Source organism: Thiocystis violacea (assembly GCF_016583575.1).
Lineage (GTDB): Bacteria > Pseudomonadota > Gammaproteobacteria > Chromatiales > Chromatiaceae > Thiocystis > Thiocystis violacea.
The window spans coordinates 112607-163234 of the sequence record NZ_NRRG01000004.1 but is presented as its reverse complement, the minus strand read 5'-3'; the positions used below and the strand labels follow the sequence as shown (position 1 = coordinate 163234).

Below are 50628 nucleotides of genomic sequence, written 5' to 3'. Positions count from 1 at the left end.
CCCAAAGCATGTACACGACCAAATCCTGTTGCGGATATAATCGCCGTCCGGCTTTCGCTGTGCGCGGAATCAGCCGACCTCGGCGCCTTCAGGATGACTGCCCCGATCCCAACTCATCCTCCCGGCCATCGGTGCACGGAATCCAATCATGCCATTGCTCGCCGCGATGCCGATGGGCGTTTTCATTCTGGATCAATCCCAGTCGGTTCGCTCCGCTAATCAGGCTTTCCTTGAGTTTCTGGGCTACCGGGACGATGAGGTGCTTGGGCGGAGACTGGCGGATCTGATCCTGCCGTCACAGGCGGGAGTCATGGCGGGGCTGCTCGCCGCGTCGACGGCGAATCGCTTTGATCTGGATGTTCATTTCCTCCCCGCGCGTGGCGGTTCGTGCTTGGTGAAGGTCTCCTTCAGCCGACTGCCCGAACTGGTGGGTGGTTCCGGCGGGGTGCTGGCGGTTCTGCGCGATCCGCCCGCGCGGGAGGGGATCGGCTGGCTGGAGACCTGGACCGACGAGACGCTGGCCGGGGCGTCGGATTGGGAGCTGGGCATCGCGACCGGACGCCTGCGCGCCTCGCGGAACTGGTTCGACATCTGGGGGCGGAGTCCGGAGAACGAGGCCGGGATGGATTGGATCCTGCCGCGGATCCATCCCCTGGACCGGGATAGCGTGGCGGCGGTGATTCAGCGGACCCGAACCTCCTGCGAGGCGTTCAAGATCCATTTCAGAATCCCTGGCGCGGGTGGCGGGTTGCGCTGGATCGAGATCACCGGGCGACTCGACCCGGAGGCTGGGGGTTCGACGGGGCGGATCCGCGGCACGATCCTGGACATCACCGAGCAGCGCGACACGCGGCAGGCCCTGGCGCGCTACGCGGACATCGTCTCGGCCTCGACCGATCGCATCGCCTATGTCGACCGAGGCTGCCGTATCCTCGCCGCGAACGCCGCCTTTCTCCAGGCGCTCGATCGGGGTGGCGATAACGTGATCGATCAGCCGTTCATGAATGTCTGTGGGGAGTGCGAGCTGACGACGCTCCTCTACCGCAACCTGGGGTGCTGTCTCGACCAGGCGCGGGTTCTGGTGGAGGATATCCGCGAGACCTCGGCCACCGGCGATCCGCTCGACCTGGAGGTTCGACTCTTCCCCAGCCGCGACGAGTCCGGCCGGGTCACGGGGATCGTCATCAACATCCGGGATGTGACGGCGTTGCGCGATGCCGAGCGGCGGCTCCTGCAATCGGCCGCCGTCTATGGCGCGACCTCCGAGGGTGTGCTGATCACGGACGCCTCGGGCGACATCGTGGCGGTCAACGCGGCCTTCACGCAGATCACCGGATACTCGGAGTCCGAGGTACTGGGCCAGAAGCCGAGCCTGCTCAATTCTCAGTGGCATAGCCGGAGTTTTTTCGTCGGTATGTGGCGGCGACTGCTGCGGCGCGGGGCCTGGCAGGGGGAGGTCTGGAATCGCCGCAAGGATGGCGAGGTCTATCGTCAGAAGCTGACGATTCGCCGCGTCCTGGATTCGCGCGGGCGGCTGCTCAATTTCGTGGGTGTCTTCGCCGAGCGCGGCACGGCGTCCAATGCCCCGCATCGGGCCGAGCACCTGATCCATTACGATGCCTTGACCAAGCTTCCGAACCGGCTCCTGTTCGAGTCTCGCCTGGACCATGCGATCGAACTTGGACGTCGTAAGGAATCGGCCCTCGCCCTCTTCCTGGTCGACCTGGACCATTTCGCGAACATCAATTCCAGTCTCGGCCATCAGATCGGCGATGACCTGCTGCGCGTGATCGCCCTCAAGCTGCGGGAGACGATCCGTCCCTCCGACACCCTGGCGAGACTGCGCGCCGACCAATTCGCGCTTCTGTTCGAGGAAACGGGCCAGATCGAGGAGGTCGTCGCGATCGCGCGCCGGATCCGGGAGATGCTGGGCGCGCCGATCTGGGTTCGCGGACACCAATTGCACGTCAACATCAGCATCGGGATCACGATCAGCTCCGGAGTCGACGAGGAGCGCAATTCGGTCATCGCCAACGCGGAATCGGCGCTGCGCCAGGTCAAGCGTCAGGGTCGCAACGGCTTTCATGTGTTGCGGGCCGAGCCGGACCAAGCCTATCAGGAGCATCGGCGCATGCTCGATCGGCTGCGCGATGGGTTGGGAACCCCGGAGTTCCAACTCCTCTACCGCGCCGGCGTGGACATGGACAGCGGCGATTGCGATTGCGTGGTGGCCTCGATCCACTGGGAGCCGCCCGAACTCGGCGTGGTGCCACCCGAGCGTTTCCTGCCCTTGGCCAACGAGAGCGGTCTGATCCTGGAGTTGGGGAACTGGGCGCTGGAGACCGCCTGCCGGCAGCTTCAGGATTGGATCGAGAGCGGGCTGGCGGTCCACTGTCTGGTCGTCGGCATCCACGAGGCCCAGCTCACGCGCGGGGATCTGGTGCGTAATCTAACCAACCTGCTGGAAGAACGCCCGCTGGTCGCGACGCGCCTGGAATTGGAGTTCAGCGAGTGCCTGCTTGCCAAGCACCGCGAGCAGGTGGCGGAGGTCTTTCAGGGTCTCAACGAACTCGGCATCGGCATCACGCTGAACGAGGTCGGTATTGGCTGGACCGCGCCGGCGGTCCTGCAACGGCTTCCCGTCAGAACGCTGAAGATCCATTCCAGCTTCATCGAGGCCCTGCCGAATTCTCATCACGAGTTGGCCGTGGTCGAGGCGCTGATCGCCATGGCGCAGTCGCTTGGATTGAACATCCGCGCCGATGGTGTTCGCACCAAGGAACAGAAGTATCAGCTTTTGAACATCGGCTGCCTCAAGGCGCAGGGTGATCTCTTCGGCGAGCCATTGAGTCCATCCCATCTGGAATCCTGGCTGAACCCCAAGCCCCAGGCCGCGCCCAGGGCACCGCTGCGAAATTGAATCGGTGGATGCCGGGAAGGGTGGCGAAAAAACGCCCCGGTTTCCCGATGGCGTTCCGTGACATCCAGGCTGGTGGTGTGATGGGTTTCTACGAGGATTTTGCACCACCTCCGAGCCCGTTCGGTCGCGCGGCGGACGCATCCTCGAGATCTTGTAACAGTTCCAGTGGCTCGACGACGATGCTGGTGCCGTCCGGCGCGGGAAAGACGGATACCAGCCGGGCGTCGCGCGCCATGCCCTTCAGCCAGCGTTCCATGAAGATCGACAGCTCCAATGGCTCGGGCCGACAGTCGGACCAGTCGTCGTTGGCCACGGCCGCGGCGAGTTCGGGGGTGGGCCAGAAGGGGAAACAGTCGCGACCATCCTCGTCACGGAAGGCCACGAAGCCGCCAGGACCCTGTAGGGTCCAGACTTGTCCGCGTGAATTGGCCTCGGTCAGGAAATAGGCATACCGATCGTCGGCTGGCCGCTCGAAAAGATTGGCCAGCTCGGTGGCGGAGAGTGGTACGTTCATCGCGGTCGGAATCCTGTCTGGTGGCGGAAACATGGGGCGGGAGACTGGGGGCGGGACTCTAGCAGCCACATGAGGGTCGCGAAACCCCCAATGAACCGGAGTCGATCCGTTCCAGGCCATCCCTCGGGTGACTTGTGGATCGGATTGAAAGCACCGCACAATATGCGGACTTCCTAATGGAACAAGCGAGGTGGTGTCGTGAAGTGGTATGGAATTCTGTTGGGGGCCATTCTTGGCATCCTGGTCGGAACGCTGATCGGTTACCTCATGGTTCCGGCGATGCTGAAGTGAGTCCTCCGTGGCTTCCCCGAGGTCGAGGCGCGTCGTCGATCCGCCACCTTGGATATGTGTTCATGCGACCCACGGCGCGCGTCGGTCGCGCTGTTTCGCCGCGGTGAATCCGCGAGTTATCTATGTTGGAGAACCGCCGATGAGGCCACTCAGATACCGTGTCCAGCCAGGCAGTTGGGACGCGGCCGGAGCTACCGTCATGAACGGCGGCGTCAATTTCTGCGTCTTCTCGCGCTATGCCGAGCGGATGCAGTTGTTGCTGTTCGAAAACAGCGAGAGCCAGGATCCCTATGAGGTCATCCAACTGGATCCGCGCTCCAACCGCACCTTCTTTTTCTGGCATGTCTTCGTCGAGAACCTCTCGGAAGGAACCTTCTACAACTGGCGGGCCGATGGCCGCTCGGATACGCGCCTGACCGGCAGCCGACTCGATCCCGAGAAGGCGCTCCTCGATCCCTGGGCCACCACCATCAGCGACCGTCTCTGGGATCGCCAGGCCGCCTGTCGCCCCGGCGATAACGTGGAGACCGCGATCCGCGGCCAGGTCGTGGGGGATACTTACGACTGGGAGGACGACAAGCCCCTGTTCGTTCCCCTCAACGATGCCGTCATCTATGAAATGCATGTGGGAGGCTTTACCCGGCACCCCTCCTCCGGCGTGACCCATCCGGGCACCTTCGAGGGCATCATCGAGAAGATCCCCTATCTCCAGGATCTCGGCATCACCCATGTCGAGCTGATGCCCGTCATGGCCTTCGACGTCCAGGACGTCCCGCCCCAGACGGCCAAGCTCGGGCTGGAAAACTATTGGGGCTACAGCACCCATAGCTTTTTCGCGCCGCACCCCGGATTCGCCGTGACCGCCATCCACGCGCGCGACGAATTCCGCGACATGATCAAGGCGTTTCACAAGGCCGGCATCGGCGTCATCCTGGACGTGGTCTTCAACCACACCGCCGAGGGTGGCTCGGACGGCCCCGTCATCAGCTTCAAGGCGTTCGGCAACGAGATCTTCTACCATCTCGATTTCGAGGACCGCCGTAAGTACCGCGACTACACCGGCTGCGGCAATACCATGAACTGCAATCACCCCATGGTGACGCGCTTCCTGGTCGACGCCCTCCTCTACTGGGTGCGGCACATGCATGTCGACGGTTTCCGTTTCGACCTGGCGAGCGCGCTGGCGCGCGGCGAGGATGGCCACCCCCAGTACCATGCCCCGGTGCTCTGGTCGATCGAACTCTCGCCCTCGCTCAGCCGCGCCCACATCATCGCGGAAGCCTGGGACGCGGCCGGGCTCTACCAGGTCGGCGACTTCCCCGGCTATCGCTGGTCGGAGTGGAACGGGCGCTACCGCGACGTCATTCGCGGATTCGTCCGAGGCGATCCGGGGCTGATCCCGGAGGTGGCGACACGGATCTCCGGATCCAGCGACATGTACGAGAGCCGCGGCCGCCTGCCGATGAACTCCATCAATTTCGTCACCTGTCACGACGGTTTCACCCTCCATGACCTGGTCAGCTACAACCAGAAGCACAACGAGGCCAATGGCGAGGGCAACCGCGACGGGCACGATGACAACCTGAGCTGGAACTGCGGCTGCGAGGGTCCGACGGACGATCCCGAGATCCAACGTCTGCGCCGTCGGCAGGCGCGCAACTTCATCAGTATCCTGATGCTGAGCCAGGGCGTTCCCATGCTGCTGTCGGGCGACGAGGTGCTGCGTTCGAAGCTCGGCAACAACAACACCTACTGCCAGAACAATGAGCTTTCCTGGTCGGACTGGGCGCTGGTGGAGAAGAATCGCGACATGCTGGATTTCGTGCGCGCCATGATCGCCTTGCGCCGCCGCCACCCGGCCATCACGCGCGATCGGTTCCTGACCGGTAAGCCGGAGCGCGGTCAGAAGCTGCCCGACATCACCTGGCACGGCATTGGACTCGAGCGGCCCGAGTGGGACGATCCGACCAACCGCGCGCTCGCCTTCACGCTCGCCGGTAAGGTCGAGGACGAACCGCCGATGCACGTCATGTTCAACATGGACGTGGAGAGCCAGGAGTTCGCGGTTCCTCCGCCCGCTCCGGGGTTGAGCTGGTGCCTGGCCGTCGATACCGCCCTGGACCAAGACGCGGTCGTCGCGCCCGCCGAACAGCGCCCCATGCCTCCGGGTCGCGTCAGGGTCGGCTCGCATAGCCTGGTGGTGCTGGAGGCCAGACCGGCCTAACGCCGGCCTGATCGAGAGGATTTAGCGTGTCGACACAGCCCCCATTGGTACTCGCCTCCACCTCGGTCTATCGTCGCGCCCTGTTGGAGCGGCTCGGCCTGGAGTTCACCACGGCGGCGCCGAGGGTCGACGAGACGCGGCGGCCCGGCGAGCCCCCGGCGGTTCTGGTGCGGCGTCTCGCGGAGGCCAAGGCCCGCGCGGTCGCCGAGACGCACCCGGACGCACTCATCATCGGATCCGATCAGGTCGCCTGTCTCGACGAGGCCGTGCTCGGAAAGCCGGGAAATCGCGCGACCGCGATCGCCCAATTGGAGCAGGCTTCCGGGCGTTGCGTGCTCTTCCAAACCGGCCTCTGTCTGCTGGACGCGCGCACCGGGCTGGCCCAAACCCTGGTCGAACCCTTCAAGGTGCATTTTCGTAACCTCGACCGGGCTCGGATCGAGGCTTATCTGGATCGCGAGTCGCCTTACGACTGCGCCGGCGGTTTCAAGTCCGAGGGTTTGGGCATCGTCCTCTTCGAGCGGCTGGAAGGCGATGATCCCAATGCCCTGGTCGGACTGCCCTTGATCCGCCTGATCTCGCTGCTGGAGACCCTCGGCCTCCATCCCCTTGGCGATTGATCCCCTTTGATTCGATTGGGGATCCTTCGCATTGCAAAAGCAATTCCCGTGGGCGACACTTCGCGCCAAGCGCGAAGGATCCGATCTAGGGTCCAGATATTCCAAGAGGAATGACCGAAGATGCAACTCGAAACCCTCACGGCCCGGCTCCCTTGGGCGTTACCGATTTCGCTGATGATGCTCCTGATGGCCGGCTGCGCGGGCACCGGTGTCGATCAACGCACGGGCGAGTCCGATCTCCCGTCGCAGCGTGACTACGGCGATTCACGGACCTTCCCGGTTCCGCCCGAGATCCAGGGTAATGTGGATTTCTGGCGTCATGTCTATGGCGTCTGGAGTCGGGGCGAGGTCGCCATCCATGATGAAGAACACATCGGCGTCATTTACGAAGTCGCCAAGATCCCAGGGCCGATCAAGGCGGGCTACACGGCCTCTCAAGAATCTTGGCTGAAGGGCCGCATGGATTACCACAAGCGGCGTCTCGACGACTTGGAACAGCGGGTGCGGGCCGACCAACGGCTGGCCGAGAGCGACAGGGAACTCCTCGACAAATTCAAGCAGGCGGGCGGTGTCGGCGCACTTTATGGCGCCTCCGAGCGGGTACGCGCGCAGCGCGGAGTACGCGAGCGTTTTCGGCGCGGCGTGGAGATCAGCGGGCGTTACGACCAAAGCTTTAGGGAAATCATGCGCCGACACGGAGTTCCAGAGGATCTCGCCTATCTGCCGCACGTCGAGTCCTCGTTTCAAACGAACGCCCGTTCCAGCGTTGGCGCGGGTGGAGTCTGGCAGTTCATGCCCTCGACTGGGCGTCAGTACATGACGATCAGCGGTCAGGTCGACGAGCGTTTCGATCCCATCCTCGCCGCCGACGGGGCCGCGCGCTATCTGTCCCAGGCTTACCAAAGGCTCGGCAGTTGGCCACTGGCCATCACCTCCTATAACCACGGCCAGGGTGGCATGGCCAAGGCCAGGTCGGAATACGGCAACGACATCGGACGTATCGTCAAGAATTATAAGGGGCCCGCTTTCGGGTTCGCGTCGCGAAATTTCTATTCCGAATTCGTGGCGGCCCGAGAGGTCGCGAGCCACGCCGATCGGTACTTCCCGGAGGGGGTTCGTTACGAGGAGCCCTGGCTCCACGATCGGCTTGTCCTGCGCGACAGCATGCCCGCGCACCATCTCGCGCGCCACTATGGCACCTCCAAGCACCAACTCGCCGACCTGAACCTGCACTGGCGCGATTCGGTCGTCAAGGGTGACGGCCATCTACCACCTGGTTCCACCGTGTGGCTGCCCCAAGGCACGACCCGTCGGATCGCCAGTCATCCTCCGCCAGTACAGGCGCCCGTTCTGGTCGCCAGGGTCGAGCCAAGGGCGGCCAAGCCCCTGTCCGCTCCCGCCCGGACGGCGGTCGCCAAGGTCGGCCCGACGACCAAGCCGGTAACCGCGACCAGCAAGCCGGTGACCAAGCCGGTGATCGCCAAGACCAAGCCCCGGCAGGAGCCAAGCCAGGTCAAGGCGCGTTACCATGTGGTCAAGCCGCAGGAAACCCTCTATCGGGTCGCGGTTCAGAATGGGATTTCAGTCGACGAGCTGCGCAAGCTCAACAAAATGCGTCCGAACGACAACAACATTCGCCCTGGACAGAAGTTGATCGTTGGCATTTAGGCGATCGTCACGGGCACGAGCCAAGCGGCGACCGGGGCTATCGGCCCTGCCGCCGGGACTCCCCACCCCGCACCCACGAACCTTGGGCCGGAGTGAACGGCCGCGACATACGCGCCACCAACACGGCCATTCGCCCCGACGGCTTCGGAGCCACCAACGGGGCGAATGAATTCCCCCTACACCCGGCATCCGACTCACAACGAGAATGGATGACACCGCCTAGGATGTTTCCCGCATGGCGCGGCGCACGAGCGGAATGGTCGGCTGGCGTTGCTCGCGCAAGCTGAGACTGTCGAGACGGGCGATCAGGTCGAGCAGGGACGCGGGATCGCGCGCGTGGTAGTTCATGATGTAGCGCACCAGATCGCTGCCAAGACGCATGCCGCGCCGATGGGCCGACTCGATCAGGAGTTGCTCGCTGTCCCTGTCGGACAAGGGCATCAGACAGTAGCGTGGACCCCAGAGAAGCCGCGAGGCCAGATCCGGGAGTTTGATCGGCAGGATATCCGGGGCGGCGTTGGCGGCCACGATGAGTCGCCGTCCCTGCTCGCGCAGCCGATTGAATAGATCGAACAGCGCGCTTTCCCAGACTAGGTCGCCCGCGACGCATTGCGCGTCATCGACCGCCACCAGATCCAGGCGCTCCAGGTCGTCGAACACCGAAGGCTCCAGGCCCGTCATCCCGAGCGGGACGAAATGCGCCTGACGCCCGCGCTGAGCGGTCGTCAGGCAGGCCGCCTGCGACAGATGGGTCTTGCCCGTTCCCCTGATTCCGAACAGGAATAGATAGGGCTCGCCTTCACCCCTGGCCATGGCGGAGACCGCCGCGACGGCTTCCGCGTTCGGCCCGGACAGATACTCCGCCAGCGTGGGATCGCGCCTGAACTCAAGCGCGAGATGGAGCTGAGGGTGGGAGACGTTCAAGGCAAGCGCCTGAACCTCAGTCACCGCCCGACGTCAGCTTGGCGGCCGTCATGGCCAGGCGCTTGCCCAGGGCGTGGCAAAGCCGTTTCTCTTCCTCCGAGAGCGGCAGATTGCTCTCCGTTCCCGCCAGGTGCGACGGTCCATAGGGCGTTCCGCCGCTGCGTGTATGGAGCAGGTCCGTCTCGCTATAGGGCAGACCCATGAGCAGCATTCCATGATGCAGCAGGGGGAGCATCATGCTGAGCAGGGTCGTTTCCTGCCCGCCATGCAGGCTCGAGGTGGATGTGAAGACGCCCGCCGGCTTGCCCGCCAAGGCGCCGGACAACCAGAGAGCACTGGTGCCATCGAGAAAATACTTCATGGCGGCGGCCATGTTGCCGAAGCGGGTTGGACTGCCCAGGGCGAGTCCGGCGCAATGGCGCAGATCCTCCAGCTCGGCATAGGGCGCGCCGCTCTCCGGGATGCCGTCCTCGGTCGCCTCGCATACCGTGGAAACCGCCGGAACCGTGCGCAGTCGCGCCACCAGTCCGACCGACTCCACGCCCCGCGCGACATGACGCGCCATCTCGGCGGTGGCTCCATGACGGCTGTAGTACAGGATCAGGATATGGCTCATGGTTCCTAGCTCCATCGATCGTTGGCGTCATTGCCCTGAACGCAGGTCCTGGGCGCTCCGCGTCGCGGGCTCCCGCTGGGGAATCCGGCCGGCGAGGGCCGGGGGCGCTTCCGGCCCCGTGGTCCCCTGGCCCGATCGCTAGTCTAGCAGCGCTCGACGACGCGGTGGCGGATGCCGTAACGTTGATCTGGAAGCCATATCTGGTGAGAATCGCTATCCGTCCCGCTGGATCTCCCAGGCACCGGCCGACGCAGTCAATAACAAGAGGAGGAGAAACTCATGCCCGAAGGCCGTTCCTTGCCAGGTCGAACCCGCCGAGAGGCGATCAGCCTCGTCGCGATACTCGCCATCATCCTGTTCTGGTCGGGCTCGCTCCTGGCCGATACCCTTGATTCAGCCCGGTTCTTCAACGCGACCTTCGGTGATTTCTCCGAGGAACTCAAGAACGCCAAGTCCGAGGGTAAGCAGGGCGTTCTGCTGATGTTTGAAATGGACGAATGCCCCTTCTGTCATCGCATGAAGGGAACCGTCCTGAATCGGCCGGAGGTTCAGGATTATTTCAAGGCGAATTTCCTGATTTTTCCGGTCGATGTCGAGGGCGATGTCGAGATCACCGACTTCGCGGGAAGCTCGACGACGCAGAAGGATTTCGCGCTCAAGTCGCATCGGGTTCGTGCCACGCCGGTTTTCGCCTTCTTCGACCTCGACGGTAATCTCGTCACCAAATACATCGGCGCCACCCGCGATGCCGATGAATTCATGCTGCTCGGTCGCTATGTGGTCGAGGGTCACTACAAGAACGCGCCCTTTCAGCAGTTCAAGCGCGAGCATCGGAAGGTGGCTGGTCAATGAGTCGAGACGTTGGGACGAGGGGCCGATTCCTCGATGACGCGGAATTTCAGCGGTGGTTTCAAGCCGCGTTCCATGGGAGCCGATAATGGACGAGCAACAGACGGAACCAAAGGTGTGTTACCGCTGTGTCGTGGGCGGTCGGGTGCAAGGTGTTTTTTTCCGCGCCTCGGCGCGTGAGCAGGCCATGCGACTCGGCGTGACGGGTTATGCGCGCAATCTCGCGGACGGTCGCGTCGAGGTACTGGTCTGTGGCGAGATCGCGGCGGTCGCTCAGTTGCGCGACTGGCTAAGGACAGGCCCATCCATGGCGAGCGTGACAGGAGTGGCGTGCGAACCCATGGACTACCATCCGCATACCGGATTCGTCATCGATCAATAGCCCTCGGCCTGGTAGAGCGGCAGTTCGGCGTAATGATCCAGGCGCACCACGCTGGTGGTGAAACGACCATCCGGGTAGAGCATGAGTTCACGAAACCCGGGAGCGGCGTCATCGATCGCGAAATCCTTGCTGCCGGGCATGAACTGGAAGCAGGTCGAGGGCGCGCCAAGGAGTTGACAGGATCCCCGGTGGAGTGAGACGGACTGATGGACATGGCCAAAGAGGATGGCCTTGACCTGTGGGTTTTGATCGCACAAGGCGAGCAGTTCCGCGCCGTTTTCAACCCTCATGGTATCCATCCAGGCGCTGTGGATCGGTGCCGGGTGATGATGGAGGAAGATCATCGAGGGTGCCTTATTGTCCGCGAGCAGATCCTGTAGCTGTCCGATCTGGGCCTCGCCGAGCCGCCCGCCGTCGCGCCCCGGTTCGCTCGAATCCAAAAAGATGAGATTCCAGTCATCGAGCCGGCGAAGCGCGACCGGACCCATGGCCGAGGAGCCCAGGTATTCCGCCATCAGATTCCGATGATCGTGGTTGCCGCCGACGCAGTAGTGCGGAATGTCCGTCTTCCTGAGCGTCTCGCGCAGATAACGATAGCCGGCGGGCGACTCGTCGTGAACGAGATCGCCCGTCAGGATCAAGGCGTCCGCCGACCGAGGCGAGGACATGGCTAACGCCAGGACGGCCTCGAAGCTGTCGCGGGTCGTGATCCCAAGTAGCTGCCCCGCGGAATCGGCGAACAGGTGCAAGTCCGTCAATTGCAGCAGACGCAGCGGCATCGGGGCCTCGTTAGCCATCCTGGCGGCCTGGCGCTGTGACGATTGACGAAACGAGGCGATGGGCATGGACTTGTTTGCCGACATGATTGGTCCCAATTGAGGCGGCTAGGGGCTGGCTTCCAGGACAGCTTCGTGCGTCCTTGAAGTGCCTTTCTAGCAGCCCCCGTACCTCTTCGCGATGAACCCGTTCACAGGCCTTGTAACATCCATGGAATGGAACCGCGGGAGTGAGAGGCCGGTCACAGGTTTTCGTCCCGACATCAGGGAAACCGCTCGCGCCCGATTGATTGCCGGGGTTGAAAACGCTCATCGCCCAGCGATCCCGCGGGCCTTGGGAAGGCATCGGGATCGCGCCAATCGACCGGTTTTCATCTGGCGCGGGGCGCTCCGGGAGTCTGGAAAAAAGGCCCATATAATCAATCTATCGCTGTCATTGGAACAAACAATTTCTGTTTCGAGCCATCGAGATCCTAAGGTAAGGGCTCATCGCCAAGCCACCCAACACGTCGTCCATCATGAGGATAGCAACATGGAGCTTAAGGGCAGCAAAACCGAGCAAAGTCTGAAAGAGGCTTTCGCGGGCGAATCCCAGGCTAATCGCCGTTATCTTTACTTCGCCGCCAAGGCAGACGTGGAAGGCTACAATGACGTCGCGGCGGTTTTTCGCTCGACCGCGGAAGGTGAGACCGGCCATGCGCATGGTCACTTGGAGTACCTTGAGGCCGTGGGCGATCCGGCGACGGGACTGCCGATCGGAGCCACGGGCGATAACCTGAAGGCCGCCATCGCCGGCGAGACCCACGAGTACACCGATATGTATCCGGGCATGGCCAAGTCCGCCCGCGACGAGGGTTTCGACGAGATCGCCGACTGGTTCGAGACGCTCGCCAAGGCCGAGCGTTCCCATGCCAATCGCTTCCAGAAGGCGCTGGATAATCTCGACGCCTGAACCCATCCACCGCTGGCGGGAGGTTTAAAAAGGGTGCCCTGGGCACCCCTTTTTCATTGGTTATTCGCGGATGACGGACGGGGAGGCATGAACTTTTCAGTTTCGAGGCTCGGATCGACGTGCCCTACCCCCGGCATCCGACTCACGACGAGAATTGATGACACACCCTAATCCTCCTTCCAGCCATGGCGCATGGCCTTGCGCCCCCAGATCCAGACGTATTGCAGGCCACTGACCACCACGGTGACGAAGCAGGCCCAGGTGAGGAAGGTGAGTAAGGCGTCGGGCAAGGGTTGGATTCCGGCATTCATGATGACCGTGACGACCAGGACGATCTGCAAGGCCGTATTGAGCTTGCTCACCGGGATCGGGGATGCCTCGACCTCCGCGACCCGGTAGTTGTAGAGCACCGCGCCGCTCACGATCACCAGATCCCTGAAGATCACCGCCAGGACCAGCCAGAGCGGGATCAGTCCGTGCGCGCCCAGCACCAGGAAACAGCAGACCAGGAGCGTCTTGTCGGCCAGCGGATCGAGGATGCCGCCAAGCTGGCTCTGCCAGCCATAGTGCTTGGCCAGGAAACCGTCGAGCCCATCCGAGGCGCCCGCGGCGGCGAACAGGAACAAGGCCCAGCCGAATTCCTGCACCAGGAGGAGATAGACCACCGGGATCACGGCGATCAGCCGAATCACGCTGATGATGTTGGGAAGATCACTGAGCTTCACGAGGCAGATCCTAAAACCGCGCCAATGGCCGGGTTTCGGATGCTAGCGTGGCTCGCGCCGCCTGTCCAAGTGTCGTTCGTTATACTATCGACCCAAGATTTCCCAGACTGGAGCCGCCGCGTGCCGCAGGATTCCCAACTTCCCCCATCGACCGCCCTCAGTTACCGTGCCGCCGGTGTCGATATCGACGCCGGCGCCCGCCTCGTCGAGCGCATCAAGCCCTTGGCCGCCGCCACCCGCCGTCCGGGGGTCATGGATAGCCTGGGCGGATTTGGCGCGCTCTTCGAGCTGCCCCTGGAGCGTTTCCGTCAACCCGTGCTCGTCTCCGGGACCGATGGCGTCGGAACCAAGCTGAAGCTGGCCATCGAGCTGGGGCGCCACGACACCATCGGTATCGATCTGGTCGCCATGTGCGCCAACGACATCCTGGTCAGCGGGGCCGAACCGCTCTTCTTCCTCGATTACTACGCCACCGGGCGCCTGGATGTCGAGGTCGCGGCCTCCGTGATCGCGGGCATCGCGCGCGGGTGCGAACTGGCCGAATGCGCCCTGACCGGCGGCGAGACGGCCGAGATGCCCGGTCTCTACGGCGAGGGAGATTACGACCTGGCCGGATTCTGCGTCGGCATCGCGGAAAAAAGCGAGCTCATCCTTCCCGATCGTGTCGCGCCGGGCGACCTGCTGCTTGGCCTCGCTTCCTCGGGTCCGCATTCCAACGGCTATTCGCTGATCCGCAAGGTACTGGAGGTGAGCGGCGCGGATCTGTCCCAAGCCCTGGACGGGGCCACGCTGGGGGACGCCCTGCTGGCGCCGACCCGGATCTATGTCCGTTCGATCCTACCCCTGACCCGGTCGCTGCGGGTCCACGCGCTCGCCCACATCACGGGAGGTGGTCTGACCGAGAATCTGCCGCGCGTCCTGCCCAGGGGCACGCGAGCCCTGGTGGACCTGGACTCCTGGAGTCGGCCGCCCGTGTTCGACTGGCTCCAGTCCCAAGGCGGCATCTCGCGCTCGGAAATGCTGCGGACCTTCAACTGCGGCGTCGGCATGGTGGTCTGCGTCGCCCCGCAGGACGCGGAGACGGCGTTGAACCGGCTGCGCGAGGGGGGAGAAGACGCCTGGGTGCTCGGCCGTATCGAGTCCAGCGAGGCCGAGCCCGAGGTGGTTTACAGCGGTGGCGGCGCGGCCCATGTCTGAAGGCACGCCGCTTCCGGTCGTCGCCCTCATCTCGGGCGGCGGCAGCAATCTTCAGGCCCTGATCGACGCCCAGCTCCAGGGGCGGCCGATCCAGCTCAGGGCGGTGATCAGCAACCAGGCCGGGGCCTTCGGCCTGGAGCGCGCGCGCCGGCATGGAATCCCGACCGAGGTGTTGAGCCACCGCGACTATCCGGATCGGGACGCCTTCGATAGCGATCTGAGCGCCCTGATCGATCGCCACGAGCCCGGACTGGTGGTGCTGGCCGGTTTCATGCGCATCTTGACCCCGGCCTTCGTCAACCGTTATCTCGGGCGGATGCTGAACATCCACCCTTCCCTGCTGCCGAAATTTCGGGGATTGCACACCCACCAGCGCGCCCTGGACGCGGGCGAGCGCGAGCACGGCGCCAGTGTGCACTTCGTGACGGCCGAACTCGATGGCGGTCCGGTGATCGCCCAGGCGCGCGTACCCGTGCTGGCCGGAGACGACGCCGAAACGCTCGCCGCGCGGGTCTTGAGGCAGGAGCACATCCTCTATCCGACCGCGGTGCATTGGTTCGCTCGGGGCCGGCTGAGGCTCGACACGGACGGACGGCCGCGCCTCGATGGCGAGATCCTGACCGAGCCAAGACGGATCGAAATGGATCAGGGCTCCTGACCCGGCTCCAGTTCCTCGATCCCGCCATGCGGCTCGTAGAGCCGATCCTGATGCGAAAAACAGGTCGAGGGTCGGGCCGGGGAGCAGGCCTCCGCGTCCCGGACCAGCCGGACGTGGGCCGATTCGCGCTCGGTGCCATAGCCCATGTCGCCGTTGCCGAAGTCGATGGTCCAGGCGCTCCCTGGATAATAGGAGGCGGGATTCGCGCTCCAGAAGCGGCTCGCGGGCGTGCGCGGAAAGATGACACCATCGATATCCAGTCCATGGCAGCGCCGTTGCAGCAATGACAGAAGCTCGTGGCGATCCGGCAGACGCCAATCGGCGAAACCGGCGAACCGAGAGCCCAGCGCGCGCCGCGAACCTTCCCGCCATCCGAGGTTCAGCGGCGCGCCGGACGCGCAGCCAATGCCGCCCGTGCCCTCGACGCACTGTTTCCACATCAAGCCCGTGACGACATCCTTGACGGTACCGTTCTGGATCAGGACGTAGCGCGCGTCCGGCAGGCTGGCCGGACCCTGGTCGCCGCAGTCCTGCCCCAGGGCCGCGCCGGCCGTGAGGAACGCGCCGAGCGCGAGCCAGCCAAACCGAGGTGTCTTCATCGTCTCGCCACCCTTCGTTGAAGCTGTTCGATGGCCGTCAAGGCCCCTGTCTTGAGTCCGATGAGCTTGTCCCGCATCGCCCGAGCCGCTCCCGGTTTCCCGGCGTCCCGGAGTCGGATCATCGCGCTCCCGAGGCGCCGAATCCGATCGTGGAGCCGCGCGACCTCCTTGAACTCCAAGAGATGTCCATGGCGAATGTCGCCCTCGCCCGCGAGCCAGGTGGAAAAACGTCCATCCGATGACTCACCACCTCCGTCGACCGGGAATTTCTCCCGCCGCTCCCCGTCGCACCCGTCCAGACGATCGACCAGCCGTTCGAGCCAATGCCGGCAATCATACTGGGCCAGCAGGAGCGGCATGTCGCTCGATCGCCAACAGCCTCCCGCCCAGAGCGTCCATTTCCAATCCGGCTCGAACCCCTCGATCCACCCCGGCACCTGCTCCGGCGGCATGGGACGACCGATCCCAAAGCCTTGCGCGCGATCGCATCCCAGGTCCATCAAGAGCAACCCCTGCTCGGGCGTCTCGACGCCCTCGGCGATGACCTGCCGGCGAAAGACGCTGGCCAGACCGATCACACCCTTGGTGATCGCCAGATCGTCCTGATCATCGAGCATGTCCCGCACGAATGAGCGATCGATCTTGAGGGTCTCGACGGGCAATTGCTTGAGATAGCTCAGCGAGGAATAGCCGGTTCCGAAGTCGTCGAGCGCGAAACCCACGCCGATCGATTGGCAGGCCCCGATGATCCCACGCATCATCGCGATATCCTCGAGCGCCGCGCTCTCCAGTATCTCCAGCTCGAGATGATGGGGCGCCAGATCGGCATGCTCCGAGAGGATCGCCCGAAGCCTCGGCAGGAAGGCGCCGTGTTGAAAATGGCGGGCGGCGATATTGACACTGACGGTCAAGTCCAGGCCATCCAGGACCCATTGTCGCGCCTGTCCCAGCGCCTCGCGCAGAACCCATTCGCCGATGTCGACGATGAGCGAGGACTGCTCGGCCAGCGGCAGGAACTCCATGGGGCCGACCAGGACGCCATTGGCTTGCCGCCAGCGCAGCAGGGCCTCCATGCCCATGACGCGGCCGGTACGCATGTTGACCTTCGGCTGGTAATAGAGACAAAACTCACGATCGCGCAGCGCCTTGCGGAGCCGTTCTAGTTGCAGATGCCTGGCCCGAAGCGCCCGGGCGGCCTCCATGTCGAAGAGCTGATAGCGGTTGCGACCCAGTTGCTTGGCCTCGTACATCGAGTAATCGGCATGCCGCAACAGGGTATCGGGATCGCTGTCGTCGATGGGATAGAGGGTGACGCCGATACTGGCCGAGATCGTGACCGCCACATCCTCGATCTGGTAGGGCGCTGAAATCTCTTCGAAAACCCGCCGGAGAATCTCCTCCAGCTCATCGGCGCTACCCAGATCGGTGACCAGCAGAACGAACTCATCGCCCCCCAGACGGGCCGCCGTATCCTCCGGGCGGAGCACGCCAAGCAGGCGACGGGCGATCTCGAGCAGCAACCGGTCCCCATGTTCCTGGCCGAACCGGTCGTTGATACCCTTGAAATCGTCCAGATCGATCGAGCAGATGGCCACCAGGCGCTCGCACCGCGCGGCCTTGTCCATCGCCCGATGCAGTCGCCGGGCCAGCAGCCTGCGGTTGGGGAGATGGGTCAGGGCATCGTAGCTGGCCAGACGGAGCAACTGCTGCTGGGTGCTTTTCAGGTCGCTGATATCGAGAAACATCCCGATGTAGTGCGACAATTGTCCGGACTCACCCAGGACGGCATTGATCTGCAGGAGTTCGGGATAGATTTCGCCGGACTTCCGGCGATTCCAGACCTCGCCCTGCCAATGGCCCTTGTCCTTGAGGTCACGCCACATCCGTCGGTAGAAATCGGCTTCCTGAATACCGGATTTGAGCAGCGCCGGGGTCCGGCCGAGCACCTCTTCGCGGCCGTAGCCCGTGGTGCGCGTGAAGGCGGCGTTGACATCCAGAATCCGCGCGTCAGGCGCCGTGATCAGGATGCCTTCCTGGGAGTTCTCGAAGACGCTGGCGATGAACCTAAGCTTTTGCTCGGCGCGGTGACGGTCCGTCATGTCGCGCAGGGTCTCCACGACGGCAATGGTCCGTCCCTCGGCGTCCTTGATGGGACCGGCGTCGACGGACAGATAGAGCTCGGCGCCGCACAGCGGCATGACACACCAGTTCTCCGCGTGCGCCTCCGCGTGCGCGCTGGTATCCGCGCCATCGGGACAGGCCGAATAGTATTGGCGGATGTCCGCTTGTCGCCCCTGCAGAACCAGATCGGCCAGGCAAGGGCGCGGCTTGCGATAAAAGGCGCGCCAGTGATCGCGCGTTCCAATGACATCCGCCGCGGGCATTCCGGTCAACTGCTCGCAAGCCCGGTTCCAGACGATGACCCTGGCCTCGCCATCGATCACGAAGGTCGGCACGACCAACTGCCGCACCAACTCAATGGCAAAATCCCGTCCCTGAGGCCATGTCTCCCATCCGTGATCTGGTCTTGTCGACCTGGTCATTCGATCACTTCCATCTAGCCTTTCGTTGCGGGAGTCATCGCTCGCCCCGGGCCGGCGACGCCGACCTGGGGAAAACTCCGCCCGTCTCGTTATATCGCGCTCATCAAGCCATCAAAACCAGCCAGGATTTCGTCGCGAGGAAGGCACCCGGTCAAGAGGCGCGGACGTGGAACCTAGTGGGCGGCGAGACACCCTGTCCCTTATCGCGGACCGCCTCGCCCATCCCATCAGGATCGCTAATCCCCGGCCCCGGCCTTGGTGCCCGAAGTCGACGAGGACGAAACATTGGTCAAGAGTTTCTGGAACATATCCCAGGACGCCATGGTCCCGGCCATGTAGGGCTGGAAGAGCTTGATTGGATCATAGCCCTCGACGCCCGCGGTCATCCGCTCGCGGATGTCGTCCATGAGCTGGCGTTGGAAGGCTTCCACATCCGGAAGGCCAAAGAGCTTGCGGACCTCGTCCGGGGTGATATCGAAATCGACGGTGACCTTCATGGGCGTCTCCAGTGAAAAGGATCGGGATCGCGGGGGCGGCCTGGCGCAAGCCAGGAGCCTCGCGATGGGTCAAGTCTCGCCCAGGGCTCCGGGCGTCCGGCTCAATGACGGCTCGCGCGCGGGGTATCGTCCAGTTGGACAGGTTCCTCCACGACGATGGCGCGCCGCACCCGCCGTCCGACGAGCACGCAGGCTCGCTCGAAGGCGCGCTCGGCCTCGCGGGCATTCCATTCCCACTCCGAGGGATGCGCCGTGGCCAAAAACTGCCAGTGTCCGGTCGTCAGGACCGAGCCGAGACGCACCTCCAGGGTCCAGTCATGCCAGAGCGTCTCCGGCTGGTCGTCCTCGACGAACTCCTGCTCGGCGAGGCGGACATAATGACCGGCCCGGTCGTCCATCGCGACTTGATTGGACAGGACCAGGGTATCATCCACGCAACTGCTCCAGCCCGTGTGAACGGCGCTCGCCGTGCCCATGAGCGCGTGGATGAGCAGGCCCGGCGTCAGCGTCAGCGTGAGCGGGGTGTCCCAATCCGGTTCGCCGGAATCTTTATCTGGTGTCATGGATGGATTTCGAGCCTATGTTCTTATTTAAAGCGTGAAGCGATCGCTTGAGCCCAAGTCTACGGCCGGTTGCCTCGGCGCGGCAATCCCGCGTCGGGCGCCCTCCATGCCACGCCTCAGCAGGTGAGTCCATGTCCGTCATCCTCGATCTAGCCATCTTCCCCACCGATCAAGGGGTCAGCGTCAGTCGGTTCGTCGCGCCCGTGATCGCCCTGATCCGCGACAGCGGGTTCGACTTCCAACTCTCGCCCATGGGGACGCAGGTGGAGACCGCGAGCCTACCGGAGGCGCTCGCGCTCATCGAACAGGCCCAGTCGGTCCTCGATGGTCTCGGTTGCGAGCGGGTCTACGCGATCGCCAAGTTCGATATCCGCCAGGGTCCGCTCGGGCGGCTGCGGGGCAAGGTCGATTCCGTTCGCCAACGGATCGGCGAGGTCGAGCGTGCCGGTTAGTTTCACTCCCGCGCGGATCCCGGTAAGGTATCGGCATCGGATTTCTAAGGATAAGCCACGATGAAGGTCGCGATTTTTTCAGATGTGCAGGGCAACCTGCCGGCCATGGAAGAGGCGGTGTCCCGGATCCTGGATTGGGATCCGGACCTGGTCGTGATGGATGGCGACCTGGTCAACCGCGGCCCCAGCAGCCTGGCCTGCCTGGAACTCTTCGACCAGTTGCGGCGCGAGCGCGGCTGGCTTCCGGTCAAGGGCAACCACGAGGCTTGGGTGCTGCGGTGCGGCCGCGAGGCGCCCAAGGACGCGCTGGAGGCGGAGATGCGCCGCTTCGCCGACTGGACCTATCAGCAGATCCAGCCCCGTGTCGAGGCCCTTGAGGGTTGGCCGGATCATCTCAGTTTCGATGGCGGCACGGAGACGAGCTGGGTGCATGTGACCCACGGTACCATGACCAGCAATCGGCAGGGCATCACCACCAGCGTCACCGACGAGGAGATCCGCGGCACGCTCCCGCCGGATCTCGCCCTCTTCGTCACCGCCCACACGCACCGACCGCTGCAACGGGTTCTCGACGGCATCCCGATCCTCAACGTGGGCTCCGTCGGCTCGCCCTTCGACGGCGACCCGCGCGGCAGCTATGCCTTGCTGGAGATGCGCCAGGACGGCTGGCACTGGGAGATCCTCCGTTTCGCCTATGACCGTGTCCAGGCCGAGCGGGACTTCCGGGATCTCGGGTTCATCGAGGAGGGTGGTCCGCTGGCTCGTATCATGTTCGAGGAATGGCGTCGCGCCCGCCTGCTGATGCCGCTCTGGCGCCGTGATTTCGAGCCGGCCGTGCTGGCGGGCGAGCGTCCCTTGCGACCGGCCGTCGACGCCTTCCTGGCGGGCCTCGATTGAAACGGCCCCGCGACATGAACAACCCGGACATGAACGATTCCGACAGACTCTCGCGTTTTCTCTTCGAGCACGCCGGCATCCGCGGCCATCTGGTCCATCTGGACGCGAGCTGGCGCGCCGTCCTGGACGCCCACCCCTATCCGCCACCCGTGCGCGACCGCCTCGGAGAGGCGCTGGCGGCCGTCGCCCTGCTCGCCGCGACCATCAAGTTCGAGGGTTCGCTGATCCTGCAAATACAGAGCGCCGGACCCATTCGGACCCTGGTGGCTCAGGCCACGCACGCCCGCACGGTGCGCGGACTGGCCCGTTGGAGCGGCGAGGTTCCGGTCTCGGGCACCCTGGGCGAGCAACTCGGAGAGGGGCGTTTGGTACTGACCATCGAGCACGGTCGCGGCGAGCCCTATCAGGGCGTCGTGCCGCTGACGGGTACCCGGCTGTCGGAGGCGGTCGAGCGCTATTTCTCCGACTCGGAACAACTCCAGACCCGACTCTGGCTCGCGGCGAACGAGCGGCGCGCGGCGGGACTTCTCTTGCAGCGCTTGCCCGACGAGGGAGCGAGCGAGGAAGACTGGAGGCGCGTAACCATCCTCGCCGAGACCCTGACCCCGAGCGAACTCACCGGGTTAGCGACCGAGCCACTGCTGCACCGGCTGTTCCACGAGGAGTCCCTGCGACTCTTCGATCCCGAGCCGCTCGCCTTTCGCTGCGCCTGCTCCAAGAAGCGCATCGAGAACACCGTCAGAATGCTGGGAGAGGCCGAGGTCGATGGCATCCTGGCCGAGCGGGGCGAGGTCGAGGTGATCTGCGAATTCTGCAACCGAGCCTACCGCTTCGACCCCGTCGACACACGCCAGATATTCGCCGAGCAGACCCGGCACCAGTCGCCCACGACGCATCAGTGAGTCCCAGGATGTGTCATCAATTCTCGTTATGAGCCAGATGCCGGGTTGTAGAGGCGAATTCATTCACCTCTACATGGATGGCCGGGATCCTTGGTTGAAACCGCTGGAGACGTTCACGAAAAGGGGGAATTGATACCCACGGAATGCTTGCGGTACCTTGATGGCGCGATGAAGGCCTTGAGACCGAATGCACACCCGCTCCATGGAGGGCTGTCCCGTGTCATTGCTCAACCGTATTGTCCTCCTCCTGCTGGCCATCTTCGCCGTTGCGACCATTTCGCAATATGGCATCCAACACCTGGTGGTCTACCCCCGTTTCCTGGAATTGGAACGCGCTCAAGCAACGCGGAATCTGGGGCGCGCGGTCGAGCCGCTGCGGCGCGAGCTTGAGCTCCTGGCCCTGACGCTCAACGACTGGGCCTTGTGGGACGATACCTACCGCTTCCTCAAGGATCGCAACCAGGGCTATCTGACCTCCAATCTGAACCTCGATACCTTGCAGGGGCTGGCCGTCAATGCCATGGCCTTCTACGACCAGGCGGGTGACCTGATCTGGGGCATGGCCTATGACCTCGGCGCCGAGCAACCCCTGGAATTGCCGACGCTGATGCCCGCACGGATCTCCGCCGGACATTTTCCGAGACAAGCCGACGCCGGCGATGAGACGCCCAAGGCGACGCTCGGTCTCTTTCAGACCCCTCGGGGACCCTTTCTGGTAGTCGCCATGCCCGCGCTGACCTCGGCGGGCGAAGGACCGCCGATCGGCCACGTCATGCTGGCGCGCCTGCTGGATGCCGAGGCCATCGCTCGGCTGGGCACCCAAGCACGGGTTAATCTGAGCGTCTCGACACCGCCGCCGGAAAGCCGGTCGGCGAGCGGCCCGGCGGAACCCAGCGGCTTTGTCCAGACCCCGATCACGCTGACCGAAACGCCCGCCACGCTGGTGGGAGAGACAACCTTGACAGGTCTCGATGGACATCCGGCGCTGACCCTAAGGGTCGCCACCCCTCGGGAGATCAGTGCTCAGGGCCGGAAAGCCCTGTGGGTCGCCAACCTCTCGGTGGCCGGCGCCCTGGGGCTGGCGTTCTTCCTGCTTCTGCTCGGATTACGTCGGATCATCCTGAATCCCTTATCCCGACTGACCGCGCAGGCCACCGCGCTCGGGGCCAACGAAGCACAGGAGGCGCGTTTGAAGCTCGCGCGTCAGGACGAAATCGGTGTGCTCGCCCAGGCGCTCGACCAGATGATGGACCGTCTGGCCCGGTCCCGGCACAGACTGCTCGAACGCCTCGGAGCCCACATCGAGAATTTGCCGCTGGCCGTCATCGAACTGGATCCCCGATTGCGCCTGATCCGCTGGTCCCAGGCGGCCGAACGCCTGTTCGGCTGGACGGCCGAGGAGGTCATTGAACGCCGTGTCACCGACATCGACTGGATCCACCCCGACGATCTGGTCTTGGTCGAGACACGACTTGCGGCCATGATCGACGGCACCAAGTCGCGCACGATCGGCACCCATCGCAATTTACGCAAGGATGGCACCATCCTCGACTGCGTCTGGCACAGCTCCGCCATTTACGAGCGGACGGGGAACCTGGCCTCCATGTTGTTTCTTGTTCAGGACATCACCGCGCGCCGACACGCCGAGGAAGCGCTCCGCGAGATCGACCGCCGCAAGGATGAATTTCTCGCGACCCTGAGTCATGAGCTGCGCAATCCCCTGGCACCGATTCGCAACGCGGTCGAGATTCTCCAACTCACCGGACTCGGCAATCCGGTCCAGCAGCAGGCCTGCGCCATGATCGAGCGGCAATCGCGGCATCTGGTGCATCTCGTCGACGATCTGCTCGATGTCAGCCGCATTACCCTTGGAAAACTGCGGTTGCGCCGCGAACGGATAGACTTGGCCGCTCTGCTTGAGCAGGTTCTGGAACTCGCCCGTCCGACGATCGCGCAGACGGGCCATGACCTCACCGTCACCCTACCGCCAGAGGCGATCGAGTTGGACGCCGACCCGGTGCGCTTGACGCAAATCCTCGTGAACCTGCTCGAAAACGCGCGCAAATACACCGAACCAGGCGGACACATCCACTTGTTCGCCATCCAAGTGGAGGATGCCGTCGTCATCGAGGTTCGCGACAACGGGATCGGCATCGCACCCGAGGATCTTCCGCGTCTGTTCGACCTCTTCGTGCAGATCGGCTCCAGCCGCAAAAACGCCCAGGGCGGTCTCGGCATCGGGCTGGCGCTGGCGCGTGGTCTGGTGGAGATGCACGGCGGATGTCTCACCGCCGACAGCGCGGGCCTGGGTCAGGGCAGCACGTTCAGGGTGTCCCTACCGATCCCGCATCCGTCTTCCGCCCCATCGCCCCGGCGGCCCGCGCTCGACCCGATCAGACCGCCGACACGCCGGCACGTCCTGGTAGTGGACGATCAACGGGATATCGCCGATTCGCTGGCCCAGGTGCTGGAACTGCACGGCTACCGGGGGGTCTACGACGGGCTGGAAGCGATCGAGACGGTCGCGCGCGAGTCCCCCGAGATCGTCTTGATGGATCTCGGGATGCCGCGACTCGATGGATATGGCGCCTGCCGGATCCTGCGCGAGCAGCCTGGCGGACTGAAGCGACGGATCATCGCGCTGAGCGGCTGGGGTCAACCCGAGGATCGCCAACGCACCCAGGCGGCTGGGTTCGATGGCCATCTGATCAAGCCGGTCGAGTCCGCCACCCTTCTGCGGCTGCTGGCGGAGGAAAACGGACCCTGAGGTGCTCCAGCCGCTTGGGCTAGAGCATATCCTCGATGAAAAGCGGTTTTTCGATCGCGTAGCCCTGGGCGTAATCCACGCCAATGTCGCGCAGCAGCTCCAGGATTTCCTGGTTCTCGACATACTCGGCGATGGTCTTCTTGCCCATGAAGTGGGCGATCTCGTTGAAGGATTTGACGATTTCACGATCCTGCGGACTCACCAGGATGTCCTTGACGAAGGATCCGTCGATCTTGACGAAATCCACCGGCAGTCGCTTGAGATAGCTGTAGGAGGACATGCCGGCACCGAAATCGTCCAGCGCGATCTGGCAGCCGAGCCCCTTGAGATCCTCCAGGATGATCGCGGCCTGATCCAGATTGACGATGGCCGCGGTCTCCGTGACCTCGAAGCTGACCATCTCGACCGGGACCGCGAATTTCTCCAGCCCAGCCCGGATGTATTTGATGAGATCCGGGTCGGTCAGGGACTGACCTGAAAGGTTGATCGCCACGCCGCCGATATCGCGCACCTTGGTCGGATTCCCGTGGATCCACTTGAAGGTCTCGTCGATCACCTGCCGATCCACCTCGCGCATCATGTTGAAGGCCTCGGCGGCGGCGATGAAGGATTGCAGCGGCAGCGGAACGCCTTGATCGTCGTAGACGCTGAGCAGGATCTCGCAATGGGGCGACAGGCCCGCCGTCGGATCCAGCGGAACGATCCGCTGATAACGCAGCTTGCGCCGCCCCGCCTTGATCGCTTCCTCCGCCTGAGCCCAACTGCGCATGTGGTCCAACTGGCGGGCGATGACCTCGTTGTCCTCCCGGAACAGGACGATGCGGTCGCCACCCTCGCGCTGGGCCGCGAGACAGGCCACGCTCGCGGCGGAAACGAGCTGCTCCGGACTCCCGTTCTCGCCATCCAGCATGGCCATGCCGAGACTGCCGGAGATGCGAAAGGATTTGCCCTGCAGATCGAACGGCATCACGGTCAAGCCGGCGCGGATGGACTCGCCGATCTCCGTGGCATGATCCAGATCCATCACGGGCATCAGCAGGCCAAAACGGCTGCCCCCCATGTAGGCCAGACAGATGGCGTCTTGCACCACCCCCTCCAGCAGCTTGGAGACGGCCATCAGCATGCGTTCGCCGACCGAGTAGCCAAAGGTGCCGGTCAGGGTGTCATAGCGATCCAGCTCGAGAAAACAGAGCGCATGGTGGACGCCGTCAGCCTCGCGCGGCATCAACAGATGCGTCAGGGCGCCAACCAGGTGGCGCTGGTTGGACAACCCGGTCAAGGCATCGTGTGTCTCGTGATACTTGAGACGTTCCTGCATCTCGGAGAGCGCGGCATCCGCGGCCCGCGTCACGATCCGCTTGCCGGTTGGCGCCTGGGCATGCGCGTGACCACGCGCGAAGGCTTCCGCCAGGCGGTTGCGACGCAACACCTTGACCTTCTTGCCCATGGTGTCGGTCACCGCGAGGCGTGACCCGTCATCATTGCGCCAGATCAGGCGCACCGCCTTGTTGGCCGCGTCCTTGGTGCGCATCCAGATCAGGGAACCGATCGCCAGGGAGGCCAGATCGTTCAGGGCCTGCTCCCAGTCGGAGGCGGACAGATCACGCGGAACCCGTTCGGGCTCGCTCTCCGCGTCCGGCCTCAGCGGCATGAAGGTCACATAGTCCTCATCCCGATCCAGCGAGGCACGGACCCGCCGCGCGGCGGTTTCGACGCGGCCCAGCAGTTCGTCGCTGACGATGGGGTCGATACCCATGTAGGTCAGACCGGAACGGGCTTCCTCGATCAGGGTTTCCAGCTCGACCCTGGGTTCGTCGTCGGACTCGCCGTCGCCGCCGGTCAGTTGGTGAAGCGCGCGCAGGAGTCGCCAATGCTTACGCCAGCGCGGCTCGTCGATTCCGGAATTGGCGCAGACCAGATCCAGAAGGTTCCGCCATCCGACATCGAGCAGCTCAAGGATGACCTTGTGGGCGCGACGGCCCCCGAAGGTCGTGTTGAGCCGTTCGCGCACCTCCTCCCTGGCGATCCGCCCACGCTCCTTGGACTCGCAGATATTGACCCAGTTGGAGATGTTGTCCTGATACTCGCGCCCGGCGCGCGAATCGAGATCTCCGACGTGCTTGCCGATCTCGTCCAGCGCCTTGGGGTCATGTCCGTCGGCGACGGCGAGCTTCTGGACGACCTCGTCGAACTCCTTCTGGAGCTTGCCCTCGACCGCTTCGTCGTTCTGGAAGTAAGTCGCCAGGTGCTCCAGCTTGTTGATGAGGTTGACCAGTGGTTGCTTGGTATCCGAGATCCCGCCCGGCTCGGTCAGGGCCATGGAGAGAAAACGCTTGGACAGCGGCTGGATGAGCGATTTGAGCCGTTGCGGGGCGACGGTGTCGGACAGCATGAGCGCCAGCAGCCGATCGGTCACGTCGACCCGCTCCTCCACCTGAGGCGACATCACCGGCTGACGGTCCGACCGACCGGCCGGGTTCTTGGCCTCGGAGGCCGTGAGCCATTGCGACACCAATTCCCGCAGAGGTCGGTTCGGATCCGGCTCGGGAATCTGATAGTCGGCCGGAAAACTGGCGAGTAGATCCGCCACGCGACGCCCGCCCGTATAGGCCCGACCGCGCCGCTCCAGGCTGACATAAGGCGATCGCTGAGGATAGTTGGCCAGCAGGTTGGCCATCACGCCGGCCGCCTGGGTGAGCGCGGCGTTGGCCTCGGCCGCCCCCATACCGGACGCCGACGCCGGCCCTGGCGCGTTCTGGCTCGCGCCCGGTTCCGGTCCGCCGGCCGCGGCGGGGCTGGGGTTGGACGCGAATCCGGCGGCATCGCCCGCCGACGCGACACCGGGCGGGGGCGCGACACCGCTTGACGCGGGCGAGGATTCCAGTCCCGCCGTGGACCAGGCGCGCAGGATCTCGCGGTAGAAGGAGCCGAGGTTGCGCGTGAGATGGCTGGCCACGGCCTGGAGGCCAATCCGCTGCAAGTCGGCGCCGAGCCCGAGTTCGCTCAGGGTGCGCTCGATGATCTCCGCCAGCGCCATGGGCTCCATGGGGAGCGAGGCATCGTGGAAGATGGAGGAGATATTCGTCCGCAGCGCCTCCAGTGGCTCGCGCAGTTCGTCCTCCAGCCTGTTGGCCAGTTCGGACTTAGCGAGCCAGATCTCGAACTCGTTCTGATCGACGAGCTGCAATCCGTCCTTGAGGGACAGCGTCCCGGACATCGCGGGCGGAGGGGAATCCTCTTTCTGGGCCTTGCCGACGTTGTTCAGGGCGTCGAGCAAGTCCTGGAGGAGCCGTTTAGAGATATTATCGTCGTGGACCGCCCGCGCCAGCAGGCCGATCTCACCGGAGAAACGGGCCCGCTCGGCATCGCTTCCCGCCCGCTCGGTATGACTCCAGAGTTCCTCGACCAGGGATTCGAGCAGCGAATCCAGCAATCCGCCGAGACGCTGCTGCCCAACCTCCTGAAGAACCTCCCGCGCGCGGGCGCGCGTTGGGTTGGTATCGATACCCGTTTCCAGCTCGCCGCTCGCCGCCGCCCGATCACTGACGAAGCGCGCCAGTCTGGCCCGCCCATCGCCCGTGAGCCGCACGAAGCGCGCGCCCAGGCTCCGATCGACGCGATGCACCACCTCGATGACGGCCTGCACCGGATCCATGCTCTGCGCATCCGGGAGATCGAAGTGGATATCCACATGCTCGCCGGACTGAAAGGGCAGCTCCGGCTCGGCGTACCCGGACTCGAGCAGCACGCCACCGTTACAGATATTGCGCACGCGACAATTGGTCGGCAGTTGATTGCGACCACGGACCTTGGCATGCAGATCCACCACATAACGTGCCTGGATGCGGCGGTCCCGGTAGTCTCTATTTTTGTCGGTCATGCTTGCGATCATATACAGATTAGGGTGGCTGATACCAGCCGCGCGACTCAGCGCAGATAAGGCCCGTCCTCGCCGATCTTGCCGGGTCCGTCGAGCACGTAAATCCCGGCGGAATTCGCCTTGACATGGAAGGCCAGGTGTCCGTCGCTTGCGATCTCCCGGCCGGTTACCGCGTCGCGGTACAGACCCGGCGGCACGCCATCGATCTGGACCTCTTGATCGGAACCGATCGCCAGCCCGACCGCCGCCAGGCTGCCGCTTTCCAGATGGTCGCGGACGAACGCCATGCCGCTGCCCCATTCGTTGAGATGGGAGAGGGTCGCCTTCTGCAACGCCGGAACGGAACGCCGGATCAGGTTGAGACGCTGGAGATGCAGAAACAGCGGATGGGCGCGGGTCTGGCCGATGCGTTCATCGCTCAAATGGTCGCCGAAATAAGCGCGTCCCGTGGTGTGCAGGGTATCACGCTCTCCTTCCACGTCCTGTGGCGCGCCCTTCATGAACTCGATCTCCTCGCCGTAATAGAGACAGGGAATGCCGCGCGCGGTCCAGATCAGGTTGTAAGCGGCAGCGGCCATCCACTGCTCGCCCTGGAAGCGGTATTTGAAGTCGTTGTCCGGACCCACGTCGTGGTTCTGCAGGAAGGTGACGAGTTGGGTCACGTCGCCGTAGATCCAATCCATGCTCAGAATCTGCCCGGTGCCGCCGTAGGTGCCCTTGCTGACGGTATCGCGGAAGGTCGAGAAGAGTCCGAAATCGAGCTGCGGAAAGCCTGAATCGCCACCCGAACGCGGATCGCGCGGATCCTGCCCGAGGCGGGTATACCACCAGGGCCGGATCTGCGACGGCCCGTTGTCGCCGCCGCCGAGATCCCCCCAGCCATAGCCCTTGACCAGATTCTCGCCGAAGACGAAGAGCCCCGGCTTGTGCGCCTTCCAGGCATTGACGTATTCGAGCAGATTGTCGCGCTCGACGTGCTTGACGGTGTCGATGCGCAGGGCGTCCACGCCCATGTCCAGATAGCGGTTGATGGCCCCGATGATGTAGTCCTTGACGTTCTGGCGCTCGGTCGCGAGATCGATGCAATCGCCGGCCAGGTGTTTCTGCTGGAGCGGATGGGCGCTCTCCCAGTCGCCGCCGCAGATGAAGCCCTCCTGGTGATACCAGTTCGGGTCCAGATCCTGGGGGTCGATGCCGAAGAAACGACCGGGGTTGTAGCCGGGCTTGGGGACGGTCTCGCCGGTCTTGGGATCGACCAGCGGCTCGATACCCTCCGGGTCGCGCGCGTGGCGCTCGCGGTACCAGTCCGGCGCGAGCGGGTTGTCGATGTCGTCGCGGTTCGGCCAGGCGTAGTGGCCCAGGCTGCCCTGATAGGGGCCGTGATTCACCCGGCCCGGCTCGGAGCCTTGCGGCACGTAATATTTGATCGGCAAATGGTCGATGTGGACCTGACCGCGAATGCCGTACTGACAGGAGTGATTGACCACCACGTCCTGGATGATCTTGATGTTCTTGGCGTGCGCGGCGTCGATCAGATCCTGATAGGTCGCATCGGGCGACTCCAGACGCGGATCGATGCGGGTCCAGTCATAGGCGTGATAGCCGTGGTAGTCCAGGCCCGAGCGGTTCTCCACCGGCGGCGTGATCCAGATGGCGCTGAAGCCGAGATCCCGGATGTAGTCGAGCCGTTGGATCAGCCCCTTGAAGTCGCCCCGCCAGTGCGGATCCACCGGGTTGCCGCCGGCATCGAACTGGATGCGGTCGCGGCAGAAGAAATTGTTCGAGGGGTCGCCGTCGTAGAAGCGGGTGGTCAGCAGGAAATAGATGGTCTCCTCGCGAAAATCCGTCCGTTCCGCGATCGGACGCAGCTCGGTCGCGACCCGCGCCGCGACGGGCTGGCGCGGTGTGCTCGCCTGGGGTATCGGCGCACTCACCGGCGGCAACGTCTTGCCATCGGCGGACCAGACGCCAGCCGCCGTCAGCCAGCCATCCTCGGCGCGATGCTGATCCTGGGTCTGGCGGCCCTGGGCGTCGTGAACGACCAGGCGGGCCTGCGCGATGCCCGCGAGCCGAATGACGTACCAGCCATCGCCCTGCGCGGTCATGGGCAAGCCCGGCCACTGGGTGCCGAAGCCGCCCGGATGACCGTCCCAAAGATGGATGTGAATGCTCTCCGCCCAATGCGAAGGGCGTTCGAAATGGATGACCAGTTCGGTCATGGCGGGACTCCAGACAGACTCAAGACGGGGTTTGGGTGCGGTGTTCCGGCGTTTTTAGGGATCCACGGCGAGGAAGCCTCGGGGCCTCCCAATCCGCTATCCTACCCGTCCTCCAGCGATCGCGTCGCGAAGGAATCCCGTGGGGCATGCGCATTCACCCGTCACCGTGCGCCGCTGGATCTGGATGGATATGGATGGCCAACCAAACGCAGCAGGGTTCGCTCGAGGTGCGAAGCACACGGTGCGGGACGCGCGCCGGGATGAAGCGATAGTCGCCGGCCCGCAGGGTGAGGGTCTCGCCATCGATCCAAAGCTCCGCCCAACCCTGGAGCAGACAGACCCACTCGTCCTGGATCTGATCGTAGAGCGTCGGATCCGGCCGATCGCTGCTCACGATTCGCTCGATCGAGACGTTACGGCAGCGCAGTAGATCCTCGAACACCTCGCCCGCGCCGATCTCCGGCAGGTTCTCGAACAGATTGCCGCTGCTCATGCGCCGGTGTCCGTCTTGACCATGCCCGAACCCCGCTAGAGCAGAATCCGCTCGATCCCGCCCGCCTCGGCCCGATGGAGAAAGCGTTCCCGCCATCCCTCTCCGAGCAGACGATTGGCTAGTTCGACCACGATGTAGTCGGTCTTGAGCCCGGTGTCGTCCTGATACTTGCCCAATCCCTGCTGGCAGGCGGGACAGGCGGTGAGCAGCTTGACCTCGCCCTGATCGACGCGATCCCGGCCGGTCAGCGCGCGGATGCCGGCGGTAAGCTCCTCCTGTTTGCGGAAACGGACCTGATTGGCGATGTCCGGACGCGAGGTGCCGAGGGTGCCGGCCTCGCCGCAACAGCGATCGGAGAGCTTGACCGGCTGACCGATCAGGCTGGTCGCCACCTTGATCGGCGCATGGGTCTTCATGGGCGTATGGCAGGGGTCGTGGTAGAGATACTGGACACCCTGGACGCCCCCCAGACCGACGCCCTTCTCCATCAGCCACTCATGGATGTCGAGCAGTCGGCAGCCGGGGAAGATGCGCTCGAACTCGTACTTGAGCAGTTGATCCATGCAGGTTCCGCAGGATACGAGCACCGTTCGTATATCCAGATAATTGAGCGTGTTGGCGACCCGGTGGAAGAGCACCCGGTTCTCCATGGTGATCCGGCGTCCGCGCTCCTCCAGCCCCGCCGAACGCTGCGGATAGCCGCAGCAGAGATAGCCCGGCGGCAGAACGGTCTGGGCGCCCTGTTCCCAGAGCATGGCGAGCGTGGCCAGGCCGATGTCGGAATAGAGACGCTCCGACCCGCAGCCGGGGAAATAGAAGACCGTCTCGGCATCCTCGGCGACCACGCGGGGGTCGCGCAGGATCGGCACCTGGGTCCGGTCCTCCAGGGCCAACAACTGGCGAAAGGTGCGCTTGGGCAGATCGACGCGCACCGGGCGACCGACCAGATCGACCATCAGGCTGGCCAGCGCCGGCCGCCCCGTGGTCGCGCCTGGACGACTGGTGCGGCCCGGCGTCAATCCGAGCCATCCGGCCAGACGATGGGCCTGGTTCATGGCCGCGAAACCCCATTCGGCGAGTCCCAGGCGCAGCAACCGGATGGCGCGCGGATCGGTGACGTTGAGGAACTGCATCGCCGCCCAGGCGCCGGGACTGAAGCGTTTCTGGCCGCGATCGACCAGGATGCGCCGCATCCGCATGGTGACGTCGCCGAAGTCGATATCGACCGGACAGGGGGTCAGACACTTGTGGCAGACGGTGCAGTGATCCGCCACGTCGTTCATCTCGACGAAGTGTCGCAGCGAGAGTCCGCGCCGGGTCTGTTCCTCGTAGAGAAAAGCCTCGATGATGAGCCCGGTGCCCAGGATCTTGTTGCGCGGCGAGTAGCTCAGATTGGCGCGCGGCACATGGGTCATGCACTTGGGCTTGCACTTGCCGCAGCGCAGACAGTGCTTCACATCGTCGTTGAGCGCGCCAAGCTCGGTCTCTTCCAGGATGATGGCCTCCTGTTCGAGCAGGCGCAGCGAGGGGGTGTAGGCCCCGTCGAGCCCGGATCCGGGCATGAGCTTGCCCCGGTTGAACAGCGCCCTGGGATCGACCCGCCCTTTGTAGGCGACGAAGGCGTCCACCTTGTCCTGGTCCAGGAACTGGAGCTTGGTAATGCCGATGCCGTGCTCGCCCGAGATGACGCCGCCGAGCCCGGTCGCCAACTCCATGATGCGGGCGACCAGCCGATCGGCCTCGTGCAGCATGGCGTAGTCGGAGGAATGGACCGGAATGTTGGTGTGAACGTTGCCGTCGCCGGCATGCATGTGCAGGGCGACGAACAGACGTGAATCGCGCGCCTGGGCGTGGATCTCGCGCAGACGCTCGCGCACCCGCGCCAGCTCCTGGCCCGAGAAGATCTCGTTGAGTCGATCCGCGACCTCCGCGCGCAGGGACTGGCGCAGATCGCGCCGGAGCATCATGGCGATCAGGCTGTCGCCCTCGCGCCGCCGGGCCAGCGCGCCCTCGTCCAGCAGCTCCAGGTGATCGGCGGCGGCCTGGTCGAGCCGCTCCAGGACGCTCCGCCAGCGCGCGCGGGCGCGCAGGATGGACTCGCGCGCGGCCTCCCGCTTGGCGTTCAGGATGGCGACGGCCTCGTCCGAGGCCTCGTAGTCATCCCCGGCCCGCGCCTCCGGCATGTCCGAGGCCAGATAATCCAGCAGGGCCGCCAGGATGGCGTCCTTGTTGCGGATCGACTGCTCGATGTTGATCCGCTCGATGCCCCGGCTGTAATCGGCCAGCCGATCGAGCGGGATGACCACGTCCTCGTTGACCTTGAAGGCGTTGGTGTGGCGCGAGATGGCGGCGGTGCGCGCGCGATCGAGCCAGAAGCGCTTGCGCGCCTCGGGGCTGACGGCGATGAAGCCCTCGCCGTCGCGCGCCTGGGTGAGTTCGACCACCCGCGCCGCGGCCTGGGCGACGGCCGCCTCGTCGTCACTGACCAGATCCGCGATCAGGACCATCTTGGGCAGCTCGTGGCGCGCCGCCTTGGTGGAATAGTCCACGGCGCGCACATAGCGCTCGTCCAGGTGCTCCAGACCCGCCATCTGGACGCCGGCCTGGGATTCGATGTAATCCTTGATCTCGACGATCGCCGGCACGGCCAGATCCAGATCGGTGCCGAAGAACTCCATGCAGACCGTGCGCGCATGCTCGGGCATGCGATGCAGGACGAAACGGGCCGAGGTGATGAGACCGTCGCAGCCTTCCTTCTGGACACCCGGCAGACCGGAGAGGAACTTGTCGGTCACGTCCTTGCCGAGTCCGACCTTGCGGAAGGACGCGCCCGGCATCTCCAGGATCTCGGGCGCGCCGCGCGGGGTCCGGCCATCCGGGGCGAAGCGCGAGACGCGAAAGCGCACCAGCGCCTGATCGTGGATCTTGCCCAGGTTGTGATCCAGCCGCTCGACCTCCAGCCAGTCGGCGTCCGGCGTCACCATCCGCCAGGAGGCCAGATTGTCCAGCGCCGTACCCCAGAGCACCGCCTTCTTGCCGCCCGCGTTCATGGCGATGTTACCGCCGATGCAGGAGGCGTCCTGCGAGGTGGGATCGACCGCGAAGGCGAGCCCGTTGGCATCGGCCAGATCGGAGACGCGGCGGGTGACCACGCCCGCGCCACAGTGCGCCGTCGGGACCAGTCCCTCCACGCCCGGCAGGGCGACCCGCTCGACGCCCGAGAGACTTTCGAGCTTCTCGGTATTGATGACCGCCGTCAGCGGATGCAGGGGCACCGCCGAGCCGGTATAGCCCGTGCCGCCGCCGCGCGGGATCAGGGTCAGACCGCAATCGATGCAGGCGCGCACGACGGGCGCGACCTCGGCTTCGGTATCGGGCGAGATGACCACGAAGGGCAATTCGACGCGCCAGTCGGTCGCGTCGGTGGCGTGGGAGACGCGCGCCAGACCGCCGAAGTCCAGATTGTCCTTGCGCGTGAGGCCGGCGAGCGCCTTGCGCAGCCGCGCGCGCTGCGCCTTCTCCAGCTCGAACCAATCGCCGAATCGCTTCACGGCCACCCTGGCCGCGGCCAGAAGCTCCGCCGCGCTCGGGTTCTCGTTCAGCCGTCGCTCGAACTGATCGAGCCGATGCGCGAGCGCCTGAAGGAGCAACCGCCGGCGTCCCAGGTTCTCCAGCAGGTCATCCTGGAGATAGGGGTTGCGGGTGACCACCCACATGTCCCCCAGCACCTCGAACAGCATCCGCGCGGAACGCCCGGTGCGGCGGCTGCCGCGCAGCTCCTCGATCCGACGCCACATGGGCTCGCCGAGAAAGCGGATGACGATCTCGCGATCGGAGAAGGAGGTGTAGTTGTAGGGGATCTCGCGGAGACGTGAGGCGGATTCGGACATCATGAGGGGCTGCGAAGGCTCGGGTTATTGCACTGCACAAAATGGTACTGCAAAGTGCCCGACCAATGGCCATCAATGCAGCTTATGGCCTGACATATCGAGTGTCCTTGGTCTTCATCTGGCCTGCGCGATCCTTGCGGAGTCGACGTCGGTCGTTGAAACAGGAATTTCCAAACAACTTCTAAAAGCGATGGCGCGTTTCAAGGCTTTGCTTTGTTCTTCCACATGACATGGCAGGTGATGCAGGCATTGGTCAGCGCGTAGGCTGACTGGCTAGCACCGAGCCAATCTCCAGCGGCAGCGGCTTCCGTGATGCGTGTCGCCTCGCTGTCGAGAACCTTGTCATACGACAGCAGGCTCTGCTTGAACGCGGCCTGATCGGCGTCCGTCATGATGGTCCAGGGCTTGTGGTTGGGCGCGGGGTGTTTGAGGATCATGTCCGCGGCGGTCTTCGTCAGCTCGGCGTTTTCGCGCACGATGCCTTCCTGGATCATCGCCAGGGACGCACCCATCACCTCCATCAACTGACGGTAGGTCATGTCGGCTTGGCGCTTGGAAGCGACGAGCTGATCGGCGTCGCCCTCCTCGGCCTGTGCGAGTGGGACGGCGAGGGAACAGGCAAGGGCCAGGGTCATTAGCGGTTTCATCTTCTACCTCTCGATGAATGGCTGGGATCATCCGATGGCCAGACCGGACATCCGTGGCGCCACCCGTTGGGGTGGCCATGAAGTGGCTGATGTTGCGCGGGTTCAGGCGACCATCGCCCGCGCGGCGCGGCGATTGACTTCCACGGTGACGTGGACCAGCTCGTCGTGAATACTCAGTGCCTGCCGCACCGCGTCCGGCTCAAGGGTTTCGGTCACCACCAGTGACAGGACGCAGGCGTATTTGTCCTTGCCGACCCGCCAGACATGCAGATCCGCGATCTCGGCGGCGACTGGCAGCTCGGCCACTACCTCGCGGATTTCCGCCACGACGGGGCGATCCATCTCGGCGTCGATGAGCACCCGGCTGGTGTCGCGCAGCAGGCCATAGGCCCAGGTCGCCACTAGGGCGGCACCGACGATCCCCATGACGGGATCGAGCCAGGCCGCGCCCCAGAGCTTGCCGCCGAACAGCGCCACGATGGCGAAGACGGAGGTCGCCGCATCCGCCAGGACATGCAGATAGGCGGCACGCAGATTCAGATCCTGATGGTGGTCATGATGACCGTGCCCGTCGTCATGATGATGGTGGTGGTGATGCGCCTGGTCGTGCCCATCCTTGAGCAGCCAGGCACAGACCAGATTCACGATGAGGCCCAGCACGGCGATTCCGATCGCCTGGTTGTAGTGGATCGGCATGGGCGCGAGCAGTCGCTCGACGGACTGGTACAGCATCAGACCGGCCACGGCGACCAGAAAGACGGCGCTGGTGTAGCCCCCTAGAATCTCGATCTTCCAGGTTCCAAAGGCGAAACGGGGGTCATGGGCATAGCGGCGCGCGGCGGCATAGGCGAGCACCGAGAGCCCGAGGGCCAGGGCATGCGAGCTCATGTGCCAGCCATCGGCGAGCAGGGCCATGGAGTTGAAGATCCAGCCGCCGGCGATCTCCGCCACCATCATGGTGGCCGTCAGCCACACCACCCAGCGCGTGTTGCGTTCGGCCAGCGGATTGCCCTCGTCGAAGACATGTGAGTGTTGCCAGTTCTCAAGCGCGGCGGCGTCTTGCATCATGGGATTCCTCGAAGTGGATCGTCTCTCATATACTCTACCCCTGTACCCTACATTACAGCAAGGCGAACGCCCATGCCCCATACGATCAAGGACAAGAAAGCGCTGCTCGCGCGCGTACGCCGGATTCAAGGTCAAGCCATCGCGTTGGAGCGCGCACTCGAGCAGGAAAGCGACTGCTCGGCCGTACTCCAGCAGATCGCCGCGATTCGCGGCGCGGTCAACGGACTCATGGCGCAGGTGCTGGAGGGACATCTGCGCGAGCATCTGGGTGGAGAAGATCGGACACCGCAGCAGCGCCACGAGGATCTAGAGCAGGTGCTCAGCGTCTTGAGATCCTATCTGAAGTGAGGAAAAGCCGACGGTTTCCTGACCAACCGCCCAGGAGCCTTTCCTGATGGTCGAGGTCGTTCCAGAGGAGCGTCAACAAGAGGACGCTGGGGCTATCCGTGTTGCTTGACTGACTTGCAGCGGTTCGATTCAGGTCTCCAGCACGCCATCACGCTTGCCGAGCGAGCCATTCCAGCTCGGCCGCCGCCTCGCGGTAGTAATCGTGATAGGTAGCCAGTCCGGGCTCCTTGGCCGTGCGTTCGGTGAAGGCCACCAGTACCGGATACTGACGGCGGGCGAAGTCGATCCGTTCGTCCGGCGGACTCCATCTGACGAAGCTTGCGAAGCTCACCACCAGATTGCCTCCGGCCGGATTCCGCATGGCCGTTTGCAGCCGACCCAGTAAGACCGGATAGAGCTTGAGCGCGTTCTCGGCGTAGCTCCGTATCCGGGGCGCCTGTGCCATGAGGGCCGCGCGCTCGGCGTCGAAGCCGTCACGATCAAGGATGCGTCGGTCGCGATAGACCAGCGGTGCCTGGTCGGAGATGTCGCACGCCCAGCCTTTGCGAGGGATCAGCATGTCGCCCTGATCTTCCTCGCGGCGATAGGCATAGAAGGGCATGGCGCGGCAGCGCAACGGTTTGTCGTCCTGAATGCCGCAGCGCTGATCGACCAGCGCGGGACAGGCCATGGCGCGCGGGAGGTAGGCGGTCGGCACGATCGAAACGGCGACCCGCTTGCGGTTGGGGAGTTCGAGGCTCGTCCCCAGCTCCGCGGTCAGTTCGAACGCGCGCACTCCTTGAGGGACGGGGGTCCAAACCATCGCGAGCGGAAATCGTCCGGCATGGGTGAACGTCTCCTTTAGCGTCAGTGGCAGCCATCCATGGCAGCATTGCCCACAAAGGGTGCAGGCAAAACGCTGTTCCGCCGGCAAGCCTATGGGCGGGCGTCCCGCGCCCACCTCAGGATGCCCCGCAGCACTTCTTGTACTTCCTGCCGGAGCCGCACGGGCAGGGATCGTTCCGGCCCGGCTTGGCGACGCGCGCAGGCTCGCCCTTGGGGTTCATCGCGCTGCGCTGATAGAGCCAGCGCCCGTCCTGGCGGCAGAAATAGGCCAGCTCATGCTGCATATGCACCTGCCCGCGATGCTCGTAACGGAAGGTAAACTCGACTTGTCCGGTGGAGTCCTCGGGGCCGCCATCGACGACCCGCAGGATTTTCAGGTCGAGCCAGGTCGCCTCCGCGACGAAACGCTCGGAATCCAGCCGGTCGAACTCCGCACGCGCTTCAGGGGCATCCGTGCGTTCGATGTGATCCAGATTGCCGACGATATAGGCCGCGTAGCGCGAGCGCATGAGCGCCTCGGCCGTGCGCGCCGGCGCGCTAGCAAGGACTGGGCCGCAGCAATCGTCGAAATCGCGGCCCGAACCACAGACGCAAGCAGACATCATCGATTCCCAAGGTTAGCGGCATGGCCTAAGAAGCTGTTTAGGAATTACTATTTCAACGAGTTACGTTATCTCGGCAGGGTTTCCGAGGGCCTGATACGGCCGTTCGTGGTGAGTCCCGAGCCTGTCGAAGATTCGAAGGCGCCCCCGCGCCGGGAACGCCGCGAGCAAGCTCCCGAATCAGGTCAGATACCCAGGCACGACGACCTCGATATCCGTGGCCTCGATCCCGAGTTCGGCCAGACCACTGGTTCGGCACAGGCTGTCGACCTGGAGCGACTGGTAGTTGTCCATCGTGAACAGCTTGCCGGGCAGTTTCTCGAAGACCCTGGCCTGAAGCCGCGAGAGCCGATCCGTCAGCCCGATGACGCGGATCGGGCGGCCGATCGTCTGGCTGGTGTACATCACCAGATCCCGCAGGGAGAAGATCCTCGGACCGCAGAGGTCATGGACCTGGCCCTGGGTCTCCGGCGCGTCCATGGCGCGCACGAGCGCCTTGACGACATCGCCGACATGGACGGGGGCGAACCGCGCCTCGGGACAGGCCAGCGGCAGGAACCCCGGCATCCGGCGAATCAGCCCGGCGAAGCGATTGAAGAAGCGATCCCCCGGACCGAAGATCACCGATGGACGAAAGCTGGTGACCGCCAAGCCTTGCACCGAGGCCGCGTGAACGACCCGCTCGCCACGCCCCTTGCTGCGCAGATACTCGCTGGGGCCGGATTCGGCGTCGGCGCCCAAGGCGCTCAGATGCAGGAAACGCGGCACGCCGGCCCGGAGCGCCGCCCGCGTGGCCCGCTCGGGCAGCGTCACATGGGACTGCTCGAAGGTGCGTCCGGCGCCTTCGTCGAGGACGCCGACGAGATTGACGACGACCGTGCAGCCCGCCATCGCCTCCACCAGATCCTCCTCCGACCAGCCGGCGATCGGATAGGACTCGCAGCCCTGGATCAACCCGAGATCCCGGCAGCGATGCGGATGCCGCGCCGGCACACGAGACGGAACACCGAGACGCGCGAGATGATTCAAGAAATGCCGACCGACGAAGCCGGTTCCTCCGAGGACAAAGACGCGCTGTGTTTTCATCTCAGTGATGACTCGATCGCTAGGTTGAGGGGGTGTCGCGCCGGATCCGCCCAGACGCGAACGGCGTCGCGTATTATAGCCCGCATGCCACAGGTCGCCTGTCCCCGCTGTTCATGATCGAGTTCCTGTCCTATCTCGGAATCGGTGCCCTCTCGGGTCTTCTCGCGGGGCTCTTCGGGGTTGGCGGCGGCGTCATCATGGTTCCGGCCCTGATCCTGGTCTTCGGCCATCTCGATCTTGGGGGCGTCTGGACGCCGCATCTCGCGGTCGGAACCTCGCTCGCCACCATCATCGGCACCGGCGCCGCGTCCACCCTCGCCCACCATCGCCGCGATGGCGTCCGTTGGGACATCGTGATCCTGCTGGCGCCTGGAATCGTCATCGGGGCCTGGATGGGGGCGGCCCTGGTCGGCTGGATCCCGGAGGTCTGGCTGAAGCGTCTATTCGCCGCCTTTCTCGCCTTCGTCGGCGTGCGTCTGCTGTCGACGCAAGACCTGGCCGGTTCCATCGGGCGGCTGCCGGGTCGGGGCGGGCTGGCGCTCGTCGGGGGCGGCATCGGGATGCTCTCGGCCCTGGTGGGCATCGGCGGCGGGACGCTTACCGTGCCCTTCCTGAGTCACCGGGGTCTGGATCTGCGTCGGGCGGTCGGCACCTCGGCCGCCTGCGGCCTGCCGATCGCGCTCGCCGGGACGCTGGGATTCGTGCTGGCGGGCTGGGGGCGCCTGGGGCTTCCGACGTTGAGCACGGGGTTCGTCTATTGGCCAGCGGTGCTGGCGATGCTGATGGCCAGCATGCCGACGGCCCCGGTCGGCGCCCGCCTGGCCCACGCGCTACCCGTGCGCTGGCTGAAGCGACTCTTCGGCGCTTTGCTCCTGCTGATCGCCGCGCGACTCGCCTTCGGTGGCTGATCCGTTAGCGATCGGCTGGCCGGTCCAGAATCAACCGTCGGTAGAGATAGACCTGGCCACTCTGGTCCCTAAGCGCCAGCCGGCCCTGGTCCAGGGCGAACTCGAACGTCTGGGTGAAATCCCCGCTCCGATTGGTCATATCCAGACGATTGGTTCCGACATGGATATCGCCCTCGATGTAACCCTTGCAGGACGAATAGATCCGATAGAGCCCGCCCTGCACGATCAGTAGCCCGCCCTGGTTGTCCTCCCAGAGTCCTTCCAGTCCGGCGCCACCCCAACTCGACGCGCCGCCGGGCATCGCCTGTTGCATCATGTTCGCCATCGAGCCGGCCTGGGAACCGCCCGGATAGGGCATCATCGACGCGGCTCCCGGGATCTGTCCGAGCGCGGAGGGCCAACCCGTCATCCCCATGGGGTGGCCCGCGCCGGGCGCGAGCGGCGGGACCGCGGATCCGAACCCTCCGGCGCCGGTAAAGCCCATGGCCTCCATCATGCGGGCGATCGCCCGAGCCATCTCCTGGGCCGCCGTTTCCTGGGCCTCGACCGTCGCGAGCGGAGGGGCGAACAGCATCGCCGAGAACAAGAGCTTGACCGCAATCGAGCGGATGGATGGAGAGCGTGCGAACATCGGTGACATGAGTCGAATCGAACCCTGAAAACAGCCTGGATATGGGTGGACGACCCAATCATGAGGAGCGACCTCGAACGAACGGCTCCGGGCGTCAGTCTATCAGACCGAACGCCGCCCGATCCCAAATGGCTCAAGGTGCCACGGCATCCGCCACGCGGCCATCCAGCCAGAAATCCGCCGCAGGGATCGGCGGCAGCAGATCGCTCAGGCGCGTCGGCCCGAGACCCAGTCGATCCGCGTAGATGATCCGATAGGCCATGACCCGCTCCACGTAGGCGCGCGTCTCGTCGAACGGAATCCGCGCGATCCAGAGATCTACGGGGGTGCATTCGGACGGCAGCCAATCTCGAACGCGCCGGGGACCCGCGTTGTAGGCCGCCGTCGCCAGCGCGGGATGACCGAAGCGATCGCGCATCCAGGTCAGATAGGTGCTGCCCAGGGCGATGTTCAGCTCGGGATCATGCAACGCCCAGCGCGATGGCTTGTCGAGACCCAGGGTAGCGGCGACCTCGGCCGCCGTCGCGGGCATGAGCTGCATCAACCCGATGGCCCCGGCGGGCGAGGCGATGGCGCGCGCGAAGACGCTTTCCTGACGCAGGACCGCATGGATCCAGTCCGCGTCGATGCCGATCCGCCAGGCTTGCTCGCCGATCAGATCCCGATAGGCCAGCGGAAAACGAATCTCGAGATCATCCCAGTAACCGGACCGGGCGAGCATGAGGATGGCCTGATCGTGCCAACCGCCCTGGTCGGCCAGATGGGCGGCGGCCATGAGGCCATCGGCGTCCAGGTCGCGCGCCAGGGTTCGCCACTCGCGACGCACATCGGTCTCCCGATCCAGTCGATGCAGCGCATTGATGCGCCGATAGGCTGGGCTGTCGGTCAGGGCGCGAACCCGCTCCGGCGCCACCGGCGTCGCGCGATGGCTCAGGTTGTAGGGCTGACCGATACGGTCGGCCGCCATGAAGCCCCAAAAGCTGCGTTGTCGCGCCGCCAGCTCCAGGGTGGCCCGCGCCTCCGTGGCCTGGCCGAGGAATTCCTCGGCGCGTCCCTGCCAGTAGAGCCAGCGATCGCGCTTTTCCTCGCCATCCGGCATCGCGGCGATCCACTTGGCCAGCCAGTCCCAGGCCCTCAGTCCGATCGCCGCGCGCAACCGTCGCTCCTGCTCCGGAAGATTGTCCGCACCGGCCACGAGCGCGTCCCAGTAGAGCAGACCCAGCCGGTCACCGCCCGCCGCGAGGCCCCGACCCACGGCGCTGTAGGCGCGCTCGCGCGCCGCCGGATCATCGGCCATCCAGTGCTTCAGACGCTCCAGCGCCTCGGCGGCCTGGATCGGATCCTGGCGCGCCAGGCGCTGGAGGCCATGAGCCAGGATCGCCGCCCGTTGGGGGTGCGGGGTCTCGAAGCGGCCGGGCTCGGAGATCCGCGACGGCTCCTGGTCCAATTCCAGCCATTGGCGCAGCCAGTCCCGATCGCTCTCCGGCAGCGACCGCCCCAGATGACGGGCCAGCCCGGACTGGCCCGCCTCCATCGTCAGGCGAATCCGCTTCCAGATCCGCTCCGTCGTCAGATGCCCGGCCTGGCTCCAGCGCTCGAAGACCGGATCGCAGGCATTTGGGCGAGACCGGCCGGACAGCCAGAGCGTCTCGACCTGGGGCATGGCCTCGGCCTCGCGTCCGGTCTCCATCAGCGCGCGAAGATAGAGACAGCGACGCTCGACCGAGGCGTCCGGCCGATGGATACGGGCATAGTCGGCCCAGCGCCCGGCATCGGACAGACGCCGCAGATAGGCCAGCCGCAGCCGTTCCGCCAGCGGGGTGTCCGCATAGGTGGCGAGGAAATCCTCGAGGCTCGCGTCCGGAGCGCTCTTCAGGTCTGTCGTGATCTCGGCGAACACCAGGTAGGGATAGAGCGGATGGTCGCGCGATCGCGAGGACAGGCGCTCGAATCCTTCGCGGTCGCCACGTTTGAGCGCCGCCTCGGCCGCCAGGAAATCCGCATCCTGATCCGCCAGAACGGGCATGGCGACAAACAGAAAGACGCTGACCAGTACAAGGGGTAGCATTGAGAGCAAACCTCGAAACACGTCAATCGACCCAAGCGGAGCACCCATGAGAGCGACCATTATTGCACTCATCTTCCTTTTGATCGGAGCCGCCGTCGGCGGTGTCCTGGCCATCGGATTCGGCGCGGGCATGGGCGCGGCCGGGGGCCTGGTGATGGGCGCCCAGGCCGGTGTCTGTCTCGCGGCCGATACCGCGCGCGAGCAGGGACGGCTGGACGAAACCGCGCTGAACACACTGATCGCAGGCACCATTTCGAAGGTTCGCGCCAAGAGCGCGGCGGTGCCGATGGAGGCCGAAATCGACTGGGTCGAGAACGCCGCGGACTGCGCCGATCTACTGGCGAAATTCTCGCAAGGCGCGCCCGCCGCGCGAACGGAATAAGGGCCAGGAACGTCTATAGTGATGATGGAGGCTTGATTCGACCGGAAACCCGCGTGGAGGTGAAGCCCATGTCAAAGGTTCGAGCGCCCGCCGTAGCCGACCGCTTCTATCCTGGCGACCCCGAGGAACTGATGCGTCTGGTCGACGGCCTGCTCGACTCGGCTGGCCCGACGACGGCCGCGCCGCCGAAGGCCCTGATCGTGCCGCACGCCGGCTACATTTACTCCGGCCCCATCGCCGCGAGCGCCTACGCCACCCTCGCGCCGGTCCGCGACAGGATCCGCCGGGTCGTGCTCCTGGGTCCATCGCATCGCCTGGCCTTCCAGGGACTCGCCACCACCAGCGCCGATGGCTTCGCGACCCCGCTGGGGACGGTCGGGATCGATCGCCAGGCCATCGACCTCGCCCTGACGCTCCCCCAAGTCAGCATCCTGGATCAGGCGCACGCCCTGGAGCACAGCCTGGAGGTCCAGTTGCCCTTTCTGCAGCGCGTCCTGAGCGATTTCAGCCTGGTTCCCTTCGTGGTCGGCGAGGCCGGACCCGAGGCCGTGGCTCAGGTACTGGAACGGCTCTGGGACGGCCCCGAGACCCTGATCCTCATCAGCTCGGACCTGACGCACTATCTGGACTACGAGAGCGCGCGCCGCATCGACACCGCCACCTCGGCGGCCATCGAGGCGCTGAACCCGGAGTCGATCGGCCAGGATCAGGCGTGCGGGCGGATCCCGGTCAATGGCCTGCTGACCCTCGCGCGTCGCCGGGGTCTCAAGGCGCGGACGCTGGATCTGCGCAACTCGGGCGATACCGCCGGGCCGCGCGATCAGGTGGTGGGATATGGCGCCTATGCCCTCGCCTGAGCCCATACCGGTCCACGACGCCGGGCAACGCGCCACGCTGCTGAAGATCGCGGCCCGTTCGATCGCGCATGGACTCGAGCGCAATCGACCCCTGGAGGTGGATCCGGCGGACTACCCGGAACCACTGCGCGAACCGCGCGCCACCTTCGTCACCCTGGAACTCGGCCGGAGGCTACGTGGCTGCATCGGCGTACTCGAGGCCGTTCGACCGCTGGTCGAGGACGTCGCCATGCACGCCTTCGCCGCCGCCTTCGAGGATCCGCGCTTCGCTCCACTGCGTCCAGCCGAGTATCCGGATCTGACCCTCAAGATCTCGGTTCTCAGCCCCTCCGAGCCCATGCCTTTCAACTCCGAGGCCGATCTGCTGGGCCAGATTCGCCCAGGCGTCGACGGTCTCATCCTGCGTGACCGGGGACATCGGGGCACATTCCTGCCCTCGGTCTGGGAACAGCTTCCCGACCCCAGGGAGTTTCTCGACCACCTCAAACTCAAGGCCGGACTGCCGCCTGGACATTGGTCCGACAGCATCCAGATCCTGCGCTACACGACCGAGTCGTTCCAGGGGCCGATCCCGGCCTCGATGGGAAGACCCTGATTTGTGGCGATGGCTCGAATCGGCTGGATGAGGAGCGGACTCCTCGTCATGGCGTTGCTCAGTGGCTGCGTCGGACCCCAGGTGATCGAGCGGGCGGAGGGGCGCCTCACGCCCCGACTGACGCTGGAACAGGCGGTCATGGCGGATGGCTATCGCTTGCCTCTGCGGAGTTGGTCCGGGCCGGGCGAACCCAGAATCGTGCTGATTGGCCTGCATGGATTCAACGATTACAGCCGTGCCTTCGAGCCGCTCGCCGGGGAGCTGGCCGAACGGGGCATTCGGACCTATGCCGTGGATCAGCGCGGATTTGGCGCCTCCGCACAGCCAGGGCGCTGGCATGGAAGCCTGACCCTGGCGCGCGATCTGGTCACCCTGGTCGAATTGGTTCGGACACGGCACCCCAAGGCGCGTCTCTACGTGGCGGGCGAAAGCATGGGTGGAGCCGTGGCGATGCTGGCCTCGGCCCAGGCGTCCCTGCCGATCGACGGCCTGGTGCTGATCGCGCCCGCCGTCTGGTCGCGCGACACCATGCCCTGGTATCAGCGTCTCGCCTTGGACGCCGCGGCCGGCACGCTGCCCTGGCTGAAACTGACCGGGGAGGGACTCTCGGTGCGTCCCACGGATAATGATGACTTGCTCAGGAGCCTGTCCGCCGATCCACTGGTGATCAAGGCGACTCGGGTGGACGCCCTCTGGGGCGTGACCGATCTCATGGACGCGGCGCGAACCGCCGCGCCGCGCCTGCGCCCGCCGGTCCTCCTGCTCTATGGCGAGCGCGACGAGATCATCCCGAGGCGGGCCTTTGTCCGCCTGCTGCGCGAATTGCCGTCCGACAGGTCGGGGATCCGTCTGGTTCTTTACCGGGATGGTTGGCACATGCTGCCACGCGATCGCCAGGGCGCGCGCGTGCGCACGGATATCCTGAGCTGGCTCACCGATCCGGCCGGACCAATCCCGTCGGGAGAGGAAACCCCGATCGAAGGCGTTCGCCCGCGAGTCTTACGCGGGGAACGATCCACTCAACGGAAATAGGTGCCGGCGCCAAGATAACGCGCCTGCCAATAGGGACTGTCCAGATTCGACACACGCACCTGGCTGCGCGAGGTGGAGGCATGCACGAAACGTCGCCCGTCGATCATCAGGCCCACATGGTAGGCCGTCGGTCCGGTCTTGAAGAACACCATGTCACCCGGCTTGAGCTGGTTCTTTCCGACCGGCTTGGCGGCCTTGTGCTGGGCGGCGGCGGTGCGCGGGATGGAGAGCCCCGCCTCGTGATGGGCATAGTAGGTGAGGCCACTACAGTCGAACCCCTTAGCCGGGGCGGAACCGCCGTAGACATAGGGCGTCCCGATCTGCGCCAGGCCGGTCAGGACCACATCGTTCCGGCGCTTAGCCAGCCCCGAGTCATCGCGACCGCCCAATCCAGAGCAGCCCGCGAACAGGGGGAGAATGACAATGGCCAGGAGCCAGGTGGACCATGGATAGCCTGGCGCTCGACAGTCGCGCATCTTCATAAATCGCTCTCAATTAACACTCTAATACCATGTAAAAATGGCTTTTATACCGCCATCACCGGAGTGTCAATCCCCCAAGGCCCTGGACCCTGCCACCGCTCGACGGCATTGAATCACTCTCGTGGACAGGGAGCGCGCGACTCAGACCGTTGTTTTTCCCTGAATCCCCGCGAGCGAACGCCCGCGTCGAGCCCGGACTTTACGATCCGCGAGCCAACCCTTAAATTGGCGGCTTTGAAATCCCTGCCTCCCCGCCCTCCGTCCCGAGCCGGGCCGTGAATCGGTGGATCCGGGGCCACTCGGACGCTATGGAGTGCAACAGATGAGCGAAACCAAACACTGCCGGCTCTTGATCCTGGGCTCCGGTCCCGCCGGTTACACCGCCGCCGTTTACGCGGCCCGCGCCAATCTCCAGCCGGTGCTGGTCACGGGTATCGAGCAAGGCGGTCAATTGATGACGACGACCGAGGTCGACAACTGGCCGGGCGACCCGGACGGCGCCCAGGGTCCGGAACTCATGGAGCGGATGCGCCGTCACGCCGAACGCTTCGAGACCCAGATCCTCTTCGACCACATCCACACGACCGACCTCGCCACGCGCCCCTTCCGGTTGACCGGCGACTCGGCCATCTATACCTGCGACGCGCTCATTATCGCGACCGGGGCCAGCGCCATGTATCTCGGACTGCCCTCCGAGCAGTTATTCCGAGGCCGAGGGGTCTCCGCCTGCGCGACCTGCGACGGCTTCTTCTACCGTAATCAGAAGGTCGCCGTGATCGGCGGCGGCAACACCGCCGTCGAGGAGGCGCTCTATCTCTCCAACATCGCCTCCGAGGTCATCCTGGTGCATCGGCGCGACGCGCTACGGGCGGAAAAGATTCTCCAGAAGCAACTGCTTGAGAAGGCCGACAAGGGCAACGTGCGCATCGCCTGGAATCACGTCCTGGACGAGATCCTGGGCGACGCCACCGGGGTCACCGGGATGCGCATCAAGAGCGTCCTGGACGACTCCACGCAGGACATCGACCTGCAGGGTGTCTTCATCGCCATTGGGCACAAGCCGAACACCGGAATCTTCGAGGGGCAGCTCGAAATGAACAAGGGCTATATCAAGGTCCAGAGCGGAAGCCAGGGCAATGCCACCGCGACCTCCGTCCCCGGCGTATTCGCGGCCGGAGATGTCATGGATCAGGTGTACCGCCAGGCCATCACCTCGGCCGGTGCCGGCTGCATGGCCGCGCTGGACGCCGAGAAATATCTGGACGCCCTGGAGGCGCTCGGCCGCTAGGATCCCAGCGATTGCTTGCCGCCCATCCCGCTCCTCGGCCGGGTCGGATTGGGCGGGCGACGGGACGCCCATATGTGGTGGCCATGGACAGACACCCGTTGCGAGCAAGATGTACAAGCTGACGACTCACTCAGCCATCGCCGAGATACCCGCCGCCGATTGGAATCGGCTCGCCGACCCCGATACGCCCTTTCTGCGTCATGAATTCCTGGCCGCCATGGAAACGCATGGCTGTGTCGGCGAGCGACTCGGATGGATTCCCCAGCATCTGGCGCTGCGTGACGCGGAGGAGCGGATTCTGGCCCTCGCGCCCTGTTATCTGAAGTTCAATTCCTATGGCGAGTTCGTCTTCGATTGGTCCTGGGCCGATGCCTACCGGCGCAGTGGACGCGCCTATTACCCCAAGCTCGTCGTCGCCTCGCCCTATACCCCGGCCACGGGTCCGCGGATCCTGACCGGATCTGGGCCGCGAAGCGGCGAGTTCGCGCTGGCCTTGATTCAAGGGGCCAACCAGATCGCGGAACGCCTGGGGGTATCCTCCCTGCATTGGCTGTTCACCACCGAGCCGGAAACCGAGCTGCTGGAGTCGCGCGGACTGATGCGCCGGGTCGGCTGCCAGTTCCATTGGCGCAATCAGGGATACGCCACCTTCGATGACTTCCTGGGCACGCTGACCGCCGCTAAGCGCAAGATGATCAAGCGCGAGCGTCGACGGGTCGAGGAGAGCGGTCTTCGGATCCGGCGGATACCCGGCCAGGCGGTCAGCGAGAGCGAATGGGCGACCTTTCACCAGCTCTATCGCGACACCTTCGACAAGCGCGGCGGACTCCCGACACTGACCCTGCCGTTCTTTCTGAGCCTCGCCGAGAGCATGGGCGACCAGTTGCTGCTGGTCCTGGCGTATCATGGCCAGAACATCGTCGCCGCCGCCTTCGATCTGGTCGGACGGCAATCCCTGTATGGGCGCCACTGGGGCTGCTTCCAGGATTATCACAGCCTCCATTTCGAGGCTTGCTACTATCAGGGCCTGGATTACTGCATCGAACGCGGACTCGCGCGGTTCGAGCCCGGCGCCCAGGGCGAGCACAAGGTCAGCCGCGGCTTCCTGCCCACCGCGACCTGGTCGGCCCACTGGATCGCCGACCCCCGCTTCGGCTCGGCCATTTCCGGCTTTCTGGAGAGTGAAACCAAGAGCATGGATAGCTATCTCGCGGAGATGCGCGGCCACAGTCCCTATCGTGCCGACCGGCCCCCCGGGTCCGGGACGCCGATCGTCAGGTCACACCCATGATTCCCTTACTCGATCCCCAGGATCGCGCCACCTTTCCCGATCCGCGCCACGCCTTGCGCGAGCCCAATGGACTGCTCGCCGTGGGCGGCGACCTGGATCCGACCCGACTGGAAAATGCCTATCGACGCGGCATCTTCCCCTGGTTCAGCACCGGAGACCCCATCCTCTGGTGGTCGCCCGATCCGCGCACCATTCTCTTTCCGGACCAACTCAGGATCTCCCGCAGTCTGCGCAAGCGACTGCGAAAAGGCGATCTGACCACCACCCTGGACCGTGACTTCCCCGGTGTCATGCTGGGTTGCGCCCAGCCGCGCGACGAGGACGGCGGCACCTGGCTGGTGCCCAGGATGATCGAAGCCTACCAGCGGCTCCATGCCGGTGGCCTGGCGCATTCCGTCGAGGTCTGGCGCGAGGGCGCACTCGTCGGCGGTCTCTACGGTGTGGCCATCGGCCGCGTCTTCTTTGGGGAATCCATGTTCAGCCGCGTGACCGACGCCTCCAAGGTCGCCCTGACGCGCCTGTGCCAAACCCTGGCGGAGCGGGGTTTTGGCCTGATCGACTGCCAGATGAGGACCGAGCATCTGATCCGCCTGGGGGCGATCGAAGTGCCGCGAGCCGATTTCATCCGCCTGCTGGAGCGTTACCGCGACCCACCTGGAGAGATCGCGAGCTGGGACGATGGCCTGGATCGCGCCAACCCGGATACGGCGGCCGTCATCCCTGTCCAACCGGCCCCAGCCACCCCATGATCCAAGGTATCGATCCCCGGCAAGGGCGCTATCTCGCGCTCTATCTGACCGCCGAGCATTCCTGCTCCTATCTGGAGGGACTGCGGGCGCGCACCCTCTTCGTCGACCCCAGCGCGCGGATCGACAATTCCACCTATCAGATCCTGGTCGATCAGGGATTCAGGCGCAGTGGAGCGCATATCTACCGCCCGGCCTGCCGGGGCTGCGAGCGCTGTACCCCGGTACGCCTTCCGGTCGAGTCCTTCCAGCCCAACCGTTCGCAACGCCGCAACTGGAAACTCAACGCGCCGGACATCCACCTGAGCGATGCCCCCGCGGCCTTCAACGAGGAGCAGTTCGCGCTCTATCGCCGCTATCTGGCCCATCGGCACGCGGACGGCAGCATGGCCGACGACGCCAGCGAGGAGAGCTACCGACGTTTTCTGGTGGACCCCTGGGGTGGCGCCACCCGTTTCATCGAGCTATGGCTCGGAAACCGGCTGGTCGGCGTGGCGGTCACGGATGTACTCGAACAGGGCCTGTCCGCCGTCTACACCTTTTTCGATCCCGAGATCGCGGAGCGCGCGCCGGGTACCTTCGCCGTTCTGGCCCAGATCGAAACGACCCGGAGGCTCGGACTTGCGTATCTCTACCTGGGGTACTGGATCGGCGATTGCCGTAAAATGGCGTACAAGGACGGTTTCCGTCCGATCGAGGCATGGAATGGCCACCAATGGAATCGCTTCGAACGCGGGCATCGGCTGGGCTGAGA

At 64.8% G+C, this 50628-nt stretch carries 44 protein-coding genes; 23 read left to right on the top strand and 21 right to left on the bottom strand.

Features of this window, described 5'->3' with window-relative positions:
- Positions 1–148 precede the first annotated feature (148 nt).
- Positions 149–2920: a sensor domain-containing protein gene (locus CKO27_RS03945; RefSeq protein ID WP_200373576.1), complete on the top strand. Its 2772-nt coding sequence runs from the start codon at positions 149–151 to the stop codon at positions 2918–2920.
- Positions 2921–3008: 88 nt separating this feature from the next.
- Here CKO27_RS03945 and CKO27_RS03940 read toward each other — a convergent pair whose 3' ends face one another.
- On the bottom strand, positions 3009–3434 hold the full coding sequence (locus CKO27_RS03940; protein ID WP_200373575.1) for a DUF2750 domain-containing protein: 426 nt from the start codon (positions 3432–3434) through the stop codon (positions 3009–3011).
- 430 nt (positions 3435–3864) lie between these two features.
- Between CKO27_RS03940 and glgX the strand changes: the two genes are divergently transcribed.
- The 3 genes from glgX (at position 3865) to CKO27_RS03925 (ending at position 8237) form a co-directional block, all read left to right on the top strand.
- Positions 3865–5949 (top strand): glycogen debranching protein GlgX, encoded by a 2085-nt coding sequence (gene glgX / locus CKO27_RS03935; RefSeq protein ID WP_200373574.1) that lies wholly within the window; start codon positions 3865–3867, stop codon positions 5947–5949.
- A gap of 26 nt (positions 5950–5975) precedes the next feature.
- Positions 5976–6569 (top strand): Maf family nucleotide pyrophosphatase, encoded by a 594-nt coding sequence (locus CKO27_RS03930; RefSeq protein ID WP_200373573.1) that lies wholly within the window; start codon positions 5976–5978, stop codon positions 6567–6569.
- Between the two features lie 120 nt (positions 6570–6689).
- Complete coding sequence (locus CKO27_RS03925; RefSeq protein ID WP_200373572.1) at positions 6690–8237, top strand: lytic transglycosylase domain-containing protein; 1548 nt, start codon at positions 6690–6692, stop codon at positions 8235–8237.
- A gap of 219 nt (positions 8238–8456) precedes the next feature.
- Here CKO27_RS03925 and hda read toward each other — a convergent pair whose 3' ends face one another.
- Both hda and wrbA read right to left on the bottom strand, forming a co-directional pair.
- Positions 8457–9161: a DnaA regulatory inactivator Hda gene (gene hda, locus CKO27_RS03920; protein ID WP_200373571.1), complete on the bottom strand. Its 705-nt coding sequence runs from the start codon at positions 9159–9161 to the stop codon at positions 8457–8459.
- Positions 9162–9177: 16 nt separating this feature from the next.
- Positions 9178–9777: an NAD(P)H:quinone oxidoreductase gene (gene wrbA / locus CKO27_RS03915; protein WP_200373570.1), complete on the bottom strand. Its 600-nt coding sequence runs from the start codon at positions 9775–9777 to the stop codon at positions 9178–9180.
- 279 nt (positions 9778–10056) lie between these two features.
- On the opposite strand from wrbA, the gene CKO27_RS03910 reads away from it, so the two are divergent.
- Both CKO27_RS03910 and CKO27_RS03905 read left to right on the top strand, forming a co-directional pair.
- Positions 10057–10629: a thioredoxin family protein gene (locus tag CKO27_RS03910; RefSeq protein ID WP_200373569.1), complete on the top strand. Its 573-nt coding sequence runs from the start codon at positions 10057–10059 to the stop codon at positions 10627–10629.
- An 85-nt stretch (positions 10630–10714) separates the two neighbouring features.
- The gene (locus CKO27_RS03905; RefSeq protein WP_200373568.1) at positions 10715–11008 is read left to right on the top strand and encodes an acylphosphatase; all 294 of its coding nucleotides are present in this window, start codon (positions 10715–10717) and stop codon (positions 11006–11008) included.
- On the opposite strand, the gene CKO27_RS03900 is transcribed toward CKO27_RS03905, so the two are convergent.
- The gene (locus CKO27_RS03900; RefSeq protein WP_242470709.1) at positions 11002–11871 is read right to left on the bottom strand and encodes a metallophosphoesterase; all 870 of its coding nucleotides are present in this window, start codon (positions 11869–11871) and stop codon (positions 11002–11004) included. The two genes, CKO27_RS03905 and CKO27_RS03900, sit on opposite strands and share 7 nt — an antisense overlap.
- Before the next feature lie 445 nt (positions 11872–12316).
- On the opposite strand from CKO27_RS03900, the gene CKO27_RS03895 reads away from it, so the two are divergent.
- Complete coding sequence (locus tag CKO27_RS03895; protein ID WP_200373584.1) at positions 12317–12736, top strand: rubrerythrin family protein; 420 nt, start codon at positions 12317–12319, stop codon at positions 12734–12736.
- Positions 12737–12903: 167 nt separating this feature from the next.
- On the opposite strand, the gene CKO27_RS03890 is transcribed toward CKO27_RS03895, so the two are convergent.
- Positions 12904–13461 (bottom strand): CDP-alcohol phosphatidyltransferase family protein, encoded by a 558-nt coding sequence (locus CKO27_RS03890; protein ID WP_200373567.1) that lies wholly within the window; start codon positions 13459–13461, stop codon positions 12904–12906.
- 120 nt (positions 13462–13581) lie between these two features.
- On the opposite strand from CKO27_RS03890, the gene purM reads away from it, so the two are divergent.
- Positions 13582–14658 carry a phosphoribosylformylglycinamidine cyclo-ligase gene (gene purM / locus CKO27_RS03885; protein ID WP_338115873.1) on the top strand — a complete coding sequence of 359 codons (1077 nt, stop codon included), beginning with the start codon at positions 13582–13584 and terminating at the stop codon, positions 14656–14658.
- Positions 14651–15316 carry a phosphoribosylglycinamide formyltransferase gene (gene purN, locus CKO27_RS03880; RefSeq protein WP_200373565.1) on the top strand — a complete coding sequence of 222 codons (666 nt, stop codon included), beginning with the start codon at positions 14651–14653 and terminating at the stop codon, positions 15314–15316. The genes purM and purN overlap by 8 nt, the downstream gene beginning before the upstream one ends.
- Here the strand turns inward: purN and CKO27_RS03875 are convergent.
- The 4 genes from CKO27_RS03875 to CKO27_RS03860 form a co-directional block, all read right to left on the bottom strand.
- Complete coding sequence (locus CKO27_RS03875) at positions 15304–15915, bottom strand: Lcl C-terminal domain-containing protein (protein ID WP_200373564.1); 612 nt, start codon at positions 15913–15915, stop codon at positions 15304–15306. The two genes, purN and CKO27_RS03875, sit on opposite strands and share 13 nt — an antisense overlap.
- Complete coding sequence (locus CKO27_RS03870; protein ID WP_338115872.1) at positions 15912–18386, bottom strand: putative bifunctional diguanylate cyclase/phosphodiesterase; 2475 nt, start codon at positions 18384–18386, stop codon at positions 15912–15914. Before CKO27_RS03870 ends, CKO27_RS03875 begins: the two co-directional genes overlap by 4 nt.
- A gap of 308 nt (positions 18387–18694) precedes the next feature.
- Positions 18695–18955, bottom strand: coding sequence for a DUF6489 family protein (locus tag CKO27_RS03865; protein ID WP_200373562.1), 261 nt, complete (start codon positions 18953–18955; stop codon positions 18695–18697).
- Positions 18956–19056: 101 nt separating this feature from the next.
- The gene (locus tag CKO27_RS03860) at positions 19057–19518 is read right to left on the bottom strand and encodes a hypothetical protein (protein ID WP_200373561.1); all 462 of its coding nucleotides are present in this window, start codon (positions 19516–19518) and stop codon (positions 19057–19059) included.
- Positions 19519–19649: 131 nt separating this feature from the next.
- On the opposite strand from CKO27_RS03860, the gene CKO27_RS03855 reads away from it, so the two are divergent.
- The 4 genes from CKO27_RS03855 (at position 19650) to CKO27_RS03840 (ending at position 24536) form a co-directional block, all read left to right on the top strand.
- Entirely contained in the window at positions 19650–19970 is a 321-nt protein-coding gene (locus CKO27_RS03855; protein WP_200373560.1) for an MTH1187 family thiamine-binding protein, read from the top strand.
- Positions 19971–20030: 60 nt separating this feature from the next.
- Entirely contained in the window at positions 20031–20867 is an 837-nt protein-coding gene (locus CKO27_RS03850; RefSeq protein ID WP_200373559.1) for a metallophosphoesterase family protein, read from the top strand.
- A 29-nt stretch (positions 20868–20896) separates the two neighbouring features.
- Positions 20897–21769 carry an Hsp33 family molecular chaperone HslO gene (hslO, locus tag CKO27_RS03845; protein ID WP_200373558.1) on the top strand — a complete coding sequence of 291 codons (873 nt, stop codon included), beginning with the start codon at positions 20897–20899 and terminating at the stop codon, positions 21767–21769.
- Positions 21770–21986: 217 nt separating this feature from the next.
- Positions 21987–24536: a CHASE4 domain-containing protein gene (locus CKO27_RS03840; RefSeq protein ID WP_200373557.1), complete on the top strand. Its 2550-nt coding sequence runs from the start codon at positions 21987–21989 to the stop codon at positions 24534–24536.
- Between the two features lie 19 nt (positions 24537–24555).
- Here the strand turns inward: CKO27_RS03840 and CKO27_RS03835 are convergent, their stop codons facing one another.
- The 6 genes from CKO27_RS03835 to dmeF all read right to left on the bottom strand — a co-directional run bounded on the left by CKO27_RS03835 (position 24556) and on the right by dmeF (position 36733).
- Positions 24556–28416 (bottom strand): DUF1631 family protein, encoded by a 3861-nt coding sequence (locus CKO27_RS03835; RefSeq protein ID WP_200373556.1) that lies wholly within the window; start codon positions 28414–28416, stop codon positions 24556–24558.
- 47 nt (positions 28417–28463) lie between these two features.
- Positions 28464–30635, bottom strand: coding sequence for an alpha-amylase family glycosyl hydrolase (locus CKO27_RS03830; RefSeq protein ID WP_200373555.1), 2172 nt, complete (start codon positions 30633–30635; stop codon positions 28464–28466).
- Between the two features lie 154 nt (positions 30636–30789).
- On the bottom strand, positions 30790–31128 hold the full coding sequence (locus CKO27_RS03825; protein WP_200373554.1) for a cupin domain-containing protein: 339 nt from the start codon (positions 31126–31128) through the stop codon (positions 30790–30792).
- A gap of 35 nt (positions 31129–31163) precedes the next feature.
- Positions 31164–35021, bottom strand: a complete 3858-nt coding sequence (locus CKO27_RS03820) for a DUF3683 domain-containing protein (protein ID WP_200373553.1) — start codon at positions 35019–35021, stop codon at positions 31164–31166.
- Between the two features lie 197 nt (positions 35022–35218).
- A complete protein-coding gene (locus tag CKO27_RS03815) occupies positions 35219–35653 on the bottom strand; it encodes a hypothetical protein (RefSeq protein ID WP_200373552.1) in 435 nt (144 codons plus the stop codon).
- A 114-nt stretch (positions 35654–35767) separates the two neighbouring features.
- Entirely contained in the window at positions 35768–36733 is a 966-nt protein-coding gene (dmeF, locus tag CKO27_RS03810; protein ID WP_276570121.1) for a CDF family Co(II)/Ni(II) efflux transporter DmeF, read from the bottom strand.
- A gap of 72 nt (positions 36734–36805) precedes the next feature.
- Between dmeF and CKO27_RS03805 the strand changes: the two genes are divergently transcribed.
- Positions 36806–37081, top strand: coding sequence for a metal/formaldehyde-sensitive transcriptional repressor (locus CKO27_RS03805; protein WP_200373551.1), 276 nt, complete (start codon positions 36806–36808; stop codon positions 37079–37081).
- Positions 37082–37229: 148 nt separating this feature from the next.
- Here CKO27_RS03805 and CKO27_RS03800 read toward each other — a convergent pair whose 3' ends face one another.
- The 3 genes from CKO27_RS03800 to CKO27_RS03790 all read right to left on the bottom strand — a co-directional run bounded on the left by CKO27_RS03800 (position 37230) and on the right by CKO27_RS03790 (position 39594).
- Positions 37230–37883: a hypothetical protein gene (locus CKO27_RS03800; RefSeq protein ID WP_200373550.1), complete on the bottom strand. Its 654-nt coding sequence runs from the start codon at positions 37881–37883 to the stop codon at positions 37230–37232.
- Positions 37884–38022: 139 nt separating this feature from the next.
- Positions 38023–38508, bottom strand: coding sequence for a YchJ family protein (locus CKO27_RS03795; RefSeq protein ID WP_276570120.1), 486 nt, complete (start codon positions 38506–38508; stop codon positions 38023–38025).
- Between the two features lie 180 nt (positions 38509–38688).
- On the bottom strand, positions 38689–39594 hold the full coding sequence (locus CKO27_RS03790; protein WP_200373548.1) for a complex I NDUFA9 subunit family protein: 906 nt from the start codon (positions 39592–39594) through the stop codon (positions 38689–38691).
- A gap of 113 nt (positions 39595–39707) precedes the next feature.
- Here CKO27_RS03790 and CKO27_RS03785 point away from each other — a divergent pair, with 113 nt between their 5' ends.
- Positions 39708–40502, top strand: a complete 795-nt coding sequence (locus CKO27_RS03785; RefSeq protein ID WP_200373547.1) for a sulfite exporter TauE/SafE family protein — start codon at positions 39708–39710, stop codon at positions 40500–40502.
- A 4-nt stretch (positions 40503–40506) separates the two neighbouring features.
- Here CKO27_RS03785 and CKO27_RS03780 read toward each other — a convergent pair whose 3' ends face one another.
- Positions 40507–41142, bottom strand: a complete 636-nt coding sequence (locus CKO27_RS03780; protein WP_200373546.1) for a hypothetical protein — start codon at positions 41140–41142, stop codon at positions 40507–40509.
- Between the two features lie 124 nt (positions 41143–41266).
- A complete protein-coding gene (locus CKO27_RS03775) occupies positions 41267–43201 on the bottom strand; it encodes a transglycosylase SLT domain-containing protein (RefSeq protein WP_200373545.1) in 1935 nt (644 codons plus the stop codon).
- Between the two features lie 46 nt (positions 43202–43247).
- On the opposite strand from CKO27_RS03775, the gene CKO27_RS03770 reads away from it, so the two are divergent.
- From CKO27_RS03770 to CKO27_RS03755, 4 genes are all read left to right on the top strand, one after another.
- On the top strand, positions 43248–43583 hold the full coding sequence (locus tag CKO27_RS03770) for a hypothetical protein (RefSeq protein WP_200373544.1): 336 nt from the start codon (positions 43248–43250) through the stop codon (positions 43581–43583).
- Positions 43584–43651: 68 nt separating this feature from the next.
- On the top strand, positions 43652–44440 hold the full coding sequence (gene amrB, locus CKO27_RS03765; RefSeq protein ID WP_200373543.1) for an AmmeMemoRadiSam system protein B: 789 nt from the start codon (positions 43652–43654) through the stop codon (positions 44438–44440).
- Positions 44418–45035 carry an AmmeMemoRadiSam system protein A gene (gene amrA / locus CKO27_RS03760; protein WP_200373542.1) on the top strand — a complete coding sequence of 206 codons (618 nt, stop codon included), beginning with the start codon at positions 44418–44420 and terminating at the stop codon, positions 45033–45035. The genes amrB and amrA overlap by 23 nt, the downstream gene beginning before the upstream one ends.
- Positions 45036–45062: 27 nt before the next feature.
- Complete coding sequence (locus CKO27_RS03755) at positions 45063–46067, top strand: alpha/beta hydrolase (protein WP_242470708.1); 1005 nt, start codon at positions 45063–45065, stop codon at positions 46065–46067.
- On the opposite strand, the gene CKO27_RS03750 is transcribed toward CKO27_RS03755, so the two are convergent.
- Positions 46055–46543, bottom strand: coding sequence for a C40 family peptidase (locus CKO27_RS03750; protein WP_200373540.1), 489 nt, complete (start codon positions 46541–46543; stop codon positions 46055–46057). The genes CKO27_RS03755 and CKO27_RS03750 overlap by 13 nt on opposite strands.
- Before the next feature lie 328 nt (positions 46544–46871).
- Between CKO27_RS03750 and trxB the strand changes: the two genes are divergently transcribed.
- The 4 genes from trxB (at position 46872) to CKO27_RS03730 (ending at position 50626) form a co-directional block, all read left to right on the top strand.
- Entirely contained in the window at positions 46872–47837 is a 966-nt protein-coding gene (gene trxB, locus CKO27_RS03745; RefSeq protein WP_200373539.1) for a thioredoxin-disulfide reductase, read from the top strand.
- 109 nt (positions 47838–47946) lie between these two features.
- Complete coding sequence (locus CKO27_RS03740) at positions 47947–49128, top strand: GNAT family N-acetyltransferase (RefSeq protein WP_200373538.1); 1182 nt, start codon at positions 47947–47949, stop codon at positions 49126–49128.
- Positions 49125–49877 (top strand): leucyl/phenylalanyl-tRNA--protein transferase, encoded by a 753-nt coding sequence (gene aat, locus CKO27_RS03735; RefSeq protein ID WP_200373537.1) that lies wholly within the window; start codon positions 49125–49127, stop codon positions 49875–49877. Before CKO27_RS03740 ends, aat begins: the two co-directional genes overlap by 4 nt.
- Entirely contained in the window at positions 49874–50626 is a 753-nt protein-coding gene (locus CKO27_RS03730; protein ID WP_200373536.1) for an arginyltransferase, read from the top strand. Before aat ends, CKO27_RS03730 begins: the two co-directional genes overlap by 4 nt.
- Positions 50627–50628 lie beyond the last annotated feature (2 nt).

What these genes read in the sequence shown, in the direction of transcription:
- CKO27_RS03850 (WP_200373559.1), top strand. Translation starts at nt 20,031, where the DNA reads ATGAAGGTCGCGATTTTTTCAGATGTGCAGGGCAACCTGCCGGCCATG.
- CKO27_RS03875 (WP_200373564.1), bottom strand. Translation starts at nt 15,915, where the DNA reads ATGAAGACACCTCGGTTTGGCTGGCTCGCGCTCGGCGCGTTCCTCACG.
- CKO27_RS03815 (WP_200373552.1), bottom strand. Translation starts at nt 35,653, where the DNA reads ATGACCCTGGCCCTTGCCTGTTCCCTCGCCGTCCCACTCGCACAGGCC.
- CKO27_RS03825 (WP_200373554.1), bottom strand. Translation starts at nt 31,128, where the DNA reads ATGAGCAGCGGCAATCTGTTCGAGAACCTGCCGGAGATCGGCGCGGGC.
- CKO27_RS03835 (WP_200373556.1), bottom strand. Translation starts at nt 28,416, where the DNA reads ATGACCGACAAAAATAGAGACTACCGGGACCGCCGCATCCAGGCACGT.
- amrA (WP_200373542.1), top strand. Translation starts at nt 44,418, where the DNA reads ATGGCGCCTATGCCCTCGCCTGAGCCCATACCGGTCCACGACGCCGGG.
- CKO27_RS03940 (WP_200373575.1), bottom strand. Translation starts at nt 3,434, where the DNA reads ATGAACGTACCACTCTCCGCCACCGAGCTGGCCAATCTTTTCGAGCGG.
- purN (WP_200373565.1), top strand. Translation starts at nt 14,651, where the DNA reads ATGTCTGAAGGCACGCCGCTTCCGGTCGTCGCCCTCATCTCGGGCGGC.
- CKO27_RS03785 (WP_200373547.1), top strand. Translation starts at nt 39,708, where the DNA reads ATGATCGAGTTCCTGTCCTATCTCGGAATCGGTGCCCTCTCGGGTCTT.
- CKO27_RS03730 (WP_200373536.1), top strand. Translation starts at nt 49,874, where the DNA reads ATGATCCAAGGTATCGATCCCCGGCAAGGGCGCTATCTCGCGCTCTAT.
- trxB (WP_200373539.1), top strand. Translation starts at nt 46,872, where the DNA reads ATGAGCGAAACCAAACACTGCCGGCTCTTGATCCTGGGCTCCGGTCCC.
- CKO27_RS03895 (WP_200373584.1), top strand. Translation starts at nt 12,317, where the DNA reads ATGGAGCTTAAGGGCAGCAAAACCGAGCAAAGTCTGAAAGAGGCTTTC.
- dmeF (WP_276570121.1), bottom strand. Translation starts at nt 36,733, where the DNA reads ATGATGCAAGACGCCGCCGCGCTTGAGAACTGGCAACACTCACATGTC.
- CKO27_RS03755 (WP_242470708.1), top strand. Translation starts at nt 45,063, where the DNA reads ATGAGGAGCGGACTCCTCGTCATGGCGTTGCTCAGTGGCTGCGTCGGA.
- CKO27_RS03770 (WP_200373544.1), top strand. Translation starts at nt 43,248, where the DNA reads ATGAGAGCGACCATTATTGCACTCATCTTCCTTTTGATCGGAGCCGCC.
- hslO (WP_200373558.1), top strand. Translation starts at nt 20,897, where the DNA reads ATGAACGATTCCGACAGACTCTCGCGTTTTCTCTTCGAGCACGCCGGC.
- CKO27_RS03910 (WP_200373569.1), top strand. Translation starts at nt 10,057, where the DNA reads ATGCCCGAAGGCCGTTCCTTGCCAGGTCGAACCCGCCGAGAGGCGATC.
- CKO27_RS03830 (WP_200373555.1), bottom strand. Translation starts at nt 30,635, where the DNA reads ATGACCGAACTGGTCATCCATTTCGAACGCCCTTCGCATTGGGCGGAG.
- CKO27_RS03775 (WP_200373545.1), bottom strand. Translation starts at nt 43,201, where the DNA reads ATGCTACCCCTTGTACTGGTCAGCGTCTTTCTGTTTGTCGCCATGCCC.
- CKO27_RS03855 (WP_200373560.1), top strand. Translation starts at nt 19,650, where the DNA reads ATGTCCGTCATCCTCGATCTAGCCATCTTCCCCACCGATCAAGGGGTC.
- wrbA (WP_200373570.1), bottom strand. Translation starts at nt 9,777, where the DNA reads ATGAGCCATATCCTGATCCTGTACTACAGCCGTCATGGAGCCACCGCC.
- CKO27_RS03790 (WP_200373548.1), bottom strand. Translation starts at nt 39,594, where the DNA reads ATGAAAACACAGCGCGTCTTTGTCCTCGGAGGAACCGGCTTCGTCGGT.
- aat (WP_200373537.1), top strand. Translation starts at nt 49,125, where the DNA reads ATGATTCCCTTACTCGATCCCCAGGATCGCGCCACCTTTCCCGATCCG.
- CKO27_RS03900 (WP_242470709.1), bottom strand. Translation starts at nt 11,871, where the DNA reads ATGTCGGCAAACAAGTCCATGCCCATCGCCTCGTTTCGTCAATCGTCA.
- CKO27_RS03925 (WP_200373572.1), top strand. Translation starts at nt 6,690, where the DNA reads ATGCAACTCGAAACCCTCACGGCCCGGCTCCCTTGGGCGTTACCGATT.
- CKO27_RS03795 (WP_276570120.1), bottom strand. Translation starts at nt 38,508, where the DNA reads ATGTCTGCTTGCGTCTGTGGTTCGGGCCGCGATTTCGACGATTGCTGC.
- CKO27_RS03905 (WP_200373568.1), top strand. Translation starts at nt 10,715, where the DNA reads ATGGACGAGCAACAGACGGAACCAAAGGTGTGTTACCGCTGTGTCGTG.
- CKO27_RS03860 (WP_200373561.1), bottom strand. Translation starts at nt 19,518, where the DNA reads ATGACACCAGATAAAGATTCCGGCGAACCGGATTGGGACACCCCGCTC.
- CKO27_RS03750 (WP_200373540.1), bottom strand. Translation starts at nt 46,543, where the DNA reads ATGCGCGACTGTCGAGCGCCAGGCTATCCATGGTCCACCTGGCTCCTG.
- amrB (WP_200373543.1), top strand. Translation starts at nt 43,652, where the DNA reads ATGTCAAAGGTTCGAGCGCCCGCCGTAGCCGACCGCTTCTATCCTGGC.
- CKO27_RS03800 (WP_200373550.1), bottom strand. Translation starts at nt 37,883, where the DNA reads ATGGTTTGGACCCCCGTCCCTCAAGGAGTGCGCGCGTTCGAACTGACC.
- CKO27_RS03820 (WP_200373553.1), bottom strand. Translation starts at nt 35,021, where the DNA reads ATGATGTCCGAATCCGCCTCACGTCTCCGCGAGATCCCCTACAACTAC.
- CKO27_RS03805 (WP_200373551.1), top strand. Translation starts at nt 36,806, where the DNA reads ATGCCCCATACGATCAAGGACAAGAAAGCGCTGCTCGCGCGCGTACGC.
- CKO27_RS03865 (WP_200373562.1), bottom strand. Translation starts at nt 18,955, where the DNA reads ATGAAGGTCACCGTCGATTTCGATATCACCCCGGACGAGGTCCGCAAG.
- CKO27_RS03780 (WP_200373546.1), bottom strand. Translation starts at nt 41,142, where the DNA reads ATGTCACCGATGTTCGCACGCTCTCCATCCATCCGCTCGATTGCGGTC.
- glgX (WP_200373574.1), top strand. Translation starts at nt 3,865, where the DNA reads ATGAGGCCACTCAGATACCGTGTCCAGCCAGGCAGTTGGGACGCGGCC.
- CKO27_RS03740 (WP_200373538.1), top strand. Translation starts at nt 47,947, where the DNA reads ATGTACAAGCTGACGACTCACTCAGCCATCGCCGAGATACCCGCCGCC.
- CKO27_RS03945 (WP_200373576.1), top strand. Translation starts at nt 149, where the DNA reads ATGCCATTGCTCGCCGCGATGCCGATGGGCGTTTTCATTCTGGATCAA.